The sequence below is a fragment of the Cohnella cellulosilytica genome (assembly GCF_042431195.1).
In the GTDB taxonomy this organism is placed as follows: Bacteria; Bacillota; Bacilli; order Paenibacillales; family Paenibacillaceae; genus Cohnella; species Cohnella cellulosilytica.
On sequence record NZ_JBHMDN010000047.1, the window covers coordinates 1 to 53,737 of the forward strand.

Here is a 53,737-nt window from a genome sequence, read left to right on the forward strand (position 1 = left end):
CCCCTCATATGATCTGACATCTAAACCCTGTGAAATCCTGCGAATGAGTGAGCATTCGTGAGAAAACCCCCTAAACCCGAGGGACGGTCTGCCGGACCGTTAAACGCTGCCGGGCGCTCGATTGAGCTTGCGTAACGGTCGGGCGGACCGTTAAATGCAGCTGGGCGCTCGAAATGGCCTGCGTAACGGTCTGGCGGACCGTTAAACGCTGCCGGGCACTCGAAATGGCTTGCGTAACGGCCTGCCGGACCGTTAAATGTAGCCGGGCGCTCGATTGGGCGGACCAGCGAAAAAACCGCCTGGCTGCCTCGTTCGCTGCCCCGGCGGTTATTCGCATCGTCTTGCTCCATGCCCGAGAGGAATAAGCTTCCCTCTTGATATTCCTTGCTTGCGCGGGTTATTTTCCGTTTCCTCTTTCTACTCCTTGCCAGAGTGGATAATTCCCGTTTCTCTACTTCTACTCTTTGCCCGCAAGGGTTAATCCCCGTTTTCCCTCTTCTATTCCTTGCCCGATCAGCCGCCCGGCCCGGGCCACCTCGTCGGGACCTGGCTCCAGCACGCCTTCCAGCGGGTACGCTTTGCCGAGCTGATGCCACTTGTATACGCCCATTCGGTGGTAGGGCAGCACCTCGACCTTCTCTACGCCTTCCAGCCCGCCGATGAACCGTCCCAGCTCCAGCAATTCGTCCGCGCCGTCGGTCCAGCCGGGGACGAGCACCCTTCTGATCCACATTTTCGTCCCGCGGTCCGACAGATGCCGGGCGAACCTCAGAATGCGGTCGTTCGGCTGGCTCGTCAGCGCCCGGTGCCCTTCGCGATCCATTCGCTTCAAGTCGAGCAGCACGAGATCGGTCGCGTCCAGCAAAGCTTCGGCATGGCTCGGCTCGCAGAAGCCGGAGGAATCGAGCGCGGTGTGCAGTCCCCATCTTTCCTTGCAGGCCCGGAACAGCTCGGCCACGAACGGCGCTTGCAGCGTCGGCTCGCCCCCGGTCACCGTGACGCCTCCGCCGGAGCGGCGGTAATACTCCACGTAAGGCTCGATCTCGCGCAAAATATCGTCCACGGTCCGCAGCTCGCCGGCCTGCGTATCCCACGAGTCCGGATTGTGGCAGTAGCGGCATTGGAGCGCGCAGCCCTGGAGGAACAGGACGAACCGGATTCCCGGTCCGTCCACCGTCCCGAACGTTTCAAGAGAGTGGATTCTCCCCGTATGCATGCTCTCCGCCTCCCTCTCTTGATCGATTATCCGTCTGCCCGCCGCTTAGAACGATCCGTGGAACGTCCGGCTCAGCACGTCGAGCTGCTGCTCGCGGGTCAGCTTGATGAAGTTGACCGCGTAGCCCGAGACGCGGATCGTCAGCTGCGGATAATTTTCCGGGTGCTCCATCGCGTCCAGCAGCTGCTCCCGGTTGAATACGTTGACGTTCAGGTGATGCCCCTTGCTTGCCGCGTAGCCGTCCAGCAGCGAGACGAGGTTGCGAATTCGCGCGTCCGCCTCGCGGCCGAGCGCCTTCGGAACGATCGAGAACGTGTTCGAGATGCCGTCGAGACAGCTGGCGTACGGCAGCTTGGCTACCGAGTTGAGCGAAGCGAGCGCGCCCTTGCGGTCGCGTCCGTGCATCGGGTTGGCGCCTGGAGCGAACGGTTCTCCCGCCTTGCGTCCGTCCGGCGTGCTGCCCGTCTTCTTGCCGTAGACGACGTTCGACGTAATGGTCAGCACCGACATCGTCGGCAAGGCGTTGCGATAGGTCGGATGCTTCCGCAGCTTGTTCATGAACGACTCGGTCAGCGCGACGGCGATGTCGTCCACCCGGGCGTCGTTGTTGCCGTACTGCGGATATTCGCCTTCAATCTCGAAATCGACGGCCAGCCCGTGCTCATTGCGAATCGGCTTCACCTTGGCGTATTTGATGGCGCTGAGCGAGTCGGCGACGACCGATAGCCCGGCGATGCCGCAGGCCATCGTCCGCAAAATCTCGCGGTCGTGCAGCGCCATCTCGATGCGCTCGTAGCAGTATTTGTCGTGCATGTAGTGAATGACGTTCAGCGTGTTCATATACAATTTCGCCAGCCAGTCCATCATGCGGTCGAAGTGTTCCGTCACCTCCGCGTAATCGAGCGTGTCGCCCGACAATGGCGCGAGAGCGGGGCCGACCTGGATGCCGAGCTTCTCGTCCTTGCCGCCGTTGATCGCGTACAGCAGCGCCTTGCCCAGATTGGCGCGGGCTCCGAAAAACTGCATCTGCTTGCCGATCCGCATCGCGGATACGCAGCAGGCGATGCCGTAGTCATCACCGAATTCCGGCCGCATCAGGTCGTCGTTCTCGTACTGGATCGAGCTCGTGTCTACGGACACTTTGGCGCAGTAGTTTTTGAAGCCTTCCGGCAGGAGCGTCGACCAAAGCACCGTAAGGTTCGGTTCCGGGGCCGGCCCGAGATTGTACAGCGTGTGCAGGAAGCGGAACGAGTTGCGCGTCACCCGCGTGCGTCCGTCGTTGCCCATGCCGCCGATCGATTCGGTGACCCAGGTCGGGTCGCCGCTGAACAGCTCGTTGTAGTCGGGCGTGCGGAGGAACTTGACCATCCGCAGCTTCATGACGAGATGGTCGATCAGCTCCTGGGCTTCCGCCTCGGACAGCTTGCCCTCCTGCCGGTCGCGCTCGATGTAGATGTCGAGGAAGCTGGATACGCGGCCCAGGCTCATCGCCGCCCCGTTCTGCTCCTTGATCGCGGCCAGGTAGGCGAAGTACAGCCACTGCACCGCTTCGCGGGCGTCGGCCGCCGGCCGGGAAATATCGAAGCCGTAGGAAGCGGCCATCCGCTTCAGCTCGCCGAGGGCGCGAATTTGCTCGGACAGCTCCTCCCTCGCGCGGATGATGTCCTCCGAGATGACGTCCGTCTCCAGCTGCAGCAGGTCCTCCCGCTTCGCTTCGATCAGCCGGTCGACGCCGTACAGCGCCACCCTCCGGTAATCTCCGATGATGCGTCCGCGTCCGTAAGCGTCCGGAAGTCCGGTAATGATGCCCGCCTTCCGCGCCAGCCGCATCTCGGTCGTGTAGGCGTCGAATACGCCCTGGTTATGCGTCTTGCGGATGTCGGTGAATAGCTTGAGGGTCGCTTCCGGCAGCTCGTAGCCGTAGGCTTTGCAGGCGTCGTCCACCATGCGGATGCCGCCGAACGGCTGAACGGAGCGCTTCAGCGGAGCGTCGGTCTGCAGGCCCACGACGGTCTCCAGTTCCCGCTTGATGTAGCCCGGCCCGTGCGACACGATGGTCGATATCGTCTCCGTGTCGATGTCGAGCACGCCGCCGTTCCGAAGCTCCTTCTTCATCAGTTCAAGCACGTCCTGCCACAGCTCTCGCGTCGCTTCCGTCGGCTCTGCGAGGAAGGACTCGTCCCCTTCGTACGGCGTCAGGTTCAGTCCGATAAAGTCGTTCACATCGATGTGACGCTGCCAGCGTCCGGTGCGGAAGCCTCTCCACCCGTCGGCAGAAGCGGCGGCGCCCGCCGCTTCGTTCAAATGCTTCTCTGTAGTCGCCATGCTGGTTCCCTCCCAAGTTGAGTTCAAGACCCGCTGTCCGATCCGCTATCCGTCGGCATCGCCAGTCTTAAGCGAATTTCCCGTAAAACGCATTGCGATAAACGTCGGCCAGCTCGGTAACGAGAGGCATGCGCGGGTTGGCCGTTGTGCACTGATCCTCGAACGCCCGGTCGGCCAAGTAGGCCACCTTGCTCTCGAAGTCGTTCGGATCGAAGCCGAGCGCCTGGAACGTCTCCGGAATGTCGAGCGAGCGGTTCAGCTTGCGGATCGCCTCGATCAAGCTGGCGACGCCCTCCTCGGTCGTGCCGCAGGGCAGTCCGAGCAGTCTGGCGATGTCGGCGTAACGCTTGTCGGCGACGAAGTGATCGTATTTCGGGAACGAAGCGAACTTCGTCGGCTTCTCCGCGTTGTAGCGAATGACGTGCGGCAGCAGAATCGCGTTCGTGCGTCCGTGCGCCGTATGGTACTGTCCGCCCCACTTGTGCGCCAGGCTGTGGTTGATGCCGAGGAACGCGTTGGCGAAAGCCATGCCTGCGATCGTCGAGGCGTTGTGCATTTTCTCGCGCGCTTTCGGGTCGGCCTTATGGTACGAAGCCTCCAGATTCTCGAATACGAGCTGGATCGCCTTGAGCGCCAATCCGTCCGTATAGTCGTTGGCCATGACCGACACGTACGACTCGATCGCATGCGTCAGCACGTCCATGCCGGTGTCGGCGACCGCCGTCTTCGGCAGGCTGTAGACGTAATCCGGATCGATGATCGCAACGTCCGGCGTCAGCTCGTAGTCGGCGAGCGGGTATTTCGTGTTGCCCTTGTTCTTGTCGGTGATGACGGCGAACGACGTCACCTCCGAGCCGGTGCCCGAGGTCGTCGGGATGGCCACGAATTTCGCCTTGCGGCCAAGCCGCGGATATTTGTAGATCCGCTTGCGGATGTCGAGGAACTTCATCTTCAGCGAATCGAAGCTCGTGTCCGGATATTCGTAGAACAGCCACATCGCCTTGGCCGCGTCCATCGGCGAGCCGCCGCCGAGCGCGATGATGCAGTCCGGCTTGAACTGCGCCATCATCCGCGTGCCGCGTTCCACCGTATCCGTCGACGGATCGGGCTCAACCTCGGAGAAAATTTCGATCGCGACCGGCAGCGCCCTTTTCCGCAGGTAGTATTCGAGCTTCTCCACGTAGCCCAGATGGACCATTGCGGCGTCGGTGACGATCATTACCCGCGCGATGTCCGGCATTTTCTCCAAATATTGCGTCGCTCCGCGTTCGAAGTATACTTTCGGCGGCACCTTGAACCACTGCATGTTCAGCGTCCGGTAGGCGACCCGCTTCAAGTTGATCAGGTTGACCGCGGTGACGTTCGACGTCGTCGAGTTTTGGCCGTACGAGCCGCAGCCGAGCGTAAGCGACGGCAGGTTCGTGTTGTAGATGTCGCCGATCGCGCCGTGCGTCGAAGGCGCGTTAACGATGATGCGGCCGGTCTGCAGACGGGCCGAGAAATCGGCGATGACCGCCTGGTCGTTCGAATGGATGACCGACGAGTGGCCCATGCCGCCGAAGGCGACGACCTGCGCGGCCCGCTCGATGCCTTGCTCGGCGTTCTTGACTTTATAGCAGGCCAGCACAGGGCTCAGCTTCTCGGCGGACAGCGGGTACTTGTCTCCGACGCCGGCCAATTCCGCGACCAGTATTTTCGTGCCGGCCGGGACCGCGACGCCGGCCATCTCGGCGATTTTCGCCGCAGGCTGGCCGACGATGACCGCGTTGACCGCGCATTTCTCGGAGTTGATGACCAGACCGGATACCTTCTCCGTCTCCTCCTTGTTCAAGAAGTAGCAGCCGAGCTGGGTCATTTTCTTTTTCGCCGCCGCATAGATCGGTTCGTCGAGAATGACCGCCTGCTCCGAGGCGCAGATCATGCCGTTGTCGAACGTTTTGGATAAAATAAGATCGGTAATCGCCTGGTCCAGATCCGCCGTCCGCTCGATGAAGCACGGCACGTTGCCGGGACCGACGCCGAGCGCCGGCTTGCCGGTGCTGTACGCCGCCTTGACCATCGCCGAACCGCCGGTCGCGAGCACGAGCGCCACGTCCTTATGGTTCATCAGCTGCTGCGTCGCCTCGACGGAAGGCTGATCGATCCACTGGATGCAGTGCTCGGGCGCGCCCGCCGCCACCGCCGCCTCGAGCAGCGTTTTTGCCGCTTCGCGGCTCGATTTCTGCGCCGACGGGTGGAAGGCGAAGATGATCGGGTTGCGTGTCTTGGCCGCGATCAGCGCCTTGAACATCGTCGTGGACGTCGGATTCGTCACCGGCGTTATGCCGGCGATGACCCCGACCGGCTCGGCGACGACCCGGTAGTTCTCATAAGGATTGTCTTCGACGACGCCAACCGTCTTCTCGTTTTTGATGCTGTGATAGATGTATTCGGTGGCGAAAATGTTTTTCGTGATTTTGTCCTCGTATACGCCGCGTCCGGTTTCCTCCACCGCCATTTTCGCCAGCGGCATATGCTTATCCAGTCCGGCCAGCGCCATCTGCTGCACAATTCGGTTGACGTCGTCCTGATCCAGCCTCATGTATTCCTCGTGGGCCTGCCTCGCTCGGGCGGTCAGCAGATTGACCTCCTTCTGGGCGGCGACAAACGTTTCCTGAGCCTGCTCCTTGGCTGCCATGGGCATCGTTCCTCCTTCGCTTGGTTAAGATCCGATGTACTCGATTTCCTCCAATAAACGTTCGGCGGCCGGGACGACCGTCTCGTTCTCGACCCGAAAATGCTCAGCGACGATCATCAGCACCTGCAGCAGGCGCGACAAGCATTCCTCCGGGGACTCCCCGCTGCCGACGGCCGCCATGTACGCGTCGTAGAACTGGCAGGCGATGGCGTCCTCCTGCTCGAGCACCGCCGCCGGCCCCATTCTCCCTCCGCAGATGGCGGACTTGGCGATCGGATAGATGACCTGCTTTTCCTTGGACAAATGCGCCTTCCAATCCGTCATAAAAGCGACAAACTTCTCGTGCACGCCGCGGTGATGCGCTCCCCAGAACGGATAATCGAAGTTGCCGGGATTCCATCGCATCAGCCTGCACAGTTCGAGCAGCCTGTCGTAAAGCGCGTCGTGCTCTTCCTTCCACTGGTCGTACCTCATATACAGGTCGTACAGCGGGGAATTGACCGTGTGAGGCATCGAAAACACTCCTTTAACTCGTATTCGTCTTGCGGACGCCCGGGTTGTTCGGATCGTACAGCTCCCAACAGCTGGCTAGAACCCGTAAGCGTTGGACTTATCCGTCAAATCCAGCATGATCTCGTCCTCTTCCCGGAACCGATTGTTCAGCACCGCATAAGCCTGGATGAGATAGGAGGTCATTTTGCGCGCTTCCTCTTGTCCGATCGGATACTCGACTTTCTCCAGCGCGCGCAGGAACGTCCGTAAGTATTGATCCGCCAATTCGTATTCCTGCTCCATCAGCAGGAACAGATCGGGCTCTGCGCCGAGATAAGACGCCGCTTGCGGGTACAGCTCGGAATCCTCCCATTTGGTGTGGGCGCTCCAATGTCTCATGAACATTTTGACGCAATCGTGAAGTTGGCGAATTTCGCGATTCAGTCTTTTCTCTTCGGAATCGTTGCGAACAACGCAGGCTTGGTCGTAAATGCTTCTCAGTTCATCCTTCAGCGCTTCATGCTCTTGCCGCGCCCGGGCGACAGAGGATTCGAGCATCCGCTCGCGCATCTCTTCGGTAAGGGCGTCAGGGTCGATAGCGGCGTGCAGTTTTACCACGAGATCACTTCCCTTCGTCTTCTTGACCCCAGTATATACCGGTCCCTCTTATTCGCTTGTGAATTAAATCACATTGTAACAAACAATTCTTATCTAAAAGGCCAACGGACACAGGATTGCCGCAATTGGCGTAATTTGCGGGGCTATGGCGACAGATTGGTTCGCATGCGCAGCAGGCGTGGCGGCACTGTAGATTGAACCATGAGGGAATGGCGACGGATTAGCTCGTGTACAGCATGGGCGGCGGTGCTAGGGGCTGGATCACGAGGAGATTGTGGCGAATTAGCCTGTGGCACGGTACTATGGGCTGGATCACGGGGAAAATGTAGCGCATTAGCTCGTGGGACGGTACTATGAGCTGGATCACGAGGAGATTGTGGCGAATTAGCTTGTGGGACGGTACTATGGGCTGGATCATGAGGATTTCGCGCTATAAAAAAAGGATGCCCTCTTTCTGTAGAGGCTGCATCCTTAATGCCATTAACTATTTTCCGCCGCGTGTACGTCACCTTCTATACGTGCTCACTCTTCAACGCTCGCCAACCGAACATGAGCGCTGTCCGGCGTCGTCGGAAGCTCGCTGCCGCCTTTCGGCTCGATTGTGAAGCGCAAAGCGTCCGGCGCCGTCATCTCGCGAAAGTGCGAGTACAAATGTCCCTGTCCGCTGTGAAACTCCAGCAGGCCAAGGTTCGACAGGCGGCTGCTGCTGTCCGCCCACGCCTGCACGTCGCTGGCGTCGGATTCGAGCACGCCTTCCATCAGCACGAACAGCTCCTTCGTGTCGACATTGATCCACACCGTCAGGCTTCGCCGCGGCTTGATCGCAGAGGAAGCGACGGGCCATGCCGCAATATCCGTCGACGAGACGACGCGAGTGCCGGGAAGCTCCATCAAGCGCGCTCCCTCCGGCTCGTGCAGCCGTGCGTAATGCTGCGCGTCGAGCGCGGATGCGACTGCCGGCTCCTCTTGTGCCGACGGATACTTGAGCAGGCCGATCAGCGCTACCCCAAGCAGTAGGGCGCACGCGCAAGCCGCCGCCATTCTCCCCGGCCTGCGTTTCGCTCGGCGGATCAAAGCCAGCAAAGCCATCCGTCGGCGCAGCGAACGATACACGCGCGGAGCCGGCATCTTCGGGCCTCCGGCCGCCTCGACCGGCTTTTGCCGACCGCCATTCTCCCCCGCCGTTTCCCGAACGCCAGCCTTCTCCGACTTTTCCAAACTGCCGATAGTCTCCGCCGCCTCGCAAACGACAACAGCTTGCTCTGACGGCACGCCCAGCAGTTCCGCCCAAATCTTGCAGGCGCCCCGGCAGACGGAGCAGCTCTCCGCATGTCTCTCCAAAGCCTCCGCCGCAGCTCTGCCTAAGTTGCCGAGATGATAGTCGATCCAGCGCTCGTCCGGAATGCCGCAATCTCTGCCCAGCATGTCAGCTCTCTCCCTTCGAGCCGTTCGACCAGCCGAGACGCTCCATCGCCTTGTGCAGATGACTCAGGCCGTAGCGCACGCGCGACTTGACCGTGCCTTCGGGGACCTGCCACGCTTCCGCCAGCTCCTTGCGCGTGCGCCGGCTGTAATACACTTCGGCCAGCGTTCGCCGCTGCACGCCGTCCAGCTCGGCCAGCGCCTGACGGAGCGCCTCGCCTTCCATCTTCGCCAGCACGCGCTGCTCCGGGAGCGCCGCCGCCTCTCCGGCCCAGGCAAGCCGCTGCTCGAACGGAGTCTCGCGCGGCTCCAGCACGATCCGCCGGCGCTTGCGCAGCCGGTCCATGCAGCGGCTCTTCGTCAGCACCGCCAGCCAAGCTTCGACCGAGCCCCTCTCCGGCGAATATTTCTCCGGCTGCGTAATCACGGTCAGCAGCACGTCGTGGCACACGTCCTCCATCTCCATCCGGTCGCCGCCCAACAGCTTGCCGGCGATGCCCATTACAAAAGGAGCCGCTTGGCCGTAAAAGCGATCGAACGCCTCCGCCGAGCCCTCCCGCATCAGCGAAAACAATTCGAACAGTTCCTCGCGCCCCGACCGGCCAGGGACCGTACTCATGTTCATCGCACCTCCGCTACGTCTTTTCGAGATTAAATTATCAAAAAGCGGCCCCCATGAAAACCGGTCTACCCGTTTTTTATCTTCCTTTAAGCTTCCTCTAAGCAATTTTTTAACTTCGGGCTAAATCCGTTCGAGATCCTCGGGCGTAATAGGGGTGAACATCACATTTGGGAGCTGAGGGGGAAATGTTTGTCATGAAAAAACTGACCAGACCATTATCCGGAGCGCTGGCCTTAACGCTGCTGTTGGCCGCTCTCGCGGGAGGCGCGTCGCTGGCTGCGGCCGCGCCGCTGCTGAAGCTGTTTACGCCGTACACCTATTTGTCGGTGTCGCCGGGCGAGACGATCTCCTATTCGGTCGACGTCATCAACGATTCCGACGAAATCCGTTCCGCCGACGTCACGCTCGACGTCGGGAGCCTCGATTGGAAATACGAGCTGACGGCCGGCGGGAACCGCATCCGGCAAATTTCCGTCAAGCCCGGAGAGTCGCAGACGCTCAGCCTGAGCCTGACCGTACCGCTGGAGGTCAACAAAGGCGATTATTCGTTTAAGCTGAACGCCGGGGATTTCGGCACTCTTCCGTTGAAGGTGAACGTGGCGGAGCAAGGCTCCTACAAGTCCGAGCTGTCGGTCGACCAGCCGAACCGCGAGGGCCACGCCGACTCCAAATTCACGTACAGCCTGACGCTCGATAACCGGACCGCCTCCGAGCAGCAGTATGCGTTGAGCGCGGAAGCGCCGGCGGGCTGGGACGTCCGCTTCTCCGTCAGCGGCAGCAACGTTACGTCCGTCGATGTGGATCCGGGCAACTCCAAAACGATCAGCCTGGACGTCACCCCTGCGGAAAATGCCGCCGCCGACACGTACCCGATCGTCGTCCAAGCGGCCAGCGGAAGCTCGTCGGCGCAGGCGCAGGTGGAAGCGGCGATTACCGGATCGTACGGCCTGACGCTCAGCACGTCCGACGAGCGGCTCAGCGCCGACATTACCGCCGGCAAAACGCGCAATCTCGAGCTTGTCGTCAAAAATACGGGCTCCGCGGAACTAACCGACGTCAGCCTGAGCGGACAGCTGCCCGCCAATTGGGAAGTGACGTTCGAGCCGAAGACGATCCGTTCCATCGCGGCGGGCCAGTCCGTTCCCGTCACCGCCACGGTCAAAGCTTCCGACAAAGCGCTGGCCGGCGACTATGTCGCCAACCTGACCGCAAGCTCGACGGAAAAAACGGCCTCCGCCATGCTCCGCATCACCGTTGAAACGTCCGTGCTGTGGGGCTGGATCGGGGTACTGATCGTCCTCGTCGTGCTGGCCGGCATCTACGGTTTGTTCCGGAAATATGGGAGGCGGTAAACGTGACTACGATCGAAGCGGCGGAACCGGTCATTCAGCTTAAAAACCTGTCGAAAACGTACGGAGACTTTACCGCTGTCGACCGTCTGAATCTGAACATTTATCCGGGCGAAATTTTCGGCCTGCTCGGCCCCAACGGCGCCGGCAAAACGACGACCATCCTGATGATGCTCGGTCTGACCGAGCCGGCGGCGGGAGAAGCGTTCGTCTGCGGCATCGACGCGTCCCGCAATCCGATGCAGGTCAAGCGCAAGGTCGGGTATATGCCGGACGACGTCGGATTTTACGAGGATCGGTCGGCGCTGGACAATCTCGTCTATACGGCAAGGCTTAACCGCATCCCCGAAGCGGAAGCGAGAAGCCGCGCGCTGCTGCTGCTCGAACGCGTCGGACTGGCGGAGGCCGCGCACAAGCGGACCGGCACGTTCTCGCGGGGGATGCGCCAGCGGCTCGGGTTGGCCGACGTGCTGATCAAAAATCCGCAGGTCATCATCCTCGACGAGCCGACGCTCGGCATCGACCCCGAAGGGGTGCGCGAGCTGCTCGCGCTCATTCGCGACCTGAGCCGCAACGAGGGGCTGACCGTCCTGCTGTCGTCCCACCATCTGCACCAGGTGCAGCAAATTTGCGACCGCGTCGGCCTGTTCGTCCAAGGCAAGCTGATCGCCTCCGGGGACATCGATACGCTGTCCCGCCAGCTGGACGGCGCGCCGACGCACAGGGTCGAGCTGGACGTCTCGCCGTGGGGCGAGCCGCTCGAAGCCGCCCTGCGCGGCGTCGAAGGCGTAACCGACGTGCGGCTTAAGCCCGGCGACGGACTGGCGGATAGCGCTCGCCGGGACGCGGACAGCGTCACCGCCGTCGTCTCCGGTCCGTCGGATATGACCGCGGAGCTGGCGAAAGCCGTCGTCGCCTCCGGCGCGTCGCTGCTTGGCGTGCGTCCTCTCCGCTACGGACTGGACGACATCTATCACCGTTATTTCGAAGGAGGCGAGACGCGTGAGCGCTTGGGTTAACAAATGGCGCGGGATAGCGGGCAAAGCGCGGACGGGCGCGGATAAGCCGGCCGCGGCGGCCGACCGCGTTCCGCGAACCGCCAGCCCGTTCTGGGTCATGGTACAGAAGGAATTCGGAGACCATATTCGCAGCTGGCGGTTCGTCATCCTGCTCGGAATCGTCACCCTCGCCTGCATCGGCTCGCTGTATACGGCCGTCACGGCGCTTAAGGACGGAGCGGAAACCTCCGGCGGCGACGCCGACTTCCTGTTTTTGAGCATGTTCACGGTATCGTCGAGCGGACTGCCGAATTTCCTGACGTTCCTCTCCTTCCTGGCCCCGCTGATCGGCATCGCCATCGGCTTCGACGCGGTCAACTCGGAGCGGAGCAAAGGCACGCTCAGCCGGGTCATGTCGCAGCCGGTTCACCGCGACGACTTCTTGGTCGCCAAGTTTGTCGCCGGCCTGCTGCTGATCGCGGTCGTTATTTTCTCGCTCGGATTTCTCGTCATGGGCACGGGCCTGTACACGATCGGCTACCCGCCGACTCCGGAGGAATTCGGGCGCGTCATCGTGATGCTGCTCATTACGACCGTCTACGTCGGGCTGTGGCTGAACCTGTCGCTGCTGTTCTCGGTCCGCTTCAAGCAGGCGGCGACCTCCGCGCTTAGCGGCATCGCCGTATGGATTTTTTTCCTCGTCTTTTACGGCATGATCGTTAATCTGATCGGCAACGCGATTACGCCGAGCGATCCGAACGACGTGAACGCCTATATGGACGCGCAAAGTCTGCTTACGCTGCTGTCGCGCATCTCTCCGGCCCAGCTGTTCCAGGAGGCGGCGTCGACGCTGCTGCTGCCGGACGTGCGCACGCTGAATCCGTTCGTGACGCAGGAGCAGGCGTACCTGGCGATCTCGACGCCGCTGTCGTTCGGGCAGAGCACGCTGCTCGTATGGCCGCATATCGTGGCGCTGATCGCCGAAACGTCGCTGTCGTTCGCCGCGACCTACCTGCTGTTCATGCGGCAGGAGATTCGTTCGCGTTCCTGATTCGGCGGTGAAAAAGGGACAGCTCAAGCCGGCCGGCCCCTCGGCCCATCGACTTGAACTGTCCCTCTTTATGAACGTAAGCCCCCGATTCCCCGCATAATAAACCCGACGACGAAATCCGCCTCCTCCTCGTCGCTGCCGGGCGGTTCTTCCGACGCCAATACGAAGCGGAGCACAAATCTGCCGAACACAAACGGAAAAACCAGCTTCAGCAGCCGTTCGTTCGACAGCTCCGGCAAATCCCCCTTCGCCTTGAAATAATCGATCGCGCGGAACATATACACGACAATATCGCGGTTGATATGCGGCATCAGCTCGTTGCGCAGCTCGTCCCGATAGACAAATTCCTTGACGACGACGCGAAAAATCTCCTTGTTCTCCCGGAAAAACCGCAGCCGATTCAAAAACATCGCGCGAAGAAAATGCTCGAACCCGGCTTGCTTTTCCGGATGAACTTCCTCGAACACCTCCTGCGCCATTACCGGAAGCGACTCCTTCAGGAACGGCACGATAACCGCCAGCAGCAGATTTTCCTTCGTGCCGTAATGGCGGAAGATCGTTCCCTCCGCCACCCCGGAGCGCTTGGCGATCTCGCTTGTCGAGGTATTGGCGTAGCCCTTCTCCGCGAACAGCGCGATGGCGCTTTGCAGGATGCGCTGCTGCTTGGCGGTCTCCTTCTTCGACAGCTTGGCGGAAGCCATCATTCGATCCAAAATATTATCGGACGACATGTTCTCATTCCTTTTTTACTTACGGTATCTCTTCAGCGCGAGCGCGTTCAGAGCGATAAACACGGCGGCGAACGCGGCCAATACGAGTAAATTGGACACGATGTCCCCGATCCCTTCGCCCCGGTACATGACGCCCGTCAGCGCGTCTCCCGCGTAGTAGAGCGGCATAATGGTCGCCAGAGCCTGCAGCCAGTCGGCCATTCCGTCCAGCGGCAATATCCCGGCGAAAAACACCTGGGGAATGACGACGACCGGAATAAACTGCACCATCTGAAACTCCGACGAAGCGAACGTGGACAACAAAATGCCGAGCGACAGCGCCACAAGCGCCACCAGCAGATTCACGAGCAGCACGTTCCAGATCGATCCGGCCAGCGGAATATCGAGCACGTTGACCGCGTACACCACGACGATAACCGTCTGAACGACGGCGAAAATGCCGTATCCGGCCAAATAGCCAGTCAGCACTTCCCCTCTGCGGATCGGCGTGGACATCAGACGCTCCAGCGTGCCGGTCGTGCGTTCCCTCAGCAATCCGATGCCGGAAATCAGAAAGACGAAGAAGAAAACGAAAAACCCGACAAGAATCGGACTGAGCACATCGAAAAAGGACGACTCCGGACCTCCGAACACATAGCTCGTTGCAATCTCCGCCTGCCCGGCTCCATTCAGCGGAAGTCCCGTCGCGGCCAAGGATTGGAGTGCGGCGATCTGCCCGATTTTCATCCGCAGCGCCTTCGCCTGCGTCGGGTCCGCGTTCTCGAGCGTCAGCGAAGGACGTCCGTCTTCAATCGTCAGGACGGCGTCGAGATTCCGCTCCTCGATCGTTGCGACGGAGGCGTCGGACACCTGAACCACGTCGAATCCGGCTTGCTCCAGCGCGCCCGCAAGCGCGGCGTCCGCCTGAACGACGCCCAGCCGGGGAGCGTTCGCCTCTCCTCCGTTCAGTATATAATACATCAGCGTTAATACAAGCAGCGGCGCGGCCAGCAGCAGCGCAAGCGTCCTTTTGTCCCTGATCATCTGACGGCAAATTCTGGCGATCAGCGCTCTTGTTCTCATTGGGCCGCCCCCCCTGCCGCCAGAAATACGTCCTCCAGATTGTCGACCCCATACTGGGCCGTCAGCTCCCGAGGCGTTCCCGAGGTCAGAATGCGCCCGTCGCGAACCATCGCCAAATAATCGCATCTGGCCGCTTCGTCCATCACGTGCGTCGTAACGACGATTGTCTTGCCCTCTTCCTCCTTCAACCGCAGCAGCTCGTTCCAGATCGACACCCTGAGCTGGGGATCGATGCCGACCGTCGGTTCGTCCAGAATAAGCAGACGCGGATTCTGAATGAGGGCGACGGCGAGCGACAGTCTTCTTTTCATCCCGCCGGAATAGGCCGACACCCGCTTGCCCAGCTCCCCGGCCAGATTGACCAGTCCGGCCGCATATTGGATGCGCTCGCGCCTCTCCTCCTTGCCCAGCTTGAACAGGGAGGCGAAAAATTTCAAATTCTCTTCCCCCGTCAGCTCCGTATAGAGCGCGTCGGATTGCGCCATGTAGCCGATATCCTGCAGCAGCTTCAAATTCGGCATCGCCGTGTCCAACACAATCACATCGCCCGTATCGGCGCGCTCCATCCCGACCAGCATTTTGACCAGCGTCGTTTTGCCCGCGCCCGAGGGGCCGATCAAGCCGTAAATCTGGCCCTGCCGCATCTGCAGCGAGACGTTTTGCAGCACCGCTTTTTTCCCGTAGCTCTTGTCGACCCGATCGACCTGAACGGCAATCCCCATATTCGCAGCCTCCAGCCTAAAATAAAAGTGAGTATTTACTCACATTTTAGAGCCGAACAAGACCGATTGTCAACCGTAAACTGCAGCGGGGAGCGATGATTTGGCGTTAAAACGCGCGGAGGCAGCCGCTACGGGCGCACCTTTACTTCCGTTTTCTCGCCGAGCACCTCGATCCGCCATTTGCCCGGCGCGTCGAATTCAAGCTTGCCCGAATAATGCGTAACGGGCTTCATCGCCTGCACGAATTCCTGTTCTCTGACAAAAGTCAGCTTCCGCGCCTCTCCGGAAACGTCCGTCGGCTGGACGATCACGTCAAGCGTCTCCGGCAGACCGTGCCCATCGACGATCAGAGTCGTCTCCGTCACGCCCGTCGCCGCATCTTCCTTGGATGCGAGGAAGATGGAAGATTTCGTATGAATGTACTCGTCCTTTACGCGTACGACGATCGAACCGTACGGCTCCCCGTCCAACTCGACGTCGATGCGCCACGTTCCTTTGCTCGGAAACGGATTGAACTGCGTGACAACGTGGGCATCGGCGCCGTAGATCGGGCCGCTCAGCTTCGTTTCGTTGACCAGAAACCGTTTGCCGGTAGATAGATTTACGCCGGTGGCGACCAACTCGGCGCCGTCTACTTGCTCGGGATCGCCCCAGACGTACCAAAAAACCTTGGATACCGTCATTCCCGAATTTGCGACGAAACCTCCGGGATATTCGGAATACGCTATTTTCCCCTCTTTTCCTCTTAGCCGGTCCGGATAGACGACTCTCCCGTCCTTGTCCAGCAGATCGAACAGCGGACTGAGCTCTGCGGTATTCACGGCGGACGGACGCGAACCGAACAGCCCTTCTCCCCCGCGATCGAAAATCCCGAAGAACATCGCAACAACGACCAGTACGACGGCGGGAACGGCAAGCAGCGCAAGTCGTCCTATCCGCAATCTCCGCCTGGCAGCCTCCCGTCCGCCCTCCTGTCGGAGCGCCAGCAAAATCGCGTGCTCCGCCGCCGGTTCCAGCGGCCTGCGCGGCAGCTCCTTCAGCAGCTCGATGCGGCTATCGACGTTCGATCCCTTCCGCATTCCAATCGCCTCCTTCCTGTTCTCCATGGATGCTTCTTGCTTTTCGAATGGCGCGATGCAGCGTTACGTCGACCCGAGCCGTCGTCCAACCGAGCACCTCGGCCGTCTCGGCCGCGGACAATTGCTGCATGACGCGCAGAAACAGCACGTCCCTGTAAGTTCGTTTCAGCTTCATGACCGTGCGGTACGCGTCCGCGACGTCCTGGCGGTGAATCGCCAGCTCCTCGGGCGTCGACTCCGGTGCCTTCCGTTCGCCAAGCAGCCGCAGCGGCAGAAGTCCGCTTCTTCGTCGTTTTCTGCAGTCGTCGATCGCGACTCTGCGAGCGATCGAGATCAGCCACGTTTTCGGACTGGACCGTCCCTGAAACTTCCGGTTCCCCTTAAGCGCCCTGACGAAAACGTCCTGAACCAGATCCTCCGCCCGACTTCTCCCCGTGTAATACGCAAGAAAATGATGAACGTCCGATCCGTAGGCGATAAACCATTGCTCGATCCTCGTTTTATCGTCCATGGCTCCTCCTTTCCCCTGCGGCCTGCGCGCTTTGCTTATAAATTAGACGACCGGGAACCCGATTCCTTACACCTCATGAAAAAAAGCGGCCTAATCGGCCGCTCCGCGCTAAGATGACAATTCAATATTGCGGTAGAACTCATGCTCACGGAACAACGCCATGAACGCGTCGACGACCTGCGGGTCGAAGTGAACGCCGCGCTGGCGGGCGATTTCCTGCAGTGTCTCCTCCGGCGTCCACGCCCGCTTGTACGGCCGCTCGTGCGTGAGCGCGTCGTAGAAGTCGGCCAGGGCGACGATTCTCGCTTCGATGGGAATCTCTTCTCCGGCAAGCCCTTGGGGATACCCCGTTCCGTCCCATTTCTCGTGATGGGACAGGGCAATGACGCCGGCCAGCCGCAAAATGTTAAAATAACTGCCCCCGAGAATATCCGCGCCGATCGTAGTGTGGGTCTTCATCTTTTCGAACTCGTGCGGCTCGAAGCGGCCCGGCTTGAGCAATATGTTGTCCGGAATGCCGATTTTCCCGATATCGTGCAGCGGCGCCGCTTTGCGGATCATGTCGACGTCGTACTCGGACATGCCCAGCCGTTCGGCGATCATCGCCGACAATTCGCCGACTCGCTGCGTATGCTGCCCCGTCATATCGTCGCGGTACTCCGCGGCGCGTCCGAGCAGCAGCAGCATCTCCAGCTTGGCCTGGCTCAGCTCCGTCGTCCGCTCCCGCACCTTCTCCTCCAGCGTCCGATTATGCTGATGCAGCTGCTGGTGCAGCTCTCTTGTCTTCAGCAGATTGCGGATGCGCAGCACGACCTCCGTCCGATCGTAGGGCTTGGTCAGAAAATCGTTGACTCCCGCCTGCAGCCCCTGCTGCTTCACCTCCGGCGTCGTATCCGCCGTCAGCATCAGCACGGGCAAGTATTGCCCTCCCCCGGTCTGCTCCCGAATCTGCTTCAGCACCTCCAGACCGTCCAGGCCGGGCATATGAAGATCGAGCAGGACGATATCGGGCTCCTCCTCGGCGATCATACGCTGAACCGCTCGCGGATCAAGCGTGCTGAGTATGCGGCGGAAGCCCGCTCGGGTCAGAATGCGCTCCAACAAGCTTACGTTGTACTCCTGATCGTCGACTATCAATATTTTTGCGTATAAGCTATCATCCATTGGCGCACGCGCTCCATTCTATTCTGACTTGACAAGAGCCGCTTCGATTTTGCCGAGCAGCCGCGGGAGGTCGACCGGCTTCGTATCGAAGTCGTCGCATCCGGCTTCGAAAGCTTTGCGCTCGTCTCCCGCCATCGCATGGGCCGTTAGCGCGATCACCGGAACGGACCGCGTCTTCGGGTCGGCCTTCAGCCTCTTCGTCGCTTCCCATCCGTCCAGGACGGGCAAGCTCAAATCCATAAGCACGAGGTCCGGAAGCTCTGTCGCCGCAAGCTCCACCCCGGCGAGTCCGTCTTCGGCGGTCAAGACGCGGTAACCTTTGCGAACGAGCCTCCTCGATAACATGTCGCGATTCATTTCGTTGTCTTCGACAAGAAGAATCGTATGCATCAGATCACCTCCCGTCTTCCGTCCATATATCGGCGAACCTCCGCAAGCAGCTGCCGAGGCTCGAACGAGCCTTTTTGCAGCACTCCTTTTACATAGCCTTGAAGCCGCAGGCTGTCTTCCGCCGCCATCGTTTTGGCCGTTACGACGACGACCGGGATGGCGCTCCAGCGCTCCCGCTTTCGCAGTTCCGCCAGAAACCGGTAGCCGTCCATCTCGGGCATCATCAAGTCGAGCAAAATAAGGCCCGGCGTCTCCGCCGCCAGCTTCTCCAGAGCGAGTCTGCCGTTGCCCGCCGTCGCGACGGAATAGCCTTCCTTGCCGAGCAGCTTGACCATCATCTCGCTTGTCGTGGCGTCGTCCTCGACGACGAGCACGGTTCTGGACGCCGAATCCGGCAAATATTTATCGAGCACCGAGACGAGCCGCTCCCGTTCCAGCGGCTTGGTCAGAAATTCGGACGCCCCCAGCGAGTAGCCTAGCGGCTTGTCGTCGGTCATCGAGAGGATGACGACCGGGATGTCGCGCAGTTCCGGGTCCTTCTTCAACTCGGACAGCACGGTCCAGCCGTCCATGCTCGGCATCAGAATATCCAGGCAGATCAGCTTGGGCTTCAGCTTCCTCGACAGCAGCAGCCCTTCCGCCCCGCTCTCGGCGAATGCCAGCGTCCAGCCTTCCTCGGCCAGAAATTTGCGCATCAGCTGCAGGTTCACCGGTTCGTCGTCGATAAGCAGAATGCTGACCTGCTCCTCGGCTCCGGTACCGGCCGCCGCGGTCTGTGCCGCATCGTGACCCGGCGCCGGTCGAGCCTCCCGGCCGTCCGGCTCCAGCGGAAGCCAGAACGTGAAGACACTTCCCTCTCCCGGCCTGCTCTTTACCTCGATGTCGCCGCCAAGCAGCTCGCAGAAACGTTGGGAAATCGTCAGCCCAAGCCCCGTTCCCCCGTATTTTCGCGTCGTGGAGGAGTCCGCCTGCGTGAACGGCTGAAACAGCTTGTCGAGCTGCTCCTCCGTCATGCCGATTCCCGAATCCGTCACGCTGATCGAATACCCGGACTGCGCTTTTTTCTCCCTCCGGCGTCCTTCGATCCGAATCGTTCCGTCCTGGGTAAACTTGGCCGCGTTGCTGAGCAAGTTGAGCAAAATTTGCCGCAGCTTCGTAACGTCCGTCGTCATGACGCCGTCTTCCCATTGCGCTTCGATCCGGTTGCCGTTGCTTTCGGCCAGCGGCTTCACTGTGGACAGCACGTCTTGAAAAACGCTCCCGAGCTCGCACAACTCCAGGTAGACGTCCATTTTCCCCGCCTCGATCTTGGAAATGTCGAGAATATCGTTGATGAGCGCCAGCAGATGCTTGCCCGACTTGCCGATCTTCTCCAGGTCGGCCTTAAAGGTCGGCTCCCCGAGCTCCTCCGCTTCCTCGGCCAGCATTTCGCTGTAGCCGATAATCGCGTTCAGGGGCGTTCTGAGCTCGTGGCTCATGTTGGCCATAAACTGGCTTTTGATCCGATTGGCCTGGACGGCTTCGTCGCGCGCTTGCTCAAGCTCGACTGTACGCTCCCGGACAAGCTCCTCCAGATGGTCGTTCAGACGCTGAAGCTCCTGATTTTTCAAATAAATTTCGCGAGACTGCAGCTCGATCTCGGAATCCTTGCGGGAGAAGCGCTTTGAGACGAAGATGCCAAGCAGCGACAAGCCGAGCGTAAGCAGGGTTCCCGCGGAGATCAAATAAGCGAGCCATTTCTGGTCGAGCAGCATGCCGGCAGCGAGCTCCGAACGGCGTCCGGCATGGTAGCTCGCGGCGTGCATCCCCGTATAGTGCATGCCGGCGATCGCGCCGCCCATCACAAGCGCGCTGCCGAGCTTTTTCCATACCTCGCCTCTTCCGCTCTCCTTGCGAAAATAAAAAGCGAGCCACAGCGCCGCTACCGACGCAACGACCGCAATGATGACGGACAAAACGACCAGAAGCGGATCGTAAATAATATCGACCAGCATGGCGGCCATGCCGATATAGTGCATCGTCACGATGCCGGATGCCAGCAGCAGCCCTCCCCCGAGCAGGTTGCCCGTCGTCGGCTGTCTCCGTCCGACGATCGACAGAGCGATGTACGAGCCGATCATGGCGGCCAGAACGGAGAAGAGAACCAACGTCAGATCGTATGCGACGGGAACATCCGGCTTGAACGCCAGCATCCCGACAAAATGCATCGACCAAATGCCCAGACCCATCTCGGCCGCGCCGAACACGAGCCATAAGGAGCGGTTAAGACCGGACGATTCGCTGACGCGCCCCGCAAAGTCCAATACCATATAAGAAGCGACGACCGCTACGACGTAGGAAAATACGACGAGAGCGGCGTCATGGGAACCGTGGATATGCTGCATGCATCTACCTGCCTTCGTCTGGAAATCATGAATGCGGAACGGATCGCGACAGGGCTCGCCGGATGGCGATAAGTCCTTCGCTTTCCGTATATTTCTAATCGGTAAACCTGGACGCGAATTGAAGACCGACCGAACAAATCAATAGGCATAATAACCCAATTTATCCGGTTAGGCAATACGAAAAAGCGCCGACATGTGAAAGATCGCTGACATGTGATGGATCGCCGACGGTGCACTATCTCGGACGATAGCAGGTTTCATAGAACATCGGAGGCCAAACGGAGGGGTTTTAGCGAGGCGATAGCAGGTTTCTTAGAACATCGGGTGCCAAATGAGAGGTTTTTGCGGGACGATAGCAGGTTTCTTAGAACATCGGAGGCCAAATGAGAGGTTTTTGCGAGACGATAGCAGGTTTCTTAGAACATCGGAGGCCAAATGGAGGGGGGTTAGCGGGGCGTTAGCAGGTTTCTTAGAACATCGGGCGCCAAATGAGAGGTTTTTACGGGACGATAGCAGGTTTCTTAGAACATCGGGTGCCAAACGGAAGGATTTTGCGGGGCGATAGCAGGTTTCTTAGAACATCGGGCGCCAAATGAGAGGTTTTTACGGGGCGATAGCAGGCTTTTTAGAACATCGGAGGCCAAACGGAGGGGTTTTAGCGGGGCGATAGCAGGTTTCATAGAACATCGGGCACCAAATGGAGGGGGGTTAGCGGGACGATAGCAGGTTTCTTAGAACATCGGAGGTCAAACGGAGGGGGGTTAGCGAGACGATAGCAGGTTTCTTCGAGTATTGGCTTTCCAATATAATGGAGAATCTCGAGGCTTCTCCGATTAAAAGAAAAAGACCATCCCCGCCGTCATCTTTCGATGACGAAGGCGATGGTCCCTGGGCTGATCGATCGGTCAGCCGATATGAAAGCGATAGCCGACCCATTCATGATAGCGATACGGCACGAATTGAACTTTGTATTCCGACCCGGAGCGCTCGAAGTGCTCTTTGACGACTTTGTCGACGATGACCTCTCCGTCCGTCATGTTGGCGTATTCGACCGCGCTCGTTATCGCTTCGCCGTAATACAGGCTGTTTGCCGGAAGCGACAGACCCGTATGGAAGCCGTACACCTGCCCCATGCTGATGCCGACCCCGCCGCGAAAACGAAACGGAATGCCTTCCTCCGCGAGCGAAGGATTGATGACATTGTCGATCGCCTGGACGATCTGCATGCCGCACAGACAGCTCCGGCCAACCGCGTCCTCTTCTTCCGTCGGGAAGATGGCCGTGTACGACTGATGGCTCGCTTCGATCAGCTTGCCTCCCCAGCCCGAGACGATCTGCGCGATCACGGTCACGAATCGCATGATGCCAATCTGCGCCCGGTTCAGATCTCGTTCGCGATGCTCCTCCCTGCCGTCAGCCTCGACGGTCAAGTGAAGGACGGCATACCGCTCTTCGGACGGAACGTACGCCTCCGGCTCCGCTTTGCGCTGCACGAGCCGCTTCGTCTGCTCCATCAGGCTTTCGTACGTCGTTCTGACGAATTCCGCTTGCTGCATCGTTAACACCTCCGTTCGGGTCTTTACGAGAACGCAAAAAGACCCTGAATAAGGGTCCGAAGTGAAAAATAATATCGAATTCTCAGACCCATCTCTGCCGACGAGGTTAGCTGACGGACTCGGGTAGATGGCACCCTACGTTCTCGCGAACGATTCGCCCCTGAAAGATCGGTTCCCCCGCTTTCCGCCGCAAAAGGACGGAAATTAAGCGTATACTTATACTACGCCGATCGGTCCCGGTTGTCAAACCGTTGCCAATAGATCGACCCATCCGCCGGATGCGCCTCTGCTCTCGTCACGCCGCGATTCATCGCAAATATTTTCAGCGTCTCCACAAAAAATCATTCCCGCTCCTCAAAAAGCGACCGGTCACGATCTCAGCATGTCCCGATATTTCAGATATTGCCCTTCGTACAGCGAGGAATAAAGCTTGTGGCGCTTCGCATCCGGTGTATATACGAGCTTCCCGTATCCCGTCCCTCCGGCCGCCGCTTCTTCATAGGAAGCGTATAGGCCGCAACCGACTCCCGCGGTGATCGCGGCCCCCGCCAGCGCGGCCTCCGGAATGTCCGGCACCTCGAGCGCGATGCCGGACACGTCCGCCTTGAGCTGGAGCCAGTGCCGATTGCGCGTGCCCCCGCCGACGACGCGCATCAGCCGGATCCGGCCGCCGGATACCGATTCCGCGCAGCGGCGGATCGCTTCCATCTGATAGGCGTTCCCCTCCAGCACCGCGCGTAGCAAGTCTCCTTTGCCGTGGCGGGCCGTCAAGCTGATAAACGCCGCCTTCGCCTGAGAATCGGGCAGAGGAGCCCCGCTCCCCGCCAAATAAGGCAGGAAAACGATGCCGCTCGGCCCCGCCGGCACGCCGTCAAGCCATCCCAAAACCTCTTCATAGCCGACTTGCTCTACGCCGATCAGCTCTCGCAGCCATTCCACGGAACCGCCCGAATAGGAGTGGCCCCCCATCCAGTAGAGCCGGTTGGAGACCGGATGCAGCCCAAAAGAAAGACCGCAGGCATAATCGGCTTCCGTAAGCGTCCTGACCGGAAAAACGCCGACCATCGTCTCCGCCGTCCCCATCGAATTGTACACGTCCCCGGCATGCACCGCGCCGACCGCCAGCGAAGCGCACACATGGTCGTGCCCCGCCTGAAACACGGTCGTCCCGGCATTCAAGCCCAACGCGCGCGCCACGCTTCCCGTCACTCTGCCGGTCGGCTCCCCCGAAGGAATTGCCGGAGGGAACAGGCTTTCCTCCATGTCGAAATGCCGAAGCAGCGCGGCGTCCCACTGTTTGTCCATGATGCGAAAAGCGTACGTTCTGGCTGCCAGCGTATATTCCTCCGCCATCTTCCCCGTCAGCCGAAAAGCGATGTACGAGGACACCGAGAGCCATACGGAGGAACGCAGGGCATCCGGGTGTCTCTCTTTCAGCCATAACAGCTTCGAGAGACCGTGCTTAAACGACGGCCGGAGTCCGGTTTGCCGGAAATGCTCGAATACGTCTATCTCGTCCTCGACGAGCCGAGCCTGCCGAATCGAGCAGCGCTCGAACCACGGAAGGATCGCGGATTTCACCTGCCCTGTCGCCCTGTCGACCAACAGTCCGCTTTCCGCCATGCTCGTGATGCCGATGGAGCGAATCGCGCCACTCTCGTTATCCTCGGCAAGCTGGGCAATCATCGCGGAGACATTCGCCCACAGCCGATCGGGATCGTAATAGACGATTCCGTCCGGATGGAGACGACTCTCATTTGGCCGATGCACCGACCTTACCAGATTGCCCGTCTCGTCGAAAAGCCCCGCCTTCAAGTTGGTCGTTCCGATATCCAGTCCAACAATCACCGTCCGTTCCCCTTTAACCGAATTGCCGCAGCAGCGATTCGCTGCTTCGCTCGACGTCCAGCCGCATCCGAAGCGGATGCGTCGTCTCGTAAGGCTTGGCTTGCTCCAGCCATTCGCGCCAGCGCCGCGCGTCCTTGCCGTCGGTTCTGCCGCTTAATCTTTGCAGCTCGAGCAAAGCGTTTCTGCTCAGCAGGGACCTCGCGTCATCCAAATAACGAATGAGAATCTCATAGCCTTCCCTGCCGCCGCAGCGCGCAAGCGCCCGTCCGATCGCCAGTTCCAGCATGGCCCTTCTTTCCGGAAAATAATCCGCCTGCGCTCCGGCCGCGCAGTGCTGGCTGCGGAACAGAGGAACGGCGTGCATCCGTTCAAGCGGCGGAATCGCCCGTCTGTCCCCGAGCCTCTCCGCTCCGCGGCATACCGCGTCGACGTAATAGAAGATGCCTTTCCACGTATCTCGAAAATCCTCTTCGTCCGGATGAAGCAAGTCCGCCACCCTCTGCCATACGGGGATGGCGCGCGGATCGGCCGTTTGCGCAAGCGAGTACAGCAGATTGGCGGTGTCGGGCATCGCGCCGTGATCCGGCGGAAGCTGAACGTACATAATATCGGCCGTCCGCACCGGAAGCTCCTCGCCGCCCAGATCCGCCAGGATGGCTTCGACCAACGCGGGCACGCCCGATGGGGATCCCAGCATGGCCAGAGCTTGCGCCAGCCTGGTTTTCCGGACCCCGTCCGCCCGCTCCAAAGCCTGCTCGACAAACGGGACGATTCGGGGACCGATGGAGCAAATCTCGACAAAAGGCATAGCCGAGCGGTAAACCTCGTTCATCCGCATATTCGAGTATTCGTAGAGCGGCTGCTCCGTCTCGATCGATTCCACCAGCTTCCGCAGCTCTTCGTCGCTGTAGGGATGCGTCGTCAATTCCCTCGTTAGCGCCGCCTCGGGGATTAACCCTTCCCGCGCCAGCCTTTGCTGCAGCGATCGCACGCTCACGCTTCGCGGCGTCGTGTCCTCTCGAACGGCCAGCGCCGCCGCCAGGGCGGCTGCCGCCCCGAGATTTTCCAGGTCCGACTGCATGCGAATGGCGGGAAGCGCGTCATGCGTGGCCGATACCGCTTTGCCGACGACGAGTATCCCTTCAAGCCCTTTCGGGAGCAGCATGCGGTAAGGAATTTCGATTTCCAGATTTGGCGGGATCAGACCGACATTGACCCATTCCGCGCCGCTTACCCCTTTCACGTCGTGGTTGCTGAAGTGGATATTGACGACGTCCGGCCAGCGCCGATGCAGCAGCTGATCGGTCAGCTTCATGACCGCGTCGCCGATAATATGACGACTTTCCCTTGTGGCGATATAGATTCCGTGATCGTGGCATTCCTCGCCCCGGCGTCTGCCGGCGACAATCGCGCGAGTATAGTCCAGTACATTCGATACGTCGACCATGCTCGTAAAATTGTTTTGCAGCTTGCCCGGCGTACGAAATTGGGCGAGCGAGTACCACATGACCGTATGATCCTTCTCCGAGCCGTATACGAATTCCGCCCCGGCCATGGCCGCGAGATCGCCGTCTCCGGTCGCATCGATCGCCACCCGGGCCTCGACGACGCAAGGCCCCCAGCGCGTAGCCGCAACCGCGCCGCCGACGCGGCTGCCGTTCTGGACGACGCCGAATGTGATCGCGTTAAACAGAGGCTCGACGCCCGCCTCGACCGCCGCTTTGAGCAGCGCGTACATCTTCGCTTCGATGTTCCATTTATGGCCCTTATAACGGATTTCCCGCTGTACGGCCGTCACGTCCTCCGTTATTTTCGCCGCGTAACCGCCCCGCTTGCCGAACCAATAGCTGTCGACGCCCCCGAAGGTGCCGGTGCCGCCAAGCCCCGGATTCAAGTCGAGCACGATCGTTCGCATCCCCTCCCGCGCCGCCGTAATGGAAGCGCTGGCTCCGCTGGAACCGCCGCCGACCACAAGCACATCGGCCCGTTTCCTCATGGACACGACCTGCTCATCGATTTCGACGGTCTCCATCGAACCGTCCGTTCCGATCAAGGACGGGACGACAATTGCGGCCCGGGAGGTTTCGTTCGTGGACTCATCCCGAGACCCTTCGACTCCACGCAAGTACGCAGACTCATCCCGAGACCCTTCGACTCCACGCAAGTACGCAGACTCATCTCGAACCCCTTCGACTCCGCGCAAGTACGCAGACTCATCCCGAACCCCTTCGACTGCCTGCACAAACGCTGACCCGTCCGAGGAGCTCCCGCTTGCCTCCTGCAGCGCAGATTCGCTGAGGGAGTCTTCGCCCATAGAGCGGGCGGAAGATCCGGCTAATTCATAGGCCAGCTTCTCGCCGAGGACGGAGGCTTGCACGGGATCGAGCAGCGCCGTATCCCCGAAGCGGAGCAGCCGTTTTCCCAAACAATAAACGCCGGCCACCGGGACGGATATATCGTTTAGATCAAGCGCCCGTCCGACCGAAGAGATTTCCCCCTCCGCCGCCAACCGGTCATCGTCCCCGCTTTCGAATTCCAAAGAAAACGGCCCGAGCAGTTCATGCGAAGCTGCGGTAAACGTTGCCTGGCGGAACGCGGGGACATGGTTGATCAAGTACGCCGCGAGCCGCATGCCGATGTGGCGCGCCGCGATTTCGCGTTCCCTGTCGGCGTCGGCATGGTTGCCGTCGTTCAACACCAGGCCGAACTCCGCCAAAATGTGCCCTTCTCCCAGGTAACCCCCGCGCAATCTTACCCGCCCCGCCTCCGGCGCCTCCACAAATTCGTCCGCATCGACATCGACGCCCGTAAATTCCAAAGTTCTGCGATAAACGGAAGACCCCGTTGCGGAGGCCTCTCCGGACATCTCTTCGCCGCATAAAATGGCCAGCAGCGCCGTTTCCGTGGCATCGACGATGCGGCGGCAGCGGATCGCCTGTCTGCCGGACTTGTTGGCGACGATCAGCCCCGCCGCTTGACCCGCGGTTTGAAGCACCGCGACCGGAAGCGAGGCGTACAGCAGCTCGACTCCGTGCTCCTCCAGCAAGTCCTCCAAACTGCGCTTTAACCGATCCGGGTGCAGCGGCGCATATCGCCGCTCCGCAGACGCGGACGTTGCGGACGGTTCAGCTTGGAGCGCGCGTCTGACGGGAAGCGGCAGCCGGGCCGGATCGGCTCCTTCCGGAAGCTCCAGCCACGGACGCAGCGTTGCCGTCGCCTCCCGGCCCAAATACGTCCTGGGCTCGATCACCGCCACTCTGTCGCCCCGCTTCGCCAGCTCCGCCGCGCAGGCCAAGCCGGCGAAAGAGCCGCCGACCACGACGACGTCCGCGTCGAACAATACGGGCAATTGGGCGGCAGGCATTCTGTTGTTCATGTTATCCCGCCTTTCCGCAAGCTGTGCGATTATTCAAATCCGATTTCAACGACGACCTCTCCCTCGACGCCGCCGCATTCTACCTCGTAGAAACCTCCCGCTTGCGCCGACCATGCCGCATCCCGGCCGCTGACCGTAACGGACGCCGGCTTGCGGTCCGCAGCGAACGCGAAGCTTCCGCCCTCTCTCAGCCTCACGACGGTCGTTCCCTCCTCCGTCACGCGATGTTCCCGCACCGCATGGGCGGAAATATATTTGTTCGTCAGCCCGATCGGCGTCACTCCGCCATGTCCGGCGGCGGGAACAAGCGTAAACAGCTTGCATGCCTCCGGCTGAAGCTCAAAAGAAAGATTTGTTCCCGCCTCTAACGAATGGGCTTCCTTCGCGAAATAATCGTACAGCACGACCCGTCCATCGCCCGGAATCCGCATTCCCGGCACATCGGCGGCCGACACCGCGCCCCGTACCGCCTTCCCGTCGTCGCCGACGTGGAACGCGGCCACGACTCCCGACTGTCCGGACGTATTCCACAGCTTAAGCGGTACGCCCGCCTCCTGCGGAGACACGGTCAGACAATCTGGCGTCGGGTTCGCCGTCCGGTCGCAGCGGACGATCCGCCCATCGCGATAAATCAGCGGCCACAGCTTCGCGGGATCGGTCCTGCCCGGCGCGTCGCTGAAATAGATCGGACCGCCGCTTACGGCCCGCAGTACGGCATTCTGGATATCGTCGTGATTCATCGTCCAGAACATATCCCAATCTCCCCAATAGAACGGCCCGTGGAAATAGGAATTGTACGCGTTCTGCAGCGCATGCTCCTTGAACCCGTTCCGTTCCTGCGGCACGAAGTCGTCGCTGTTGCGCGAAACGGCGGATACCGGACGATGCCATATATTTTCCGCCGCCATCCCCATGCAGTTAATGATCGTTTTGTCAAAATGGAGCGACACGGACGCCTCCAGCGCCGTGTGCGCAGCGGAGGCGGACGCGCCGACGGAACGATGATGCCGGAGGAAGTTATTGACCGCGCTCTGGCTGTCCACCTTGACGAAATCGACGCCCTGACGCTTCAAGTACCCGTGCCAGGCGTTCCAGAAGCCGAAGCCTCTGGCCGCGTCCGGATAAGGGATAACGTTGCCCCGGTCCGTCCGGAACAAATATTCGGCGTACCGGCTCGCCAGCTCGCTTGCCGGATGAATGCCGTTCCAGTAGGCGGCGATCGTATGCCATACGCCCACCCAGCTCACGCCGTGACGTTCCTTCAATTCCCGTATCGTGCGCGCAAGCCCCTCCGGGAATTTGGCGGGATCGGCGTCGAAAGCCTGCAGCTTGCGCTCCGCGATATCCGACCAGCCGTCGTCGATCATGATCCATTTCACCGGCAGGCCGCTCTGCTGAAGCTCTTCCGCCTTGGCGAGCAGCCCCGCTTCGTCCACCTGATGGTAGAAGGCATCCCAGCTGCACCAGCCCAAATAGTCGAGCCGCTCGGGGTAGGTTTTCCGAGCGCGCGGCAGCGCGGGGTCGCCCAGCATCCGGAGCGCCTGCCGCACGTTGTTCTCGGCCAGCTCGTAAGGATCTTCCCCGACGACGAGAACGAAGGCGAGTGTATCGCACTGCGTCATTCCGCCCTTATGGGAGGAGACGCGCACGAGCAGCGCTTCGGCTTCGTTCGGCCCGCCCTCGAGATCCGCCCGATAGTGCGGTCCGCTGACCGGGAGCAGGTGGCCGTATTTCCCGCCTGCGCGCCATAACAAAGAGACGGTCCGGGTCGGCAGCGTCGTCAAGTCCGCGTCGAAATGCGGACGCGTCCACCAGTCTTTGTGCTGGTAATTGGCCATTACGCCTTCAAGGTCTTCCGGCTTGGCCAGCTTTAAGGTAATCGCGTTATCGGGGGCGAAAGCCCGATGGTTGCCGTAATCGCTGTCGCCGATCAGCTTGCCTGCGATAAAGGCAAATACAAACCGATCGTAAGCGCGCAGCGTCCAGCGGACGACGACCTCCGGTTCCTCCTCCTTGCCCTGATAGACACGAACGAAGTCCGTATAAGGCCCCCGTTCGTCGGTTCCCTGGAGCTGCTCCACGGCCGCAAGCCGCAGCTCCTGCTCGCCTTCGTCCAGCCGCACCGACACGCCGAAGCCGCTCAGCACCGGCTCGCCGCCGCTGCCGACAAACGCCGCGGAACTCTCATCGTAAGTTAGCAATAGTGGCCCCGCCTTTCTTGTTCATCTTAGTCCAATCCCAGAGCATGCCGGGCAACGGACAAGCTTGCGGCGTCTCCAACCTGCTCGCCCAGACCGGACGGCACCACCCGGCAGACGCCAAGCGGCAGCGCCAGCGCTTCCCGCCTCAATTGCTCCAGCATCTCCGGTTCAAGCAGCGCCCGCTGCCGCGCGTATATGCTGCCGATCACGATTCGCTCGGGATTCAGAATGTCCACCAGCACCGCCAGTCCCCGACCAAGCTGGCGGCCCGCCGTTCGCATCACGTCAAGCGCCAGCTCGTCTCCTTCGCGCGCCGCTTCGCCGACCTCTCTGGCCGTAATCCCCGCCGCTTCGGCTTCGCCAGAGCAGAGCCGCGTCGCACGTCCGGATCGCAGCCAGTCCAGCGCCATCGAGCCCGCCAGCTGCGCGATGCCGCCCCCGCTGCAAAATCCTTCGAAGGAACCGCGCTTGCCGTAGCCCTCCGGCCCGTCCGGCTCCAGGCGCATATGGCCGACTTCCCCGGCCATATCGTTGGTTCCCGTATACAGACGGCCGTCCAAAATCAAGCCCGCTCCCATCCCCGTTCCGAACGTCAGAAAAATCATATTCCGCGTTCCCCGTCCGGCGCCCCACTTCCATTCGGCGAGCGCGCACGCATTGGCGTCGTTCTGCAGCCCGACCGGTATGCCGAACCGTTCCTTGAAGGGCGCGACGACGTCGATCCGGTCCCAGCCCGGCAAGTTCGGCGGCGACAGCACAAGCCCTGCCGCGCTGTCCAGCGGACCGCCGCAGCTGATGCCGATCGCCCGCAGGTCCGCTGCCCGCTGTTCGCGGAGCAGCCGTTCCAGCGCATCCCCGAGCGCCGTCAGCGCCGCCTGCGGACTGCCGGGAGTCGGAAAAACGCTTTTCGCCGCAATATCGATGCCGTCCCCGGTATCCTTGCCGAGGACGGCCGCGCACTTCGTCCCGCCGATATCTATGCCGCCCAGCCATGTCGTCATCCGAAGAAAGCCTCCTCCAGCATGATGCACAGCGTATGGTAGATCGGGAGATGCCGCTCTTGAATGTCTGGGGTGGAATCGAACGGCACGCGGACGGTTACGTCGCACAGCGAGTTCAATCGGCCTCCCCCGCTGCCCGTCAAGCCGATCGTCGTCATGCCCAGCGACTTCGCGACTTGCACGGCATGAACGACGTTCGCCGAATTGCCGGACGTGCTGAAGACGGCAAGCGTGTCTTCCCGTCTGCCGTAGCCGTATACTTGCTGCGCGAACACCATATCGGCGGCGACATCGTTGATGAACGCCGTCATAAGCGCGGAGTGGCTGACCAGCGAGATGGCGGGCAGAGCGCCCTGCAGATGATCCGCCAGATAATCTCCCTGTTCCTTCCCGTGACTGTGCATTTTCTCCCTCTCGGCTGCGGGAAGCGGACGCTTCGACATAAACCCTTTCATCAGCTCCCCCACGACATGCTCGCAGTCCGCCGCGCTGCCTCCGTTGCCGGCCAGCAGCAGCTTGCCTTTCCGCTCGTATGTCGCCTTAAGCAGCTCGTACGCCCGTACGAGATCCTCCCGGCAGCCTTCCAGCTCCGGATACTTGCGAATCAATCGGTCAAGCGCCTCGTTCATCCCGATTGCCTCCTTCTTCTTTCAAATGCGCTATCGCCTTCCACAGGAAATCCTCGCTTCCGAAGCTTCCCGACTTCAGCACGAATAACCGGCGCTCCGGGTCCAGCGACTCGCAGGAAGGCAGGCCGGGCTCGATTTCCTTCCAAATGCGGAAGCCCTTTATGCCCAATTCGGCGCATACCGCGGCGGAGGTTTCTCCGCCGGCCACCACGATCCGGCACTGCCCGGAACGCTCGCAAATCGCCTTGACCGTCTGCGACAAAGCGTCCGACACGAGCCGCGACACTGCGGTATTGCCGATCCCCTGCTCCCGGGCGCGCCGCTTCGTCTCGGCGACCTTCTCCGGGTCGTCGGAGGCGTAGACGAGCACGTCTTCTCCCGCCTCCAGCACCCGCGCTGCCAAATCCGCCGCCCGCCGCAGATGCTCGTCGCGCCGCTGCGGATCGAGCAGCAGAAGCGAGTCCAGCTCTGCGGAGCGGACGCCCTTCCGCCGGATATACGCCGATTGCGCCGCCGTCTGGGGCATCAGGCTGCCAGCAACGCACAGCACGTTGCGGCGGCCGGCCAAGGGCGGCGAGACAGCGCCGTCCCCGGCTTTATCGGAGCCGGCCCCTTCGCGCGCATAGCCCTCCAGCAGCGCCAGCTCCTCCGCAAGCGCCGAGCTTCCGCACACGACGCGCTCGTCCCTGGCCGCCTCCGCGATCGTGCGCAGCGAAGCCTGGTCGCGCACGTCGACGATCAAGTAATGGCAGGTTTTCTTCTTCTCGGCGATCGCCTCGCGAAGCCGTTCGCCGCCCTCGTCGACGACGCCGATATCGAGGCGGTCCACTCGCCGCCGGGTCTGCGCTTGCAGAATGCCGACCAGATCCGACCTCGTCATCGGATGGACGGGATCGTGCCGGAATTCCGATTGCTCCAGCCTTTGGCCGCGCACGTAATGAATGCCGCCGAGCGTCGTGCGGCCCGTCTTCGGGAAGCCGAGGACGACCAGCGCGAAGGCATGATCCAGCGCGTCCAGCATCGCGTCGAATTCGGCTCCGATGTTGCCTCTGAAGACCGAGCAGGTTTTGTTGTAAAATGCGGTGCAGCCGGCTTCCGCCAGAAGCCGCGTGGCCCGAAACGCCTTGCGATAAGCTTCCTCCGGACGGTCCAGCCGGGAATGGGTGTCGATAATCAGCGCGTCGGGACGCGCATCCGCGCGCGCCGGGTCCTCGGCATGCCGCAAAGGGTAGACATGCATCTCCAATCCGCCCTTGGCGAACATAATGCCGATGTCGCCCGCGCCGGTAATGTCGTCCGCAACGACGCCGATCATTGCCCCCACTTCCTTCTCGGCCGGTAGCCCGACTCGTTCAGGAAGCTGTCCACCGTTGCCGGCGTCAGCGGACGAAGCGCCGTTCCGGCGCTCTTGGCCGCGAAAAGCATCCGGCAGGCCATCTCCAGCGTATGCAGCGCCATTCGCGCTTCCCGAAGATTGGCGTCGCAGACCAGAACGCCGTGGTTTTCAAGCAGCAGCACATTGGCCGCGCGTGCTTTCGCCTTTACCGCGTCGCCGAGCTCGCGCGAGCCCGGATGGCAATAAGGCACCCGTTCCACTTTTTCCAGATAGTACATCGCTTCAACGAACAGGTCCGCCGGAATCGAATCGCCGCCGCAGGCCGCCATCGTGCTGTAGAACGGCGACGCGTGCAGCACCGCGTTGATGTCCGGGCGAAGCTCGTAAACCGCTTGATGCATCGGCGTCTCCTTGGACGGCTTCGGCCCGTCCGGCTGCACGGACGCGCCGGTTCCAATCGAGCAGAGGGCGAAATCCCGTTCGCTCAGCTCGCCCATATCCGTTCCGCTGGCCGTAATGAGATAGCGGTCCGCATCGACGCGGGCGCTGATGTTGCCCGCGTTCCCCCAGGAAAGACCGTTATCCAGCATGTAGCGGCCGGTATCGCGCAGCTGCATCCATAACGCCTCTCCGGGTTCCGCGCCAAGCTTCGCCATTACAGCTCGCCCCATTCCAGCAGATCGGTTTCCTTGATCGGCAGCTCGGCGCTGCGCGGAATGCGGAACGTCTTGATTTCCGCAGGCTTGAAGGACGCGCGCACCGATCGATTCCACCGCGGCAGGCGGATTTCGGCGGTTGTCGCCCGCTTCGACGTCTCGTAGCAGCGGACGATGAGGTCGTCGTTGTCCTCGGCTTTTTTGATCGCGCTGACGATAATATTGGCCTTGTCGACTTGAACGTACGAGTCGGTTTGCGGCAGCTTGCCTTCATGGTACGATTCGATGATCGCGACCGGCTTGCAGTTGACCTCCGCCGCCACCCGCGTGACGCCCGCGTCCTCCCATGTGCCTTCATGGGGCAGGAGCGTATACTGGAACCGCTGAATGCCTTGGTCGATAAACGAATAGTGGCCGCTCGGATCGGGCTCGTACGGAACGTGATGGGCATAGATCGGACTGCGCAGCACCGTCAGGGCCAATTCCTTGTTGTGGATGCTGTAGCTGTATTTCGCGTCGTTGATCAGGCTCATGCCGTGAATCGTATTGTTGTCCGGGTCCAATCCGGTAAAATCCACCCAGCTCTGCGCCGGCTCCTCTTCGCCGTTATGCTCGCGCTCGATCGTGCCGTACGGAATTTCGTACGTCTGCTTGCTGAACACGACGTTCATCGGGAAGACCAGCTTCAGCATCTTGAACTCTTCGCGCCAATCGACCGTCACCTGCACGTCGATCTGGTCCTTGTCCGGGTACATGGCGAAATCCTGGATCAGTCTGGAGCGGCCGTATTCGCTTTCGACGCGAATGACGGACTTGACCGGCCCGTGCTCGACCCGGTGCACCCGCTTCGCCGCGAAGCTGCCGACCTTCTTGTTGAAATGCAGCACGTCGTGGCTCCACGTATCCGACGTATCCTCCAGCACGACGGGATGCGCCCCTTCGCCCTTGAACACCTCGTGCTTGGCCTTCTTGTCGTACAAGCTCTTGATGCCCCCGCTCGCCGGATCGAATTCGAGCCGGAACCGGCCGTTCTCCATCGTATGGTCGCCCGCCTTGATCGGCTCGCCCCCCGCTTTGGCGGAATCGGATTCCTTCAGCAGCTTGTAGACGCGATAGCCCATGGACGGCAGCTCCGCCATGAAGCTGAGGCGGAACCGCCCCCGCGCGGCGGCCTGAGATTTCACCGTCTGGAACGGCACGGCGCTGCCTTGATCGTCGAGCAGCACCGCGCTCGGCTTGATGCCGCCGATCTCCAGCTCCACGTTCACCCGGCTTTCCCACGCATGCGGATTAAACACGACGATAGGCGTCATGCGTTCGTCCTGCTCGATGCCGATGTTCCACGAGAGCGATTGGACCGCGTAATTGAGCGAGCGATCCGCGATCGCCATCGCTTCTCCGTACAGATAAGCCGCATCCTGATACGCCGGCTCCAGGCTTGTACCGGCCAGAATGTCGTGGAACTGGTTAAACAGCACGCTTTTCCACGCGCGGTCGAATTCCTTCGGGTACGGCTGTCCGGTTATCCACGAGGCGAGGGCGGAATACTTCTCGGCGACCGCCAGCTTGTTCTCGGCCTGCCGGTTCCACTGCTTAACGCCCGAATGGGCGGCGTAGCAGCCGCTGGCATGATGCTGGAGATCGTCGTGCACGACCGGAATGTCCAGCCCCTTGCTCTCCACATCGCGGAAATAACGATCGGGCGTCGAGAAGACCAGCTGCGGCAGGTCGGGGTCGCCGTTCAGCCTGCGGATGCTCTCGATATTTTCCTTCGTCGGTCCGCCGCCGTGATTGCCTACGCCATAGAACAGCATCAGATCGTTGAGCGGCTCCTTGAACTCGCCCAGGCATCTGCGGACATGATTGTCGAGCTCCTGGCCCCAAGACAAATATTCGTACATAATGCGGAACGTCAGCACCTTTGAGCCGTCGTCGGACTGCCACCAGAACAGACGGCCCGGCAGCGCCTTCTCGTTGGGCATCGGCCGCATCATGACGTAATAATCCATGCCGCTTTTTTGCAAAATTTGCGGAAGCATGGAGTTGTGGCCGAAGCTGTCCACGTTGTAGCCGACCTTGGCCGTAACGCCCAGCTTTTCCTTGAAATAACGCTGGCCGTACAGCCCCTGGCGCACGAACGATTCGCCGCTCGGGATGTTGCAATCGGGCTGAATCCACCAGCCTCCGACGATATGCCAGCGTCCTTCCTTCACCCGCTCCCTGATTTCCTCGAACATGGCGGGATCGTTGTTTTCCACCCATTCGTAAATGGCCGCCGAGCTCGACGTAAAAATAAAATCCTCCGATTCCTTCATCCGGTCCAGCGCGGAGCGGAACGTCGCCTTCGCTTCCTGAAAGCCCTCCTGCCACTGCCACAGCCAGACGGGGTCCAAATGCGCGTTGCCGATCATATACAGCCGTTTATCCTTCATTTCCGTCATGGTCATCTCTCCTGTTCGTTAGTCGATTGCAAAGACGGGCGCTTGGCCGCTGCTGAGGAGAAAATCGTTCATTTTCCCGACGACGGTATTCGTCACCGCTTGTCTGCCCGTCCGCAGCCTGTCCGCGTCAAGCGCCTTGCATTCCTCGTTCGTCATCCGCTCCTCCCGGCCCAGGGCCGCGAGCAGGGACAGCTCCAGATCGGTGGCGATATTCACCTTGCTGACGCCGCCTTCGGGAAGCTCGAACGCCTTGCGCATCATGTCGGCGGGTACGCCGGAGCCGCCGTGCAGCACCAGATGAACCGGCGTTAACAGGCGGATCGCCGACAGCCGGTCGTAATCGATGCGCGGACGGCGAACGTTGTACACGCCGTGGGCGGTGCCGCAGGAGACGGCCAGCGCGTCCACGCCCGTCAGCCGCACGAACTCCGCCGCTTCCTGCGGATCGGTGAACAGCTCCTCGTCCGAATCCGTCTCGACAAAGTCGGTCGTGCCGATCATGCCGAGCTCGGCTTCGACCGAGACGCCCTGCGCGTGGGCGTACTCCGCCGCTTCGCGGCTGATGGCAACGTTATCGGCAAACGGCTTCTCCGAAGCGTCGATCATGACGGAGGTAAAGCCGGCCGCGATCGCTTCCTTAATTGTGTCCAGCTCTTTTGTGTGATCCAGATGAAGCACGGCCGGAATCGATATCGCGCAATCCGTCATCTGACGATAAAACTCCTCCGCGAATTCGTCCGGCGTGATGCGTAGCGGACAAGCTCCTTGTGCGAAATCTGCACGATAAGCGGGGACGAGGCCTGTTGTCCGGCCTGAAGCACCGCTTGGATCATCGGCGTGTAACGCGGCGAGAACGATCCGATGGCGAAGCGATTCGCTTCGGCCGTCTCCAGCGCTCTTTTTAAAGTCATGATGTATTTGCTGCCTGCAGGTTTGGTCATTTCATCGTCTCCTTATCGATCGGACAGCACGGCCGCCGTCATCTGCATGCCGAGCCGCGGGCTGCTTGCGAATTTCGTTTTCTCGACGTCCTCAAAGCTATCCAGCACCCGGGCCATCGAAGCCTGGGCCAGCACGACGATATCCGTCTGCTCGGCCAGCCGGGTCAGTGCCCGGGCCAGCGTCTCGTCATGGCCTTCCCTGTCTCCGGCCGCCAGCTTCGCATACGCTTCGGATACGAGCGCCGGCACAAGCCGCACTTCCCGTCCGGCCTCGGCCGCCGCCCTCCGCAGCAGCCGCTCGGTCGGACCGAGCGTCGTCGCGAGCGTCGCGGCCACGCCGATGACGGAAGCGCTCCGAACGGCATGCTCCGCCATCGCCCGGTCGATGCGGACGATCGGGATCCCCACGTCGGGCTGCACGCGCTCGGCCAGCTCGCCGACGGACGAGCAGGCGCTCAGTATGGCGTCCGCTCCCAGCTTCTCCGCGATCTGCGCGTACTGCCGCCAGCGATCGGCGATTGCGTCGATCTGCCCACCGTTTGCGTTCAGCTCCGGCAGGATCGAATCGTCCGCGAGATTGACGACCTCGCAATCCGGCAGCAGCTCGGCCGCCAGCTCCTTCAAAGGCTGAATCGTAACGGGGGTCGTATGAATAATGGCCAGTTTTTTCGTCACTTAAGTTCGCTCCTTCCGAAAACCGCGACCGCCGCGTCGACGTTCGGGTACATCCCGCTCCTTACGGCGGCGTGGATCGCCGCGCCGAGCGCCGCTTCCTCCTCGACCGGAGACAGATGCAGGGGCAAGCGCAGCTTCGTCCGAAGCAGCTGCCTCATGACGGGATTTTGGCGCATGCCGTTGCCGGAAGCCGCGACCGTGCGAACCCGGCTTCTCAGCGGCTCCGGGAACCGCTCGGCGAATGCCAGCAGCTCGTCGACGATGCCGTTCAGAAACCCGAGCGCCAGATGCCCGGCCGTCCAATTCCGCTCGGAGACGCCCGCAATCGTTCCCGTTCGCCCGGGATCTTCCCGTGTCCCGAAAAACTGCGCGGACACTTGCAGCGGAGCGTCCGCATCCCGCAGCGCCTCCTCCGCCAGCGCGTTCATCTTCTTGTACAAGCGCTCATCGCCAAGCGGCGCGGCTGCGAACGAGTCGTGAATGCTCCGGAACAGTCCCTCGAGCAGCGCATAGGTTTTGCCCCCGCCGAGCGACGCTCCGACGAGCAGGCTGCCCCCTCCCGGGAAGGGCCTCGTCTCCAGGCCGGGGACGGCTTCCGTTCCCTTGGAATAGACGGAGATTTGCGCCCCCGTGCCGACGTTGACGAGCATCGTATCCTCCAACGACGGAACGCTGCCGAGAAAGCTGGCCTGATTGTCGCCGATCGCGCAGGCGACCGTCCCGCCCGACGGCGTCGTCCCGGCCGCATCCGATTGTCCGGCCTGCGGCGGAATCATTCGCGGATCTATGCCGAGCGCTTCGAGCGCCGCAAGATCGAAGCTTCGCGTATTCGAGTCGTACAGCCCCAGACTGGCCGCGTTGGAGGCGTCCATCAGCGGGACGTTCCGGCCGCACAGCTTCATCGCGACGTAGTCCCCGACGGTGCACAGATAGACGGCTTCCGGCGGGACAAGATTGTGATGCAAATTGTAGCAGTGAGTCACCAGTCCGTAGCCTGATGCCAACCGATGACCGGAGCGCTCCTCCATATAGGACGCCCAGCTCACCGGACGGTCTGTCGAGGGCGTCCGGTGAGCCCGGTCTGTCGGAGATGTCCGACTAGCCGGGTCCGTCGGAGACGTTCGGCTGGCAGAGTCCGTCCGAGACGACTCGTTCGCCGGAGATGCGCTGTTCATCGCGCTGTCCGCTGGGCCGAGCCCGCTTTCTGTCGGCTCCGCCGAGCGGTCCAGCGCCAGGTCGCCCCGCCGGTCCTGCCACGTATACAGCGGGCTTACCGCATCGCCCCGGCCGTCCACGTACAGGATGCCGTGCATCTGACAGGAGATGCCGATCGCGGATACATCCTTCCAATAAACGGCCTGCCCGGCGATCATTTCCTCCAGGATCGCAACGATCCGGCGCGGGTCCTGCGTCCGGTCCCAGCCCTGCTCGCTCGGCCGTTCAGCGTCGTTCGTCCGCGCCGCCACGTTCGCGATCGCGCCGGTCTGCGCGTCCGCAATGACGCAGCAGACCGAGGTCGTGCCGATATCGATTCCGGCAACGTACATGTGATCACCGCCTCCCGATTAGTTGCCCCGCCGCAGCTCCAGATCGTCGACATACGCCAGCGCCTCCTGCGAAGCGTACAGGATAAGTCCGATGCACCAGGCATGGGATAACGTCAGCATCATCCCTTTCGGCTGGAAGCAGTTCGTATTGTAAAACCGCTCCGTCACCATGCCTTTGTAAGCGTTGAAATCGCCGTCCTCGCGGGCGATAAACTGCAGGAAACAGGCGATATGGTCCCTCGTGCGGTCCAGATAATAAGCGTCGCCCGTATATTTCCACAAGCGGAGCATCTCGGGAACGCAGAACAAGCCGTAGTTGTGCAAATGCTGGTTGGATGTCGACGCCTGATCCGCGCCGCGGGAGCGAAAGTCGTACTGCTTCAGCAGCGAATGGCGTGGAAATTCCAGATTATATGTCCAGCGGAACGTCATCATCCAGTCGGCCGCGCTGGACGCCAGCTCCAGCCATTCGGCTTTCCGGTCGAATTCGTACAGCCCGACGTACGCGACCACCGCGTTATAGGCGTCTTCCGAGGTCGGCGTCAAATGAACGTCCTCCGGAGCGCCGTAAATATATTCGTTGCGCACGAATTTCTCGTAATAGCCGCCGGCAAGAACGGCAGCCTGCGAGAAGGAAGGTTCGCCGAACAGCCGCGCGCCCTCCAGCAACGCGGCGATCCAGAGAATCCCGCCGGCGCCGTCCCATTCCTCGACCGCGCCGCTGCCGCTGTTGTAATACGAGCCGAAGTTGCCGTCCTCCCGCTGACCCTTCGCCGCAAAACGCAAATTGGACCGCGCGGCCCGCTCCCATTCCGGGTGCGAGACTCCGTGCTCTCGCTCGAAGCGGAGCGCCCGGACCATGAACAGCGTCGCCTCCGCGATCGTCCTGGCCTGCAGCCAATCCGGGCGGGGATTCCATCCGGCGGTCCAGCCCTTGTCCACGATCCACGAAGCCCAGAACGTCCCGCAGGGAGCAAGTCCCGACGCAATCTTGTCGAGTACCGCCGTTCCGGCGTCCCGATAAGCATCGTTCCCCTGCTTCGCTCCATAAGTCAGCAGGCTGTAGGCGTAAGGAGCGCCGCTCACCCAGCCGACATGCATATGCGGACGGTCTCCCAGCCCGTTGACGTTATTGTTGAATTCCCGGTCGAACGCCGCCGTTTCGTACAAAATGCGATGCTCCGGATGATAATGCCAGGTGTACAGGCCGTAAGCCGTAAGCTCGGCCGCCTCCTCCAGCCCCATCCACGGATTGAGCGCATGTTCGTTCCGATGAAGCTTGTACATCTGGCGCACGAACGGATCGTAAGCGTGAGGATCGGACGAAGCGGCGTACACCTTAAACCGCAAAGCGATCCGCTCCCCCGGCTGGAACTCGTGCATCCGAATATCCGCGGGGTCCGGGACGGCATTGCCGACGAAGGTGACCGGCTCCTCGCGGTAAGGGAAGTTCAGCCAGATCCGCGTTCCTTCCTCGCTGCCCCGAAAACCGAGGCCGCTCAGACCGAGCGCCGACGTCTCGTCGGTGCACAGCGCGCCGCACATCCCGTCGTTCCACGCGAACACGGCGGGCAGCGCCGCGCGATCGGCCCTGAAGGCCCAGTGATCCGATACCATCCCGGAGGCGTCTCCGCCCTTGAAGTCGTAGCGGGGGTAAGGCCTCAAATTCTTCTCGAACCGGTTTTCCTTATAGAACGCGCCCGGGATCATCCAATCGGGTCTGCCTTCGCCGAGCAGATCCGCTTCGATTTGCAAATTCCACGCCGACGGCCGGTCGCCGGTATAGGCCAATGTCGCCTCAACCTCGTAATACGGGCATTCGTCCTCCACCAGCTTCCAGACGGTATCGACCTCGAACCGTTCGGACTTTCCGGAAGCGTCGATCACTTTTTCCCCGATCGAGACGGCATCGAATGGAACGGCCTCCCGGACGCCCTCTCCGCTCTCGGTCCGCAGCAGCGACGAGAAGCGCAAGCATGGGCGATTGTCCCCATCGCCGCGCTCGTCGCCCCCGTAGATCCGAAGCTCTCGGCCAGTCTCGCCTCCGTCGTGCCGCCGCGACGCGGCCCGCCCTGTTTTCATCCGTTTCCCTCCTCTCACACCGGTTTCTCGTCCAGGCCGTAAAAGTCGATCAGATTGTTGCGGAACACCGCCTTGGCAAAGCCGATCGCCTCGTCTTCGTCCAGAGCGCCGTCCTCCACCTTCTCGGTCAGCACGTCACCGACGATTTTTTTGGCCAGCTTCAGATGCCCGTACGTGCCTTCGATGAAGTTGTAGTCGCCGCCGAAGCCGTGAATTTTCGTTTGCGGCACCATCTCGATCATTTGATGCAAAATATGCTTCGCCGCAGTCGGTGAGATCGCATAGATCCACGTGAAATCGGTATACACGTTAGGGAAATTTTTGGCGATGCTCAAATATTCGAGGCTGTAGGGATAACCGCAGTGCAGCAGCACAAACCTCGAGCTGGAATATTCGTTCAGCAGCGGCAGCAGCGAAGACACCTGGGAATTCGTGATCGTATTGCCGTTGCCGGATACGCTCGTCTCGTGGTGGCCGGTATGAATCTGGATCGGCACGCCGTACGCAGTGGAGCGCTGGATAATAAAATGAATCAAATAATCCTGAAGCGGCCGGGTCTCGGCTTGCGACAAACCTTCTTCCAGCGAACAAGCCGCCAGCCGGTTAAAAACCGTCTCCGCTTCGTGAAAGGTCGGCTTCCCGCAAGCAAGCGTGCGCCAGTAGGCGTGGCCCAGCTTGGTCGCGACCATGCCCTCTTGGATGTATTTATTTAATAAAGCATCCACAGCCGTCAAATACTGCTGAAGCGTGTTCGCTTCAACGCCGGACGCTCCTTCGACGGCCTGGACATCTTTCAACGTTCGAAGTTTAAAGGCGAAGTCCATAAACATAATCGGGCGGAACATCGCAAAGTCGACGTTCGTCGTCTGAATCAGCGTAAACGCAAGATCGATCCGCGACCGCTCGGTCATAACCTTCCTGTACCAGTCCTTGTCCAACGATGCGGCGATCACTTTCTCGTTCAACTCCAGCAGTCCCCGCACAGTCCAATCCCGCATGCCGTACAGGTCTTCCATTGCCGTGCGAAAAACTTTGGCGTAAGCCGTGTTCTTGGTCCGTTCCCAATATTTCATGAAAATGGCGGCCTTCTCCTCCGCATCCGTGCCGCGCGCCGACAAGCTCCCGCGCTGCATTCCGGCCGTAATCATATCCGAATCCAAATAATGCAGGAGTCCGAATAGATCCGTCCGATCTCTTTCCCTCATTTGCCGGGTCGCCAGATGCTCATGGCCGTCAATGACGCGAAGATCCCGAATATAATGCCGTATGCTGCTCATCTTCCTGCTCCTTCCGGGTAAAAAATCGCGACTGCTTCCGGACCAGAAGCAGCCGCTTTCTCTGTATTAGTCGACTTGAATGTCAGGGAACGCGCTTTTGACTTCTTTTTTGAAGGCGGCTACCACATCTTCGTAGGCCGTCTTGTTCGTGATGCCTTCTCCGGCGTACTTTTTCCACTTGCTCAGCACTTCTTCGCTGTATTTGTCCGGCGCGATGCCCGGCATTGCGTTGACCAGCTCGTAATACACGCGCATCGGATTTTGATCGCCGAGCAGATCTACTTTGTACGTGTCCATATTGTCCTGATACACCTTGCCGCTGCCCGGCATGTTGCCGGTCTTGCCCAGGTTGTATTCCTGCCATTCCGGGCTGGCGATATACTTGATGAATTCGTAAGCCAGCTCCTTGTTCGGAGACTTCTCGTAGATGCCGCGATACGTGCCGCCCGTGTAGAAGCCCTCCGGCGACTTGGCTACGCCAAACTTGCCGACAGCCTTGCCGTCCTTGTTGTCGATCATGAACGTCGCCCAGGCCGGCATCGCGCTAAGAATCGCGGAACCGTCGTTCAAGGCGTTGCCCCAGCCGGCGGACATGAAGCCGAGCTTGGCGTCGACGTTGTTCGCGCGGATTTTCTGCTGAATCTCGTAATACGTCTGCCATTTCGGATCGATGTTCAGCTTGCCGTCCTTCACCCACGGCTCCGTGTTGTAAGCGGCGATATCGAATACGTCGCCCGCGTTTTGCATCAAATACACTTTACCGCCGCTTTTCTCGTACACTTGTTTGCCGAGATCGACGATTTTGTCCCAGCTGTCGACCATCGCGCTGATCTCATCGGGATTGTCCGTGCCGAGGTACTGTTTGGCGTTGTCGCGAATGTACCAGAAAGCGCCGGGAGACGAGTGGTCGGATACGGCGCGAATGGTGCCGTCGGCCGCTCTGCCGAGCTCGCGAACGTAAGGAATGTAGTCTGTCAGCATGTCCTCGATGCCCATTGCGGACAAGTCCGCGATGAAGCTGGCGTCGATAAACTTGCCGATATAGCCTCTCTCGAGGTCAAATACGTCGGGAACGTTGCTGCCGGACTGCATGGCGGACAGCAGCTTCGTCTGGTATTGGTCGCCGGGGAAAATATTGACTTCCACCTTGACGCCGGGGTGCTTCTCTTCGAATTTAAGTCCCATTTCCTTCACTTGGTCGAAGAAGGTCCAGACGACCAGGTTGCCCTCCAGCTCCTTCGGCGCCTCGGAACCCGGAGTTTCTTCTGTTTGTGCCGGAGCGCTGCTTGACGGAGCCGGCTCGTTGCTGGCGTTATTGTCGTTCTTGTTTCCGCATGCGGCGATGACTGCGACCACCATGACAAGCGTTAACATCATGGAAAACCATTTTGTCCTTTTCAATGGAATCTCCCCTTCGATTGAAATTTGCTTCGAGTTGTTCTTTCTTCGCTCCATGACCTTGCTTCCTGCCTGCTTCTCGTCCCCCCGCATCACCTCTTTCAATAAAGTCCGGCTCAGCCTTTGACGGCTCCGGCGGCTACCCCGCTAATAATGCGTTTGGACATAATGGAGAAGAAAACAAGCACCGGCACGACCGAAATTACGATGCCTACGTACTGCGCGCCGAAGTCCGATGTGAACTGCGACTTGACGCTGGCGATCATGACGGGCAGGGTTTGCAGATGGTTGTCGAACAAGATGATCATCGGCGTCAGGAAGTCGTTCCACTTCCCGATGAACGAGAAGATGCCCAGCGTGGCCAATCCCGGCACCATCAACGGAATCACGAGCTTGTGGAAAATGCCGAGCTCGCTGTAGCCGTCGATTCTGCCGGACTCGATAATTTCGTTCGGCACGGAGGAATCCGCGATCTGCTTCATCAGGAAAATGCCGAAGGCGTCGCGAATGCCGGTCAGAATAAGCGGCCAGTACGTGTTGAGCATGTGGAACGAGTTCATGAGCTTGTAGAAGCCGATAATGCCGAGCTGGCCCGGGATCATCATCGTGCCGAGCACGAACAGGAACAAGCCGTTCCGGTACTTGAAGTTGTATTTCGAGAAGCCGTAGCCGGCGAGCGCCGCGAAATACAAATTAAGGACCGTGAAGCTGACCGTGACGATGGTCGTGTTCAGAAATCCCCGCCATATGTTGACGGTTCCAATCAGCCGCTCGTAGTTGGCCGCCAGCTGATCGCCCGGCCAGAAGAGCAGGCTGCGCGCAATATCCGAGTTGGCATGGGTCGAAGTAATAAACATGCTGTAAAACGGAACCAGACAGGTGATCGCTACCGCAATCAGTAACAGATACATAACGGTTCTGCTCAGCATCTTCCCGAGGCGCATCGGCGCTCTACTCGTTTCGTTCACGTGATTGGCCTCCTATTCCTTCAGCCTGGAAGCTCTCGCCGTAATGAGCGTAAAGAACATCACCACAATGAAGATGGCGTAAGCGATCGCGGAGCCGTAGCTGTAATCAAAGTTTTGAAATGCGGTTTCGTAGAGATACATCACCATTGTTCGCGTCGAGTTGCCCGGCCCGTTGCCCAGCATGAGCGGAGCGTCGAACAGCTGAAGACCGCCGATGACCGACGTGATGAAGGTAAAGAGGAATACCGGCCGCAGCATCGGCAGCGTAATCCATCTCGCCGTCTGCAGCTTGGTGGCTCCGTCCACCTCGGCGGCTTCGTACACTTCGCCCGGGATGGACTGCAGGCCCGCAATGAACACGATCAGGTTAAAGCCGAAATACTGCCAGCAAATGACCAGGCCCACAATGATCCGCGACCACCACGGACTGTTGAACCAGTTCACCGGATCGGGGATCCAGCCCAGCTCCAGCAGCAGCTTGTTAACGCTTCCCGTTTGCCAGTCGAACATCAGGCTGAACATGAGCCCCAGCGTAATCGGCGTAATAATGTGCGGGAAATAAAAGACCGCCCGGAAAAAATGTTTCCCCCGAATAAACTTCTCGTTCAGGATCAACGCCAGCACCAACGCGATGACGAGCTGCGGAACAATCGATATAAACCAGATGATCAGCGTGTTCCCGACGGACTGGTAAAAAAAGCTGTCGTGGAAAATGCGGACGTAGTTGTCCCATCCGCGAAACACCGGATCGCTGAATCCGTCCCATTTGGTAAGGCTCAAGTAGAACGTGTACAGAATCGGCGTTAATCCGAACACGCCAAACCCGATAAAAAACGGGGCGATAAAAAAGTAACCGTAATGCGATTTGTCGATTTTGCTTTTCATTACGCACACAACCCTTTTCAGAAGAGTTTTCCGCAGGAATCGCGAATGATCAACCGGGGCTTGAGCAGGTGGCTTCTCAGCTCCACTTCCTCGCCGGCGATCTTCCGGAAGAGCCCCTCGGCCGCCATCATGCCGATGTCGCGGAACGGCTGCCGCACCGTCGTCAAGGACGGATACACCCAACTGGCCACCGTAACGTCGTCGAATCCGACAATCGACATATCCTTGGGTACGTTTCTGCCGGATTCCTGAATTCTCCGCATCGCCCCGATCGCCGTTTCGTCGCTCGAGGCGACGACTGCCGTAATGTCCGGCTGTTCGAGGATTCGCTCGATGGCCGCGTACCCGCCCTGATTGGACCAATCCGATTCGACCACCCAGTCGGGATTGTATTCCAGTTGAAGCGAATCCAGCGTCTGCCTGTAGCCCTTGAAGCGGTACTTGCTTGCCGACACCGTGTCCGGCCCGGAAATGTAGGCGATTTCGCGATGGCCGATCCGGTGCAGGTAGGAGACGACCTCCGCAATGCCGGCGGCGTTGTCGACGTCTACCGAGAAGATCCCGTCCATTTCCCCATGGTCGCCGATCAGCGCGATCGGATATTCGGCCTCCTTGATCCGCTGCAAATCCTCCCGGCTTCTCTTGCGGAAGCTGACCATAATCACGCCGTCGACCTGGCCTTCGTACATCAGGTTAAGAAAGGATATTTCATTGTCGTAATTGGACGTCCAGCTTAAGAAGATACAGTTGTAGCCGTTCTTGCCCGCAACCTCTTCGATCCCCTTGATAATGCCGGAATAGAACGTATTCGAGATATCGTCGATCACGATTCCGATCGTATAGGTTTTATCCATCACGAGTCTTCGTGCATTGGCGTTGCGATGGAAGTTCAGCTCCTTGATCGCTTTCTCGAGCGCCTCCTGCGTCGCCTTCTTCACTTGCTGTCCATTCAAATACCTCGAAACCGTGCTTTTTGAAGTATTCGCTAATCTTGCTACGTCATGTATGGTCGGACCCATTTCCATTCACTGCCTTTCCCAATCGGATAGTTTTCTCTATTATAATCGATCGTTATCCGATTGCGGGAACGTTCCCGAAATTTTGAGCGAAAAACGGGAACGTTCCCATTTTCGCCAAAATACAAACCTTGCATGAAGTTTGAGTCCCCCTCGGCATAGCTTGGGTTTTCATTTTGGGAACGTTCCCGATTTAGCGAAAAACAAACCCGGACGATGTCCGATTCGGCGCTTGCGCCAACGCATTCCCGTGATCGACTTCAGCTAATCTCGCCAACGTCGTCTTCGGAGGTTCCGTCAATGTCGTCGGCCTTGCGTCCGAACGATTCGCTGAGCGAAAGCCCCTTCCCTTACGAATGATCTCCGACAACGTGTTCTCTCTTCGCTGGACATCCGGGGCGTTCCGACTTGCGGTCATTTTGGGAACGTTCCCGTTTTGTGAGTAAAAAAATGAAATTGATATTTAATTTGTGCCCTTAATATACCGCTTACATCCTCCGATGTCAACATGAAAATGAAATGAAAATCATAAGCTTTATCCCCCAACATAATAAACCTTTTTGTTGACTAAGTGAAGGCGAACGGCTACCATATAACATATTAACCGGCTAACTGCAATAGCCGACGGAAAGGTGTTCGAGATGTCTACAAAAGATTATCGCATTTTGCTGTTCTATAAATACGTCCAGGTGCCGGAGGCCGAACAATTCGCCGCCGAGCATCTGCAGTTCTGCAAGGACCTGGACATCAAGGGCCGAATTCTGATCGCGGATCAAGGCATTAACGGAACGCTCTCGGGGACGGTCGAGCAGACCGACGCTTACATGGCCGCGATGCATGCCCATCCCCTCTTCTCCGACCTGCTGTTCAAGATCGACGAGGCCGATGGCCACGCGTTCCGGAAAATCTTCGTCCGCTACAAGAAAGAGCTCGTCACCCTGCGCTACGACAAGGAGCTCGACCCGAACGTCGACGGCGGCGCCCGGCTCACTCCGAAGCAGTTCCACGAGAAGATGCAGCAGGAGGATGTCGTCATTCTCGACGGCCGCAGCGACTACGAATACGATCTCGGTCATTTCCGCGGCGCGATCAAGCCGGATCTCAAGACGTTCCGGGAGTTCCCGGAGTGGATTCGCAGCCATCTGACCGAGCATAAAGACAAGCCGATTCTCACCTACTGTACCGGAGGCATCCGCTGCGAGATGCTGACCGCCGTGCTGAAGAACGAAGGCTTTAACGACGTCTACCAGCTTGACGGCGGCATCGTCACGTACGGACACGATCCGGAGGTGCAGGGCCGCGGCTTCGACGGCAACTGCTACGTCTTCGACGAGCGCGTCTCGGTGCGCGTCAACCAGACCGAGGAGCACATGCTTGTCGGCGAATGCCATCACTGCGGCGCGAAGACGGACCGTTACATCAACTGCGCGGACGATACCTGCCATCTGCAGCATCTGGTATGCGACAAGTGCGAAGAGGAGCATCGCGGATACTGCTCGGCGGAGTGCGCCGAGCACGATCTGGCCGCGGCCGGGTCGGTCCGCTAATCCCGGGAGGTGACGTATTGAAGGAAGATTCGGACCTGTCCACGCGCAACAGAATTATGCAGATGCTGAAAACCTCGGGAGAGCTGACCGCCAAGGAGCTCACCGATCAATTGGGCATTACCGGCATGGCCGTAAGGCGGCATATTTCCAATCTCGAGCGGGACGATCTGATCGAATCGACGACCGTCCGGCTGCCGATGGGCCGGCCTGCGGCCGTCTACCGGCTGACCGCCCGGGCGGACGACTATTTTCCGAAGAAGTATCACGCCGTCGCGCTCGACTTGCTCACCGAATTGGAGGACGAAGCCGGGGAAGCGATGGTTAATCTCCTCTTCGAGCGCCGCAAGGCGTCCCTGTTGAAAAGATACGAGTCGAAAATGGCCGGAAAAGAGCTCGAAGCGAAAATCGCCGCGCTCTCGGACATCCAGAACGACAACGGCTACATGGCGACCTGGGAGAAAACGTCTGAAGACGACTACGTGCTGACCGAATTCAACTGCCCGATCTCGCAAGTGGCCAACAAGTACAATCAGGCCTGCGCCTGCGAAATGAAGCTGTTCGAGTCGCTGCTGGGCGCGAAGGTCACCCGTTCCGACTGCCTCGCCTCCGGCGACCGCAAATGCGTCTACCATATCCGCCGCACCTAAACAAACGCTCTCCCCCGTAGTTCACGAGGAAGAGCGTTTGTCGTTATTCCGCCTGCCGCAGCAGCCGTTCGCGCCTTACCGCGATCGCCGCGCTCATCGCCAGCCGGGCGAATTTCTCTCTCTGCGCCTCGGCCGGCATGGCGCCGATTTCCCTGTCGCAGCCCGCCTTGAGGAGCGCGGCCCGGGTCGCTTCCGCCGCCAGGTCTTCGCACCCCAGCACATAATAAGCGATCGAATAGCCGTACCCCTCGAGCTTTCTCAGCACCGCGATCCGCTCTTCCCAGCGCTGCGCGCCGCGGCGCGAACTAGGAGCGGCCGCCATTGACGTTGGTCAGCAGCAGATTTTTCCGGAACTCCTCGGCTTTCTCCGCCGGTCCCGCGTATGCGGCTTCCCCCTTGTAGAGCACTTTCCCGCCGTCCGCGTCGAGCACGACGGCCGCCAGCTTCCTGCTGTCGGCAAAGCCCACCTTGTTCTCGTCTTCCGGGGAAAGCAAGGCGTACACCCGATTTTGCGCCAGGCTTGCGCTGCGGATCGAGCGTTCGCCGAGCTGTTCGGACGTTATCGTCAGTTCGTCCCGCTCCTGCAAGCCTGTCGCGACGTTGTAGCGGGCAATCGTCAGACTTTGATTGTCGGAATACAGGACGGTAAGCCGGTCTCCCGCAATCTCGCTTTGGACTACGGCGTTGGCCTCCAAATCCCGAGTCGACTCGGGCAGCGGAGTCAGTTGGCCCGTACGGTAAGAATAGGCCGCTTGCTTGCGAACGAACTCCGTCTTCCTCTTGCCTTCCTCGTCAGCGACCGTATGGCTTCGGGCCGTCATCAATACGACGTATTCCGACGGCTGAGAGCGCACCTCGCTCGTAATCGCGGTCAGACTCACTTCGTCCGTTACAGGCCGCGCATCCGCCGTTCTTTGCATGCCCTCCGAGACAGCCAGCTTTTCGGAAATCAGCGCGTCTTCGCGCAGCAGCTCGCCGCTGCGCAGATCAACGACATAATCGCGAAATTCCATCGTCGTGCCGTCCGCGGGGAGAGCAGCTCTATAACGTACCTGGGCCAGAATATGGATCTCGTCGCCGATTTTCTGCACGTCTTCCACTCTGATCCAGTCGGTCCGCTTCGCCTCGTCCAGCTCGATCCGGTGCTTGGAGACATGGCCCGCACTCTCTTCCAGCACGTCCACCTTCAGCTCCGCGCGCCAGTTGCCGGGCCCGTAGATAACAGAGTCCGCATAAATAAGCCATTCCGCATCCTTATAAAAGCTGTTTACATTGCTTCTCGCTCTCATAAAATCACGATGCTCCCGTTTCAGCGCCTTCATGTCCTCGTAATGAGTCGTCAAGTAGCGGTTATCCTGCAAATATTTTTCGTAAAACGAATGCGTCATGCGATATTTCGTTCCTTCGACGGTAAGCTCGAGCGGCTTCGAGCCGACGCCGCCGATATAGGAGCCGCTGAGCTGCATCGCGGATGCTTCCGCGGCATCGCCTTCCAGCGTAACCAGCTTGTATGGCGGCACTTCCCCTTCCGTGCCGGACGCGTAATACGCTCCGATCGCGCCGACCGCGAATACGCCGAGCGCCATCGACAAAAAATAACGTTTCATCATTCGCCGTCTCCTCCCTTACACCGCCACTTTTTTCTTCAACAAATACAATCCCAGCCAGACGGACACGACGGCGACCAGCGCATCGACGGCGATCTGAATGGCGTACACTTCCTCGGTATACAGATACCCGACGGAATACTCCGCGCCAAGCGCCAACGTCGGATAGATCATCAGAACGGCGCAGACCGCGGCATACGCAAGCCCGTACACGATGCCGAGCAAGCGATAGCTTCGCTCCAGCAGTACCGCCGCGAACGCGACGAGCAGCGAGATCGCGCCCAGGCCGTAGTGAACGAAGAAATCCGCAAACGAGCGCGGCAGCAAAATCTTGAACGCCTGGTTGGCGAAAATCGCGTCCGCGATCGCGGAATGCTGCAGTTGATCAGCCGGTGCGATCATCGCGAACACCGCTCTTCCGATCGGCATAAGCAGCAGTTGGAACCCGACCATGACGAATACGAACGTTAGAATGGCGGTCAGCTTGGCGAAATAAATATTTCTTCGTTCGGACGGAAGCGCGAGCAGCCGATACGCGAACGTGCTCCTCCCGAACCAATCGCGATACCAGATCAGAAACGCGTAGATGGCCAGAACCGCGATGCTGAGCCCGACGGGAACGGCGAACCAGAATTGCGTGTTCTGCACCGCGCGGGTATACGTCATCGGGCCGTAAAACGTCTCGGACGCCATTCCGGTCTGCAGAACGTAGGCGTTCCTGGCGTCAATCTCCCACGCGGCGTTAAACGCGATCGCGCAAAGCTGAACGAGCGCGGTCAGCCCCAGCAAAGCGAACAAAATATAGCGGAAGCGATGAATCTCGATATGCAGAAGCTTTAAGTAGTTCTTCAACGCGAATACACCTCTCTCATCACGTCGACAATCGACTTGCCCTCTTCGCTGCGCATCGTCTCGCAGTCGAATTCCATCCCGGCTTTCCCGTCCTGCATAATGACCGCTTTATCGATCAGATGCTCCACCTCGCCGATCTCGTGCGTCGTCAGCAGAACGCCGCGCTCCTCGATCAGCTCGCTGGAAAATACGTCTGCGATCGTCTCCCGGCTGAACAGATCGATCCCGGAAAACGGTTCGTCCATCAGCACGTAATCGGAATTTGGCGCCAGTCCCAGCACAAGGTTGAACTTGGCCGCCGTTCCCTTCGACAGATTGCCGATTTTCTCGCCGGGGTCCAATTGGAAGAAACGCATCAGCTCGGCTGCCCGTTCCGCGTTCCAGCTCGCATAGAAGTCGGCCATAAACGTCAGGCCCTCGGACATCTTCATGGCCAGCGGCATCGTCAGATGATCCGGGACGAAGCTAACTTTCTCGTACATCCATCTTCCCCGCGGCTTTCCGTCGATGAGAATTTGCCCTTCCTTTATCGGGACGAGCCCCATGATCGCCTTCATGACGGTCGACTTGCCCGCGCCGTTCATGCCGATCAAGCAGGTAATGCTCCCCTTCTCCACTGTAAAAGACAGCCCGTTCAGCACGTTGCGTCCGCGATAACGCTTGCGGACTCCCTTCAACTCGATCATGGCCGCTCCCCGCCTCCTTCCGCTGCGGCAGGCGCAGAATTGGCGGATAAGGCTTCTATGTATTTGTTCTTCACCAGCTCGAGCAGCTCGTCGACCGGAACGTCGACTTTCCTGACCGCCGCGACGAAAGCGTCGACCGCTTCTCCGAGCAGCTCCGCCCGAATCGTTCGCAGCACGGCGTCGTCCTGCGTAATTCGGCTTGGCGAATTTCCTTCCGTCACGATCAATTTGCGTTCCTCCATCTCCTTGTAGGATCTCTGCGCCGTATTCGGGTTAATTTTCAGCAGCGTTCCCAGCTCTCTGCGCGAAGGGATCGCCTGGCCGGCCTCCAGCCGCCCCGCGACGATCATCTCTTTGAAATGCCGAACTACCTGCAGATAGACCGGTTCCCGGCTGTTGAACTCGACTTCCTCCCAGCCTCCACCTGTTCTCATTCCGCTACCTCGCAATCGCCTTAAGTGTGTGTACTAAGTAGTTCATACACCACAAGCGTATTATGCCCTTAGTACGCTTGGGCTGTCAATCTTTTTTTGAGTGCGCTGATCGACGAAAAAAAGAAGCTGCCCTTAAGCAGCAGCGGCGTCCGACCGTCCCGAGGGACCGGCATTCGGAACGTTGCGCTTGGCTTAGGGGCAGCCTCCTTGATGAATTTTAGGCGTCTGACAAATTAGGCGTCGATTCCCGTATAGATGCGGACGGCGTCACGCAGAAACTCGGCGACTCCCGGCTGATCCTTGTCGTAGTAGGCTTTGAAGCGTTCGTCGTCCACGTACATTTGGGCGATCCCCGCATGCGCCTCTTTGGAGTAGCGATCCCAGTAGAAGGTTAGCCAGCGGCGATGCAGATCGGTGGCCTTCTGGGCCAATCCCCCCGCCGGGTCGCCCGTCGCGAACGCCTGCGCGAGCGTTGCGTGAATGTCCTCTGACAGACGCTCGATTTCCTCGTATTGCTCCTGTGTCATGTTTTTGATTTTCGCATTGGATTTGTCCACCTGCTCGCTGCCGTACTTGGCGCGGATTTCCTCGCCGTACTTGGCTTCGTTATCGTCAATGAGCCGCTGCTTAAAACCTTCGAATTTCTGTTTGTCGCTCATAGCCGTCATCCCCTCTTGATAAGCTAAGGTCAGATCGATGTTGGCGATCAGCGCGTCAAGCTGCCGACGCTTGGTCAGAAGCTGCTCCCGGTGTCTGGCCAGCGCGCGCCGGGCGTCGAATTCCGGCGAATCGATCATCGCCTTGATCTCCTCGAGGCCGACGTCAAGCTCTCGATAGAACAAAATTTGCTGTAATCGATCCACCTCCTCCCGCCCGTAGATCCGATACCCCGACGAGTTGATCCTCGCCGGCTTGAGCAATCCGATCTCGTCGTAGTAACGGAGCGTGCGCGTACTGATTCCGGCCAACTGACCGAGCTTCTGCACCGTATATTCCATCTCGATCCCTCCTCGCAAACCGATCGTACACCTTTACGCAACGGCAAGGTCAAGCGTATTTTTTGCATTTAATGAGCAAAAACGTCTTCGGCGCCCTTGGGATGGAGAATGCGTTTTGTCGGGGATGGTTCGGAACAGAGGGGCCGGCGGTGAGCGAAATAGGCACGCGGGGCGGGCTTAAACGATCTGCCGGCGTTATTGATGGGCCAATAGGCACGTGAGGCGGGCTTATACGATCCGCCGGAGCTATTGATGAGCCAATAGGCACGCTAGGCGGGCTTATACGATCCGCCGGAGCTATTGATGAGCCAATAGGCACG

Annotated in this window: 45 protein-coding genes and 1 riboswitch; of the genes, 5 read left to right on the forward strand and 40 right to left on the reverse strand. The window is 59.9% G+C overall.

Features of this window, described 5'->3' with window-relative positions:
- Positions 1-457: 457 nt before the first annotated feature.
- The 7 genes from pflA to ACFFT4_RS26905 form a co-directional block, all read right to left on the reverse strand.
- On the reverse strand, positions 458-1,216 hold the full coding sequence (gene pflA / locus ACFFT4_RS26875) for a pyruvate formate-lyase-activating protein (protein WP_378052126.1): 759 nt from the start codon (positions 1,214-1,216) through the stop codon (positions 458-460).
- Positions 1,217-1,261: 45 nt separating this feature from the next.
- Positions 1,262-3,541: a formate C-acetyltransferase gene (gene pflB, locus ACFFT4_RS26880; protein WP_378052127.1), complete on the reverse strand. Its 2,280-nt coding sequence runs from the start codon at positions 3,539-3,541 to the stop codon at positions 1,262-1,264.
- Positions 3,542-3,608: 67 nt separating this feature from the next.
- Positions 3,609-6,218, reverse strand: coding sequence for a bifunctional acetaldehyde-CoA/alcohol dehydrogenase (adhE, locus tag ACFFT4_RS26885; protein ID WP_378052128.1), 2,610 nt, complete (start codon positions 6,216-6,218; stop codon positions 3,609-3,611).
- A gap of 24 nt (positions 6,219-6,242) precedes the next feature.
- Positions 6,243-6,731, reverse strand: a complete 489-nt coding sequence (locus ACFFT4_RS26890; RefSeq protein ID WP_378052129.1) for a hemerythrin domain-containing protein — start codon at positions 6,729-6,731, stop codon at positions 6,243-6,245.
- A gap of 75 nt (positions 6,732-6,806) precedes the next feature.
- Positions 6,807-7,328 (reverse strand): hemerythrin domain-containing protein, encoded by a 522-nt coding sequence (locus ACFFT4_RS26895; RefSeq protein WP_378052130.1) that lies wholly within the window; start codon positions 7,326-7,328, stop codon positions 6,807-6,809.
- A gap of 522 nt (positions 7,329-7,850) precedes the next feature.
- Positions 7,851-8,753, reverse strand: coding sequence for an anti-sigma factor domain-containing protein (locus tag ACFFT4_RS26900; protein ID WP_378052132.1), 903 nt, complete (start codon positions 8,751-8,753; stop codon positions 7,851-7,853).
- Between the two features lies 1 nt (position 8,754).
- Complete coding sequence (locus ACFFT4_RS26905; RefSeq protein ID WP_378052133.1) at positions 8,755-9,369, reverse strand: RNA polymerase sigma factor; 615 nt, start codon at positions 9,367-9,369, stop codon at positions 8,755-8,757.
- Positions 9,370-9,566: 197 nt separating this feature from the next.
- Here ACFFT4_RS26905 and ACFFT4_RS26910 point away from each other — a divergent pair, with 197 nt between their 5' ends.
- From ACFFT4_RS26910 to ACFFT4_RS26920, 3 genes are read left to right on the forward strand one after another with little or no spacing between them, the layout of a single operon-like run.
- On the forward strand, positions 9,567-10,724 hold the full coding sequence (locus tag ACFFT4_RS26910) for a COG1470 family protein (protein ID WP_378052134.1): 1,158 nt from the start codon (positions 9,567-9,569) through the stop codon (positions 10,722-10,724).
- A gap of 2 nt (positions 10,725-10,726) precedes the next feature.
- Positions 10,727-11,740 (forward strand): ABC transporter ATP-binding protein, encoded by a 1,014-nt coding sequence (locus tag ACFFT4_RS26915; protein ID WP_378052135.1) that lies wholly within the window; start codon positions 10,727-10,729, stop codon positions 11,738-11,740.
- A complete protein-coding gene (locus tag ACFFT4_RS26920; RefSeq protein WP_378052136.1) occupies positions 11,724-12,770 on the forward strand; it encodes an ABC transporter permease in 1,047 nt (348 codons plus the stop codon). The genes ACFFT4_RS26915 and ACFFT4_RS26920 overlap by 17 nt, the downstream gene beginning before the upstream one ends.
- A 68-nt stretch (positions 12,771-12,838) precedes the next feature.
- Here ACFFT4_RS26920 and ACFFT4_RS26925 read toward each other — a convergent pair whose 3' ends face one another.
- The 27 genes from ACFFT4_RS26925 to ACFFT4_RS27055 form a co-directional block, all read right to left on the reverse strand.
- Complete coding sequence (locus tag ACFFT4_RS26925) at positions 12,839-13,501, reverse strand: TetR/AcrR family transcriptional regulator (RefSeq protein ID WP_378052137.1); 663 nt, start codon at positions 13,499-13,501, stop codon at positions 12,839-12,841.
- Between the two features lie 15 nt (positions 13,502-13,516).
- Entirely contained in the window at positions 13,517-14,563 is a 1,047-nt protein-coding gene (locus tag ACFFT4_RS26930) for an ABC transporter permease (protein ID WP_378052138.1), read from the reverse strand.
- A complete protein-coding gene (locus ACFFT4_RS26935) occupies positions 14,560-15,285 on the reverse strand; it encodes an ABC transporter ATP-binding protein (protein WP_378052139.1) in 726 nt (241 codons plus the stop codon). Before ACFFT4_RS26935 ends, ACFFT4_RS26930 begins: the two co-directional genes overlap by 4 nt.
- A gap of 128 nt (positions 15,286-15,413) precedes the next feature.
- Complete coding sequence (locus tag ACFFT4_RS26940) at positions 15,414-16,364, reverse strand: hypothetical protein (protein WP_378052140.1); 951 nt, start codon at positions 16,362-16,364, stop codon at positions 15,414-15,416.
- A complete protein-coding gene (locus tag ACFFT4_RS26945; protein WP_378052141.1) occupies positions 16,339-16,875 on the reverse strand; it encodes an RNA polymerase sigma factor in 537 nt (178 codons plus the stop codon). Before ACFFT4_RS26945 ends, ACFFT4_RS26940 begins: the two co-directional genes overlap by 26 nt.
- Positions 16,876-16,983: 108 nt before the next feature.
- Entirely contained in the window at positions 16,984-18,039 is a 1,056-nt protein-coding gene (locus ACFFT4_RS26950; RefSeq protein ID WP_378052142.1) for an HD domain-containing phosphohydrolase, read from the reverse strand.
- A gap of 18 nt (positions 18,040-18,057) precedes the next feature.
- Positions 18,058-18,429, reverse strand: coding sequence for a response regulator (locus ACFFT4_RS26955; protein ID WP_378052143.1), 372 nt, complete (start codon positions 18,427-18,429; stop codon positions 18,058-18,060).
- A complete protein-coding gene (locus tag ACFFT4_RS26960; protein ID WP_378052144.1) occupies positions 18,429-20,813 on the reverse strand; it encodes a response regulator in 2,385 nt (794 codons plus the stop codon). The genes ACFFT4_RS26955 and ACFFT4_RS26960 overlap by 1 nt, the downstream gene beginning before the upstream one ends.
- 905 nt (positions 20,814-21,718) lie before the next feature.
- On the reverse strand, positions 21,719-22,369 hold the full coding sequence (locus ACFFT4_RS26965; protein WP_378052145.1) for a hypothetical protein: 651 nt from the start codon (positions 22,367-22,369) through the stop codon (positions 21,719-21,721).
- An 80-nt stretch (positions 22,370-22,449) separates the two neighbouring features.
- A riboswitch (cyclic di-AMP (ydaO/yuaA leader) is annotated at positions 22,450-22,590 on the reverse strand.
- 148 nt (positions 22,591-22,738) lie between these two features.
- Positions 22,739-24,217 carry an FGGY-family carbohydrate kinase gene (locus ACFFT4_RS26970; RefSeq protein ID WP_378052146.1) on the reverse strand — a complete coding sequence of 493 codons (1,479 nt, stop codon included), beginning with the start codon at positions 24,215-24,217 and terminating at the stop codon, positions 22,739-22,741.
- Between the two features lie 13 nt (positions 24,218-24,230).
- Positions 24,231-27,593, reverse strand: a complete 3,363-nt coding sequence (locus ACFFT4_RS26975) for an FAD-dependent oxidoreductase (protein ID WP_378052147.1) — start codon at positions 27,591-27,593, stop codon at positions 24,231-24,233.
- 29 nt (positions 27,594-27,622) lie between these two features.
- The gene (locus ACFFT4_RS26980) at positions 27,623-29,794 is read right to left on the reverse strand and encodes a Sip1-related alpha-galactosidase (protein ID WP_378052149.1); all 2,172 of its coding nucleotides are present in this window, start codon (positions 29,792-29,794) and stop codon (positions 27,623-27,625) included.
- 26 nt (positions 29,795-29,820) lie between these two features.
- Positions 29,821-30,795 carry an ROK family protein gene (locus ACFFT4_RS26985; RefSeq protein WP_378052150.1) on the reverse strand — a complete coding sequence of 325 codons (975 nt, stop codon included), beginning with the start codon at positions 30,793-30,795 and terminating at the stop codon, positions 29,821-29,823.
- A complete protein-coding gene (locus tag ACFFT4_RS26990; protein ID WP_378052152.1) occupies positions 30,792-31,424 on the reverse strand; it encodes a D-sedoheptulose-7-phosphate isomerase in 633 nt (210 codons plus the stop codon). The genes ACFFT4_RS26985 and ACFFT4_RS26990 overlap by 4 nt, the downstream gene beginning before the upstream one ends.
- Positions 31,408-32,739: a four-carbon acid sugar kinase family protein gene (locus tag ACFFT4_RS26995; RefSeq protein ID WP_378052153.1), complete on the reverse strand. Its 1,332-nt coding sequence runs from the start codon at positions 32,737-32,739 to the stop codon at positions 31,408-31,410. Before ACFFT4_RS26995 ends, ACFFT4_RS26990 begins: the two co-directional genes overlap by 17 nt.
- Positions 32,736-33,416 (reverse strand): class II aldolase/adducin family protein, encoded by a 681-nt coding sequence (locus ACFFT4_RS27000; protein ID WP_378052154.1) that lies wholly within the window; start codon positions 33,414-33,416, stop codon positions 32,736-32,738. The genes ACFFT4_RS26995 and ACFFT4_RS27000 overlap by 4 nt, the downstream gene beginning before the upstream one ends.
- Positions 33,416-35,857 (reverse strand): alpha-mannosidase, encoded by a 2,442-nt coding sequence (locus ACFFT4_RS27005; protein WP_378052155.1) that lies wholly within the window; start codon positions 35,855-35,857, stop codon positions 33,416-33,418. Before ACFFT4_RS27005 ends, ACFFT4_RS27000 begins: the two co-directional genes overlap by 1 nt.
- A gap of 18 nt (positions 35,858-35,875) precedes the next feature.
- Positions 35,876-36,565 (reverse strand): class II fructose-bisphosphate aldolase, encoded by a 690-nt coding sequence (locus ACFFT4_RS27010; RefSeq protein WP_378052156.1) that lies wholly within the window; start codon positions 36,563-36,565, stop codon positions 35,876-35,878.
- Positions 36,562-36,798, reverse strand: a complete 237-nt coding sequence (locus ACFFT4_RS27015; RefSeq protein ID WP_378052157.1) for a class II fructose-bisphosphate aldolase — start codon at positions 36,796-36,798, stop codon at positions 36,562-36,564. Before ACFFT4_RS27015 ends, ACFFT4_RS27010 begins: the two co-directional genes overlap by 4 nt.
- Positions 36,799-36,810: 12 nt before the next feature.
- Complete coding sequence (locus ACFFT4_RS27020; RefSeq protein ID WP_378052159.1) at positions 36,811-37,473, reverse strand: aspartate/glutamate racemase family protein; 663 nt, start codon at positions 37,471-37,473, stop codon at positions 36,811-36,813.
- A complete protein-coding gene (locus tag ACFFT4_RS27025) occupies positions 37,470-39,020 on the reverse strand; it encodes a sedoheptulokinase (RefSeq protein ID WP_378052160.1) in 1,551 nt (516 codons plus the stop codon). The genes ACFFT4_RS27020 and ACFFT4_RS27025 overlap by 4 nt, the downstream gene beginning before the upstream one ends.
- An 18-nt stretch (positions 39,021-39,038) precedes the next feature.
- A complete protein-coding gene (locus ACFFT4_RS27030) occupies positions 39,039-41,102 on the reverse strand; it encodes a YyaL domain-containing protein (protein ID WP_378052161.1) in 2,064 nt (687 codons plus the stop codon).
- 14 nt (positions 41,103-41,116) lie between these two features.
- A complete protein-coding gene (locus ACFFT4_RS27035) occupies positions 41,117-42,379 on the reverse strand; it encodes an amidohydrolase family protein (RefSeq protein WP_378052162.1) in 1,263 nt (420 codons plus the stop codon).
- A 66-nt stretch (positions 42,380-42,445) separates the two neighbouring features.
- Positions 42,446-43,780, reverse strand: coding sequence for an ABC transporter substrate-binding protein (locus tag ACFFT4_RS27040; protein WP_378052163.1), 1,335 nt, complete (start codon positions 43,778-43,780; stop codon positions 42,446-42,448).
- Between the two features lie 113 nt (positions 43,781-43,893).
- The gene (locus tag ACFFT4_RS27045; protein ID WP_378052164.1) at positions 43,894-44,745 is read right to left on the reverse strand and encodes a carbohydrate ABC transporter permease; all 852 of its coding nucleotides are present in this window, start codon (positions 44,743-44,745) and stop codon (positions 43,894-43,896) included.
- A gap of 12 nt (positions 44,746-44,757) precedes the next feature.
- Positions 44,758-45,630, reverse strand: coding sequence for a carbohydrate ABC transporter permease (locus tag ACFFT4_RS27050; RefSeq protein ID WP_378052165.1), 873 nt, complete (start codon positions 45,628-45,630; stop codon positions 44,758-44,760).
- Positions 45,631-45,647: 17 nt separating this feature from the next.
- Positions 45,648-46,655: a LacI family DNA-binding transcriptional regulator gene (locus tag ACFFT4_RS27055; RefSeq protein ID WP_378052166.1), complete on the reverse strand. Its 1,008-nt coding sequence runs from the start codon at positions 46,653-46,655 to the stop codon at positions 45,648-45,650.
- A gap of 632 nt (positions 46,656-47,287) precedes the next feature.
- On the opposite strand from ACFFT4_RS27055, the gene trhO reads away from it, so the two are divergent.
- Both trhO and ACFFT4_RS27065 read left to right on the forward strand, forming a co-directional pair.
- The gene (gene trhO, locus ACFFT4_RS27060) at positions 47,288-48,193 is read left to right on the forward strand and encodes an oxygen-dependent tRNA uridine(34) hydroxylase TrhO (RefSeq protein WP_378052167.1); all 906 of its coding nucleotides are present in this window, start codon (positions 47,288-47,290) and stop codon (positions 48,191-48,193) included.
- A gap of 17 nt (positions 48,194-48,210) precedes the next feature.
- Entirely contained in the window at positions 48,211-48,840 is a 630-nt protein-coding gene (locus ACFFT4_RS27065; RefSeq protein ID WP_378052168.1) for a helix-turn-helix transcriptional regulator, read from the forward strand.
- A 43-nt stretch (positions 48,841-48,883) separates the two neighbouring features.
- Here the strand turns inward: ACFFT4_RS27065 and ACFFT4_RS27070 are convergent, their stop codons facing one another.
- From ACFFT4_RS27070 to ACFFT4_RS27095, 6 genes are all read right to left on the reverse strand, one after another.
- Complete coding sequence (locus ACFFT4_RS27070) at positions 48,884-49,105, reverse strand: hypothetical protein (RefSeq protein WP_378052169.1); 222 nt, start codon at positions 49,103-49,105, stop codon at positions 48,884-48,886.
- 40 nt (positions 49,106-49,145) lie between these two features.
- Positions 49,146-50,450, reverse strand: coding sequence for a hypothetical protein (locus ACFFT4_RS27075; protein ID WP_378052170.1), 1,305 nt, complete (start codon positions 50,448-50,450; stop codon positions 49,146-49,148).
- Between the two features lie 15 nt (positions 50,451-50,465).
- Positions 50,466-51,299 carry a hypothetical protein gene (locus ACFFT4_RS27080; RefSeq protein WP_378052171.1) on the reverse strand — a complete coding sequence of 278 codons (834 nt, stop codon included), beginning with the start codon at positions 51,297-51,299 and terminating at the stop codon, positions 50,466-50,468.
- Positions 51,296-51,985, reverse strand: a complete 690-nt coding sequence (locus ACFFT4_RS27085) for an ATP-binding cassette domain-containing protein (RefSeq protein ID WP_378052172.1) — start codon at positions 51,983-51,985, stop codon at positions 51,296-51,298. Before ACFFT4_RS27085 ends, ACFFT4_RS27080 begins: the two co-directional genes overlap by 4 nt.
- The gene (locus ACFFT4_RS27090; RefSeq protein ID WP_378052173.1) at positions 51,982-52,419 is read right to left on the reverse strand and encodes a GntR family transcriptional regulator; all 438 of its coding nucleotides are present in this window, start codon (positions 52,417-52,419) and stop codon (positions 51,982-51,984) included. Before ACFFT4_RS27090 ends, ACFFT4_RS27085 begins: the two co-directional genes overlap by 4 nt.
- A 233-nt stretch (positions 52,420-52,652) precedes the next feature.
- Positions 52,653-53,417, reverse strand: coding sequence for a MerR family transcriptional regulator (locus ACFFT4_RS27095; RefSeq protein WP_378052175.1), 765 nt, complete (start codon positions 53,415-53,417; stop codon positions 52,653-52,655).
- Positions 53,418-53,737 lie beyond the last annotated feature (320 nt).

Excerpts from the sequence above, each read along its gene's own strand:
- pflA (WP_378052126.1), bottom strand. The coding sequence starts at position 1,216 with ATGCATACGGGGAGAATCCACTCTCTTGAAACGTTCGGGACGGTGGAC.
- pflB (WP_378052127.1), bottom strand. The coding sequence starts at position 3,541 with ATGGCGACTACAGAGAAGCATTTGAACGAAGCGGCGGGCGCCGCCGCT.
- adhE (WP_378052128.1), bottom strand. The coding sequence starts at position 6,218 with ATGGCAGCCAAGGAGCAGGCTCAGGAAACGTTTGTCGCCGCCCAGAAG.
- ACFFT4_RS26890 (WP_378052129.1), bottom strand. The coding sequence starts at position 6,731 with ATGCCTCACACGGTCAATTCCCCGCTGTACGACCTGTATATGAGGTAC.
- ACFFT4_RS26900 (WP_378052132.1), bottom strand. The coding sequence starts at position 8,753 with ATGCTGGGCAGAGATTGCGGCATTCCGGACGAGCGCTGGATCGACTAT.
- ACFFT4_RS26905 (WP_378052133.1), bottom strand. The coding sequence starts at position 9,369 with ATGAGTACGGTCCCTGGCCGGTCGGGGCGCGAGGAACTGTTCGAATTG.
- ACFFT4_RS26910 (WP_378052134.1), top strand. The coding sequence starts at position 9,567 with ATGAAAAAACTGACCAGACCATTATCCGGAGCGCTGGCCTTAACGCTG.
- ACFFT4_RS26925 (WP_378052137.1), bottom strand. The coding sequence starts at position 13,501 with ATGTCGTCCGATAATATTTTGGATCGAATGATGGCTTCCGCCAAGCTG.
- ACFFT4_RS26930 (WP_378052138.1), bottom strand. The coding sequence starts at position 14,563 with ATGAGAACAAGAGCGCTGATCGCCAGAATTTGCCGTCAGATGATCAGG.
- ACFFT4_RS26935 (WP_378052139.1), bottom strand. The coding sequence starts at position 15,285 with ATGGGGATTGCCGTTCAGGTCGATCGGGTCGACAAGAGCTACGGGAAA.
- ACFFT4_RS26940 (WP_378052140.1), bottom strand. The coding sequence starts at position 16,364 with ATGCGGAAGGGATCGAACGTCGATAGCCGCATCGAGCTGCTGAAGGAG.
- ACFFT4_RS26945 (WP_378052141.1), bottom strand. The coding sequence starts at position 16,875 with ATGGACGATAAAACGAGGATCGAGCAATGGTTTATCGCCTACGGATCG.
- ACFFT4_RS26950 (WP_378052142.1), bottom strand. The coding sequence starts at position 18,039 with ATGGATGATAGCTTATACGCAAAAATATTGATAGTCGACGATCAGGAG.
- ACFFT4_RS26955 (WP_378052143.1), bottom strand. The coding sequence starts at position 18,429 with ATGCATACGATTCTTCTTGTCGAAGACAACGAAATGAATCGCGACATG.
- ACFFT4_RS26960 (WP_378052144.1), bottom strand. The coding sequence starts at position 20,813 with ATGCAGCATATCCACGGTTCCCATGACGCCGCTCTCGTCGTATTTTCC.
- ACFFT4_RS26965 (WP_378052145.1), bottom strand. The coding sequence starts at position 22,369 with ATGCAGCAAGCGGAATTCGTCAGAACGACGTACGAAAGCCTGATGGAG.
- ACFFT4_RS26975 (WP_378052147.1), bottom strand. The coding sequence starts at position 27,593 with ATGAACAACAGAATGCCTGCCGCCCAATTGCCCGTATTGTTCGACGCG.
- ACFFT4_RS26985 (WP_378052150.1), bottom strand. The coding sequence starts at position 30,795 with ATGACGACATGGCTGGGCGGCATAGATATCGGCGGGACGAAGTGCGCG.
- ACFFT4_RS26990 (WP_378052152.1), bottom strand. The coding sequence starts at position 31,424 with ATGAACGAGGCGCTTGACCGATTGATTCGCAAGTATCCGGAGCTGGAA.
- ACFFT4_RS26995 (WP_378052153.1), bottom strand. The coding sequence starts at position 32,739 with ATGATCGGCGTCGTTGCGGACGACATTACCGGCGCGGGCGACATCGGC.
- ACFFT4_RS27000 (WP_378052154.1), bottom strand. The coding sequence starts at position 33,416 with ATGGCGAAGCTTGGCGCGGAACCCGGAGAGGCGTTATGGATGCAGCTG.
- ACFFT4_RS27005 (WP_378052155.1), bottom strand. The coding sequence starts at position 35,857 with ATGACGGAAATGAAGGATAAACGGCTGTATATGATCGGCAACGCGCAT.
- ACFFT4_RS27010 (WP_378052156.1), bottom strand. The coding sequence starts at position 36,565 with ATGACGGATTGCGCGATATCGATTCCGGCCGTGCTTCATCTGGATCAC.
- ACFFT4_RS27015 (WP_378052157.1), bottom strand. The coding sequence starts at position 36,798 with ATGACCAAACCTGCAGGCAGCAAATACATCATGACTTTAAAAAGAGCG.
- ACFFT4_RS27025 (WP_378052160.1), bottom strand. The coding sequence starts at position 39,020 with ATGTACGTTGCCGGAATCGATATCGGCACGACCTCGGTCTGCTGCGTC.
- ACFFT4_RS27030 (WP_378052161.1), bottom strand. The coding sequence starts at position 41,102 with ATGAAAACAGGGCGGGCCGCGTCGCGGCGGCACGACGGAGGCGAGACT.
- ACFFT4_RS27035 (WP_378052162.1), bottom strand. The coding sequence starts at position 42,379 with ATGAGCAGCATACGGCATTATATTCGGGATCTTCGCGTCATTGACGGC.
- ACFFT4_RS27050 (WP_378052165.1), bottom strand. The coding sequence starts at position 45,630 with ATGAAAAGCAAAATCGACAAATCGCATTACGGTTACTTTTTTATCGCC.
- ACFFT4_RS27055 (WP_378052166.1), bottom strand. The coding sequence starts at position 46,655 with ATGGAAATGGGTCCGACCATACATGACGTAGCAAGATTAGCGAATACT.
- trhO (WP_378052167.1), top strand. The coding sequence starts at position 47,288 with ATGTCTACAAAAGATTATCGCATTTTGCTGTTCTATAAATACGTCCAG.
- ACFFT4_RS27075 (WP_378052170.1), bottom strand. The coding sequence starts at position 50,450 with ATGATGAAACGTTATTTTTTGTCGATGGCGCTCGGCGTATTCGCGGTC.
- ACFFT4_RS27085 (WP_378052172.1), bottom strand. The coding sequence starts at position 51,985 with ATGATCGAGTTGAAGGGAGTCCGCAAGCGTTATCGCGGACGCAACGTG.
- ACFFT4_RS27090 (WP_378052173.1), bottom strand. The coding sequence starts at position 52,419 with ATGAGAACAGGTGGAGGCTGGGAGGAAGTCGAGTTCAACAGCCGGGAA.
- ACFFT4_RS27095 (WP_378052175.1), bottom strand. The coding sequence starts at position 53,417 with ATGGAATATACGGTGCAGAAGCTCGGTCAGTTGGCCGGAATCAGTACG.